The organism is Mesorhizobium sp. M7A.F.Ca.CA.001.04.2.1, assembly GCF_003998485.1.
Taxonomy (GTDB): Bacteria; Pseudomonadota; Alphaproteobacteria; order Rhizobiales; family Rhizobiaceae; genus Mesorhizobium; species Mesorhizobium ciceri.
The window spans coordinates 1-44,004 of record NZ_RZQT01000047.1 but is presented as its reverse complement, the minus strand read 5'-3'; the positions used below and the strand labels follow the sequence as shown (position 1 = coordinate 44,004).

Annotated in this window: 40 protein-coding genes; 26 read left to right on the top strand and 14 right to left on the bottom strand. The window is 63.2% G+C overall.

The genetic code is table 11. From position 1 onward, the window contains the following. The first annotated feature begins 120 nt into the window (after positions 1-120). The 4 genes from EN955_RS16865 (at position 121) to EN955_RS16850 (ending at position 5,196) form a co-directional block, all read left to right on the top strand. The gene (locus EN955_RS16865; protein ID WP_127223437.1) at positions 121-1,416 is read left to right on the top strand and encodes a Xaa-Pro peptidase family protein; all 1,296 of its coding nucleotides are present in this window, start codon (positions 121-123) and stop codon (positions 1,414-1,416) included. A 103-nt stretch (positions 1,417-1,519) separates the two neighbouring features. Further along, a complete protein-coding gene (locus EN955_RS16860; RefSeq protein ID WP_024504107.1) occupies positions 1,520-2,200 on the top strand; it encodes an isochorismatase family protein in 681 nt (226 codons plus the stop codon). Then, positions 2,197-3,144 carry an alpha/beta hydrolase gene (locus EN955_RS16855; RefSeq protein WP_024504106.1) on the top strand — a complete coding sequence of 316 codons (948 nt, stop codon included), beginning with the start codon at positions 2,197-2,199 and terminating at the stop codon, positions 3,142-3,144. Before EN955_RS16860 ends, EN955_RS16855 begins: the two co-directional genes overlap by 4 nt. Before the next feature lie 411 nt (positions 3,145-3,555). After that, on the top strand, positions 3,556-5,196 hold the full coding sequence (locus EN955_RS16850) for an ABC transporter substrate-binding protein (protein ID WP_024504105.1): 1,641 nt from the start codon (positions 3,556-3,558) through the stop codon (positions 5,194-5,196). Positions 5,197-5,707: 511 nt separating this feature from the next. Here EN955_RS16850 and EN955_RS34820 read toward each other — a convergent pair. Beyond that, positions 5,708-6,205 carry a hypothetical protein gene (locus EN955_RS34820; RefSeq protein WP_024504104.1) on the bottom strand — a complete coding sequence of 166 codons (498 nt, stop codon included), beginning with the start codon at positions 6,203-6,205 and terminating at the stop codon, positions 5,708-5,710. Positions 6,206-6,450: 245 nt separating this feature from the next. Between EN955_RS34820 and EN955_RS16840 the strand changes: the two genes are divergently transcribed. Continuing rightward, on the top strand, positions 6,451-7,119 hold the full coding sequence (locus EN955_RS16840; RefSeq protein WP_024504103.1) for a hypothetical protein: 669 nt from the start codon (positions 6,451-6,453) through the stop codon (positions 7,117-7,119). A gap of 65 nt (positions 7,120-7,184) precedes the next feature. Here the strand turns inward: EN955_RS16840 and EN955_RS16835 are convergent, their stop codons facing one another. Then, a complete protein-coding gene (locus EN955_RS16835; RefSeq protein WP_024504102.1) occupies positions 7,185-7,838 on the bottom strand; it encodes a hypothetical protein in 654 nt (217 codons plus the stop codon). Between the two features lie 124 nt (positions 7,839-7,962). On the opposite strand from EN955_RS16835, the gene EN955_RS16830 reads away from it, so the two are divergent. Next, entirely contained in the window at positions 7,963-8,151 is a 189-nt protein-coding gene (locus tag EN955_RS16830) for a hypothetical protein (RefSeq protein ID WP_024504101.1), read from the top strand. A 127-nt stretch (positions 8,152-8,278) separates the two neighbouring features. Here EN955_RS16830 and lepA read toward each other — a convergent pair whose 3' ends face one another. Next, positions 8,279-10,084 carry a translation elongation factor 4 gene (gene lepA / locus EN955_RS16825; protein ID WP_024504100.1) on the bottom strand — a complete coding sequence of 602 codons (1,806 nt, stop codon included), beginning with the start codon at positions 10,082-10,084 and terminating at the stop codon, positions 8,279-8,281. A 187-nt stretch (positions 10,085-10,271) separates the two neighbouring features. Here lepA and EN955_RS16820 point away from each other — a divergent pair, with 187 nt between their 5' ends. From EN955_RS16820 to msrA, 4 genes are all read left to right on the top strand, one after another. Further along, positions 10,272-11,444 carry a TadE/TadG family type IV pilus assembly protein gene (locus tag EN955_RS16820; RefSeq protein WP_024504099.1) on the top strand — a complete coding sequence of 391 codons (1,173 nt, stop codon included), beginning with the start codon at positions 10,272-10,274 and terminating at the stop codon, positions 11,442-11,444. 355 nt (positions 11,445-11,799) lie between these two features. After that, positions 11,800-12,498 (top strand): DUF1223 domain-containing protein, encoded by a 699-nt coding sequence (locus EN955_RS16815; RefSeq protein ID WP_024504098.1) that lies wholly within the window; start codon positions 11,800-11,802, stop codon positions 12,496-12,498. 101 nt (positions 12,499-12,599) lie between these two features. Continuing rightward, positions 12,600-12,878, top strand: coding sequence for a hypothetical protein (locus EN955_RS16810; protein WP_013528689.1), 279 nt, complete (start codon positions 12,600-12,602; stop codon positions 12,876-12,878). Positions 12,879-13,020: 142 nt separating this feature from the next. Next, positions 13,021-13,758: a peptide-methionine (S)-S-oxide reductase MsrA gene (msrA, locus tag EN955_RS16805; protein ID WP_024504097.1), complete on the top strand. Its 738-nt coding sequence runs from the start codon at positions 13,021-13,023 to the stop codon at positions 13,756-13,758. A gap of 188 nt (positions 13,759-13,946) precedes the next feature. On the opposite strand, the gene dnaQ is transcribed toward msrA, so the two are convergent. The 5 genes from dnaQ to EN955_RS16780 all read right to left on the bottom strand — a co-directional run bounded on the left by dnaQ (position 13,947) and on the right by EN955_RS16780 (position 17,949). Next, a complete protein-coding gene (gene dnaQ, locus EN955_RS16800; protein ID WP_024504096.1) occupies positions 13,947-14,648 on the bottom strand; it encodes a DNA polymerase III subunit epsilon in 702 nt (233 codons plus the stop codon). Positions 14,649-14,858: 210 nt separating this feature from the next. Continuing rightward, the gene (coaE, locus tag EN955_RS16795; protein ID WP_024504095.1) at positions 14,859-15,458 is read right to left on the bottom strand and encodes a dephospho-CoA kinase; all 600 of its coding nucleotides are present in this window, start codon (positions 15,456-15,458) and stop codon (positions 14,859-14,861) included. Continuing rightward, complete coding sequence (locus tag EN955_RS16790; RefSeq protein WP_024504094.1) at positions 15,455-16,297, bottom strand: shikimate dehydrogenase; 843 nt, start codon at positions 16,295-16,297, stop codon at positions 15,455-15,457. Before EN955_RS16790 ends, coaE begins: the two co-directional genes overlap by 4 nt. Then, positions 16,290-16,889 carry a Maf-like protein gene (locus EN955_RS16785; RefSeq protein WP_024504093.1) on the bottom strand — a complete coding sequence of 200 codons (600 nt, stop codon included), beginning with the start codon at positions 16,887-16,889 and terminating at the stop codon, positions 16,290-16,292. Before EN955_RS16785 ends, EN955_RS16790 begins: the two co-directional genes overlap by 8 nt. Positions 16,890-17,127: 238 nt before the next feature. Continuing rightward, positions 17,128-17,949 (bottom strand): pyruvate, water dikinase regulatory protein, encoded by an 822-nt coding sequence (locus tag EN955_RS16780; protein WP_013528729.1) that lies wholly within the window; start codon positions 17,947-17,949, stop codon positions 17,128-17,130. Positions 17,950-18,354: 405 nt separating this feature from the next. On the opposite strand from EN955_RS16780, the gene hemE reads away from it, so the two are divergent. The 3 genes from hemE (at position 18,355) to rho (ending at position 21,417) form a co-directional block, all read left to right on the top strand. Continuing rightward, positions 18,355-19,386, top strand: coding sequence for a uroporphyrinogen decarboxylase (gene hemE / locus EN955_RS16775; RefSeq protein ID WP_024504092.1), 1,032 nt, complete (start codon positions 18,355-18,357; stop codon positions 19,384-19,386). Beyond that, positions 19,386-19,922, top strand: coding sequence for a protoporphyrinogen oxidase HemJ (hemJ, locus tag EN955_RS16770; protein ID WP_024504091.1), 537 nt, complete (start codon positions 19,386-19,388; stop codon positions 19,920-19,922). The genes hemE and hemJ overlap by 1 nt, the downstream gene beginning before the upstream one ends. A gap of 229 nt (positions 19,923-20,151) precedes the next feature. Continuing rightward, a complete protein-coding gene (gene rho, locus EN955_RS16765; protein ID WP_013528732.1) occupies positions 20,152-21,417 on the top strand; it encodes a transcription termination factor Rho in 1,266 nt (421 codons plus the stop codon). Between the two features lie 201 nt (positions 21,418-21,618). On the opposite strand, the gene EN955_RS16755 is transcribed toward rho, so the two are convergent. Continuing rightward, positions 21,619-23,637, bottom strand: coding sequence for a thioredoxin domain-containing protein (locus EN955_RS16755; protein ID WP_024504090.1), 2,019 nt, complete (start codon positions 23,635-23,637; stop codon positions 21,619-21,621). A gap of 64 nt (positions 23,638-23,701) precedes the next feature. On the opposite strand from EN955_RS16755, the gene mnmE reads away from it, so the two are divergent. From mnmE to EN955_RS16720, 7 genes are all read left to right on the top strand, one after another. Continuing rightward, the gene (gene mnmE, locus EN955_RS16750; protein WP_024504089.1) at positions 23,702-25,033 is read left to right on the top strand and encodes a tRNA uridine-5-carboxymethylaminomethyl(34) synthesis GTPase MnmE; all 1,332 of its coding nucleotides are present in this window, start codon (positions 23,702-23,704) and stop codon (positions 25,031-25,033) included. Positions 25,034-25,333: 300 nt separating this feature from the next. Beyond that, entirely contained in the window at positions 25,334-27,214 is a 1,881-nt protein-coding gene (gene mnmG / locus EN955_RS16745) for a tRNA uridine-5-carboxymethylaminomethyl(34) synthesis enzyme MnmG (RefSeq protein ID WP_024504088.1), read from the top strand. Further along, on the top strand, positions 27,211-27,843 hold the full coding sequence (gene rsmG / locus EN955_RS16740) for a 16S rRNA (guanine(527)-N(7))-methyltransferase RsmG (protein WP_024504087.1): 633 nt from the start codon (positions 27,211-27,213) through the stop codon (positions 27,841-27,843). Before mnmG ends, rsmG begins: the two co-directional genes overlap by 4 nt. 52 nt (positions 27,844-27,895) lie before the next feature. Continuing rightward, the gene (locus tag EN955_RS16735; RefSeq protein WP_024504086.1) at positions 27,896-28,696 is read left to right on the top strand and encodes a ParA family protein; all 801 of its coding nucleotides are present in this window, start codon (positions 27,896-27,898) and stop codon (positions 28,694-28,696) included. 63 nt (positions 28,697-28,759) lie between these two features. Beyond that, positions 28,760-29,650 carry a ParB/RepB/Spo0J family partition protein gene (locus EN955_RS16730; protein WP_024504085.1) on the top strand — a complete coding sequence of 297 codons (891 nt, stop codon included), beginning with the start codon at positions 28,760-28,762 and terminating at the stop codon, positions 29,648-29,650. Positions 29,651-30,163: 513 nt separating this feature from the next. After that, positions 30,164-30,790, top strand: a complete 627-nt coding sequence (locus tag EN955_RS16725) for a DUF1326 domain-containing protein (RefSeq protein WP_024504084.1) — start codon at positions 30,164-30,166, stop codon at positions 30,788-30,790. Positions 30,791-30,823: 33 nt separating this feature from the next. Then, entirely contained in the window at positions 30,824-31,612 is a 789-nt protein-coding gene (locus tag EN955_RS16720; protein WP_024504083.1) for a DUF2182 domain-containing protein, read from the top strand. A gap of 45 nt (positions 31,613-31,657) precedes the next feature. Here the strand turns inward: EN955_RS16720 and holA are convergent, their stop codons facing one another. After that, entirely contained in the window at positions 31,658-32,701 is a 1,044-nt protein-coding gene (holA, locus tag EN955_RS16715) for a DNA polymerase III subunit delta (protein WP_024504082.1), read from the bottom strand. Between the two features lie 353 nt (positions 32,702-33,054). On the opposite strand from holA, the gene EN955_RS16710 reads away from it, so the two are divergent. From EN955_RS16710 to EN955_RS16690, 5 genes are all read left to right on the top strand, one after another. After that, a complete protein-coding gene (locus EN955_RS16710) occupies positions 33,055-34,287 on the top strand; it encodes a 3-methyl-2-oxobutanoate dehydrogenase (2-methylpropanoyl-transferring) subunit alpha (RefSeq protein ID WP_013528741.1) in 1,233 nt (410 codons plus the stop codon). A gap of 3 nt (positions 34,288-34,290) precedes the next feature. Continuing rightward, entirely contained in the window at positions 34,291-35,304 is a 1,014-nt protein-coding gene (locus EN955_RS16705; protein ID WP_013528742.1) for an alpha-ketoacid dehydrogenase subunit beta, read from the top strand. A gap of 1 nt (position 35,305) precedes the next feature. Beyond that, positions 35,306-36,622, top strand: coding sequence for a dihydrolipoamide acetyltransferase family protein (locus tag EN955_RS16700; protein ID WP_024504081.1), 1,317 nt, complete (start codon positions 35,306-35,308; stop codon positions 36,620-36,622). Positions 36,623-36,823: 201 nt separating this feature from the next. Beyond that, positions 36,824-38,221 (top strand): dihydrolipoyl dehydrogenase, encoded by a 1,398-nt coding sequence (gene lpdA, locus EN955_RS16695; RefSeq protein WP_024504080.1) that lies wholly within the window; start codon positions 36,824-36,826, stop codon positions 38,219-38,221. A gap of 152 nt (positions 38,222-38,373) precedes the next feature. Next, entirely contained in the window at positions 38,374-39,249 is an 876-nt protein-coding gene (locus tag EN955_RS16690) for a glycosyltransferase (protein ID WP_024504079.1), read from the top strand. Positions 39,250-39,289: 40 nt separating this feature from the next. Here the strand turns inward: EN955_RS16690 and EN955_RS16685 are convergent, their stop codons facing one another. After that, the gene (locus EN955_RS16685; RefSeq protein WP_024504078.1) at positions 39,290-40,393 is read right to left on the bottom strand and encodes a saccharopine dehydrogenase family protein; all 1,104 of its coding nucleotides are present in this window, start codon (positions 40,391-40,393) and stop codon (positions 39,290-39,292) included. A 115-nt stretch (positions 40,394-40,508) separates the two neighbouring features. On the opposite strand from EN955_RS16685, the gene EN955_RS16680 reads away from it, so the two are divergent. Then, positions 40,509-40,937 carry an Lrp/AsnC family transcriptional regulator gene (locus tag EN955_RS16680; RefSeq protein ID WP_013528746.1) on the top strand — a complete coding sequence of 143 codons (429 nt, stop codon included), beginning with the start codon at positions 40,509-40,511 and terminating at the stop codon, positions 40,935-40,937. Positions 40,938-40,988: 51 nt separating this feature from the next. On the opposite strand, the gene EN955_RS16675 is transcribed toward EN955_RS16680, so the two are convergent. The 3 genes from EN955_RS16675 to EN955_RS16665 all read right to left on the bottom strand — a co-directional run bounded on the left by EN955_RS16675 (position 40,989) and on the right by EN955_RS16665 (position 43,988). After that, complete coding sequence (locus tag EN955_RS16675; protein ID WP_024504077.1) at positions 40,989-42,359, bottom strand: HAMP domain-containing sensor histidine kinase; 1,371 nt, start codon at positions 42,357-42,359, stop codon at positions 40,989-40,991. Beyond that, positions 42,356-43,030 carry a winged helix-turn-helix domain-containing protein gene (locus EN955_RS16670; protein ID WP_024504076.1) on the bottom strand — a complete coding sequence of 225 codons (675 nt, stop codon included), beginning with the start codon at positions 43,028-43,030 and terminating at the stop codon, positions 42,356-42,358. The genes EN955_RS16675 and EN955_RS16670 overlap by 4 nt, the downstream gene beginning before the upstream one ends. 160 nt (positions 43,031-43,190) lie before the next feature. Beyond that, positions 43,191-43,988 carry a membrane protein gene (locus tag EN955_RS16665; RefSeq protein ID WP_024504075.1) on the bottom strand — a complete coding sequence of 266 codons (798 nt, stop codon included), beginning with the start codon at positions 43,986-43,988 and terminating at the stop codon, positions 43,191-43,193. Positions 43,989-44,004: the final 16 nt, after the last annotated feature.

Below are 44,004 nucleotides of genomic sequence, written 5' to 3'. Positions count from 1 at the left end.
GTGCACAGCCAGCTGCGCTCCAGCATCGACCGCAAGATGATGCCGCTGCGCCTGCGCACCGGCGTCCAGAACGAGCTGGTGCTGTCGGCCATGCCGAGCCGTTCCTCGACCGCGTCTTCCATGATGGCGATGGCCGACAGCACCGAGGACGTGGACTTCAAGGACCGCATGCGCCACCCCGCGGCGGCCGATCCGGCCGGCGGCATGTGGCTGTCGGACACCGAGCCGTCCTTCATCGATGCCGACGCCCTGCGCAAGGGCCGGCTGGCCAAGCTGCGCGGCTGGATGCGCGAGGCCGGCTATGGCGGCGTGGTGCTGTTCGATCCGTACAACCAGCGCTACGCCACCGGCTCGCGCAACATGTTCGGCTATTTCCTGCGCAACTCGACCCGCTATTTCTTTATCCCGACCGACGGGCCGATCGTGCTGTTCGAATATCCGCAGAGCTATCATGTCTCCATGGTGCTCGACACGATCGACGAGGCGCGGCCTTCCAAGTTGGTCTGGTCGTCGGTCTCGGGCCGCGACGACGAGACCGCAGGTCCGTTCGCCGACGAGATCGCCGAGCTTTTGAAAAAGCATGGCGGCGGCTCGATGAAGCTCGGCCTCGACCGCTGCAGCCATCTGCAGGCGCTGGCGCTGGAAAAGCGCGGCTGTGAGGTCAGGGATTGCCAGGGCGAGATTTTGGCGGTGCGCGCGGTGAAGACGCCGGAGGAAGTGAAATGCCTGCAGGTGTCGATGGCCGGCGCCGAGGCTGCCGTCTATGCGGTGCGTGAGGCGATCAAGCCTGGCGTTTCCGAAAACGACCTGTTCGCCATCATGTATGGCGAGGTCATCCGCCAAGGCGGCGAGTTCATCGAGACGCGGCTGCTGACATCAGGCCAGCGCACCAACCCCTGGTTCAACGAGGCCAGCGGCCGCAAGATCCGCCCCGGCGAACTCTTGGCGCTCGATACCGACACCATCGGCTGCTACGGCTATTATTCGGATTTCTCGCGCACCTTCCGCTGCGGGCCGGGCAAGCCGACGCCCTACCAGAAGTCGCTCTACCGCATGGCGCATGACCAGGTTCAGCACAACATTTCGATCGTCAAGCCCGGCATGGCCTTCCGCGAGATCGCCGAGCAGGCGTGGAAGATCCCCGACCGTTTCGTCGACCAGCGCTACACCTCGGTCATGCACGGCGTCGGCATGCATGGCGAAACGCCGTTCATCGCGCATGCCATGGATTACGAGACCTATGGCCGCGACGGCCATATCGTGCCAGGCATGGTGGTGAGCGTCGAAAGCTATATCGGCGAAAAGGGCGGCAGCGAGGGCGTCAAGCTGGAGGACGAGATCCTGATCACCGAGACGGGCACGGAGTTGCTGTCGCGCTTTCCTTATGAGGACGAGTTTCTGGAGACGCAGGTTTGATACGGGCAACCAATGAGCGCCTCGTTGCCTGGCGCCCCCCTCTGTCCCGCCGGCATACGGAAGGGTCTTTGACTGCCTCGCCCATGCATCACGCAGGCGCCGCATGAAAACGCCCATCTCCCTCAAGCTCGGCACCGTGGCCGCGATCTTCATCGACCTGCAGGAAGAGCACCGGCAGGACCCGCGCTACCTCGTCGAGGGCTTTCCCACGATCCTCGCCAACGTCCAGCGCCTGCAGGCGGCGGCGCGGCAGAACCATGTGCCGCTCTACCACTGGGCCTACATCGTCGATCTCGACAGCCAGGACCGCCCGTTTCATCCGCTCGGCGAGGACGGCAAGTCGGCCTTTTCCGACAAGAGCGATCCGCTGACCGAAATCTGCCATGAGGTGGCGCCGGCCAAGGGCGAGGCGCTGCTGATCAAGGCCGAGGCCAGTGCCTTTCGTTCGGGGCCGGCGGCGCGCGACATCAAGTCTTCAGGCATCGAATGGCTGGTTGTATCGGGCGTCTGGACCGAGGCCTGCATCGACGCGACGGTCAAGGATGCGGTGGCCAAAGGCTTTCGCGTGCTGCTGGTCAAGGATGCCTGCGGCAGCGGCAGCGCGGCCATGCACCAGACCGGTATCCTCAACCTCGCCAACCGGCTCTATGGCGGCGCCGTCACCGACACCGACGGCGCCTGCCGGCTGCTGGCGGGCGAGACCGTCACCGCCTGGCAGGTCGAGGGCTCGGTGCCGCTGCGTTTCAGCTTCGACAACGCGGCCGCGCTCTACGCCGATCTATGACGCGCGGCCCCTACGAAACACGGCTCGACCCGGCCCTTTGGGCCTATATCGACGCCGTCAATGCCTGGTATCCGCCCGAAATCATCGGCCTGCCGATCGACAAGCAGCGCGCCGTCTATGACCGGATGAGCCGGGCCTTCCACCAGGGCCGCCCGGCCGGCGTCAAGGCCAGCGACGGGCTGATCGCCGCCGCCGGCCGCGACATCCCGGTCCGGCGCTACCGGCTCGAGGGCAACGCCGCCCAGGCGATGGTGATCTACTACCACGGCGGCGGCTTCATCCTCGGCGGGCTCGAAAGCCATGACGACATCTGCGCCGAGCTCTGCGCCGGCACAGGTTTCGACGTGCTGTCGGTCGATTACCGGCTGGCGCCGGAGCATCTTCATCCCGCCGCCTTCGACGATGCGGTGGCCGCCTTCGAATGGGCAGCGGCGAGATCAGGCCTGCCGCTGGTGCTGTGCGGCGAAAGCGCCGGCGGCAATCTGGCCGCGGCGGTGGCGCAGGCGACGCGCCGCCACGCCAGCGCTGCCATCGGCCAGGTGCTGATCTACCCCGAGCTCGGCGGCGACGAGCGTGCCGGCTCCTACATCGAACACGCCGACGCGCCGCTGCTGTCGGTGGCCGACGTCGCCTTCTACCGCGACGTCCGCTCGGCCAGGCGCCAATCGCTGGACGATCCGACGTTTGCGCCGCTGCGCGACAAGGATTTCACCGGCCTGCCGCCGACGGTGATCGTCACCGCCCAATGCGACCCGCTGTCGTCGGATGGCGAGACCTACCGCGACCACATTGTGGCCGCCGGCGGCAAGGCGTGGTGGCACGAAGAGCCGAGGCTGGTGCACAGCTTCCTGCGCGCAAGGACGACGGTGCCGGCAGCCGCGGAAGCGTTTGCGCGGATTGTCGGCGCGGTTGGCGCGCTGGGCAGGGGCGAGTGGCCGTATTGAGCAGTTGCCGACGGTAAAGCGCCAATCTCCCCCCTTGAGGGGGAGATGCCCGGCAGGGCAGAGGGGGGCGCTGTCCCGCCGACCTACCTTTCTGATTGAAGTTCAGACTGACGTGTCTTGGTAACGAAGTGCACCGAAGGTTTGCGATCCTTGGCGCCCCCCTCTGTCCTGCCGGACATCTCCCCCTCAAGGGGGGAGATTAGCCCTGCGGAACCCCGCACAATCACTGCGGAAAAGCGAACACTCCGCAGCGTCACCCCGCTCTATCATTCCCCCTCAGGCAACGGCGCCCCGGCGGTCGCGTCCGCCCCCGCGCCTGTCGATCGGCCGGGGCGATTTTTCTGTGCATGCCATTGTCCCAAAACCGCTGGGCACTTTTGGGCGGCATGCATCAACAACAGGGGAACGACGATGAAATTCATGCTGACCGACCGCAAACTCCACCCGCAAGCCAAACCCGTGGCCGACGATTTCAAGGCCGGCGGCATCAACCGCCGCGAATATCTGGCGCTGATGGCCGGGCTCGGCGTCAGCGCCGCCGGGGCGCTGGCGCTGGGCGGACTTGGCACCATCCCTGCTCGCGCGGCGGAACCCAAGAAGGGCGGCGTCCTGCGCGTCGCCATGAACGTCAAGGGTTTCAAGGACCCGCGCACCTTCGACGGCGTCGAGATGTCGAATGTCGCCCGCCACTGCAACGAATATCTGGTGCGCTGGAACACCGACTTCTCCTTCGAGCCCTGGCTGCTCGAAAGCTGGGAGGCGAGCGACGACGCCAGGACGCTGACCCTGCATGTGCGCAAGGGCATCTCCTGGTCGAACGGCGATGCCTTCAACGCCGACGATGTCATCCACAACCTCACCCGCTGGTGCGATGCCTTGGTGCCCGGCAATTCGGTCGCCGCGCGCATGGGCGCGCTGGTCAATGCCGAAACCAAGAAGGTCGTCGATGGCGGCATCGAAAAGGTCGACGACTTCACCATCAAGCTGAACCTGCCGAAGCCCGACATCTCGCTGATCGCCGGCATGGCCGACTATCCGGCACTGATCATGCACCGCTCCTATGAGGGCGACGGCGATCCCCTGAAGGCGCTGGCCATCACCACCGGTCCCTGCGAGCTGGTCAGCTGGGATGCCGAGACGGGTGCCGAGGTGAAGCGCAAAGAAAAGCCCTGGTGGAAGGGCGAATTCCATCTCGACGGCATCAAATGGGTCGACTACGGCTCCGACCCCAACGCCATGCTCTCGGCCTTCGAATCCGGCGAGATCGACACCGACCACGAGACCGCTTCCGATGCCGTCTCGCAGACCGAGACGATGGGGCTGATGAATTCCGAGATCGCCACCGGCTCGACCATCGTCGCCCGCTTCAATGTCGCCAACGCGCCCTATGACGACGTCAAGGTGCGCCGCGCCGCCCAGCTCGCCGTCGACAATGCCGCCGTGCTGGCGCTCGGCCTCGGCGGCCGCGGCAAGCCCGCCGACAACCACCATGTCGGCCCCATGCACCCCGAATATGCCGATATCGGCCCGGCGAAGCGCGACGTCGAGCAGTCGAAGAAGCTGTTGGCCGAGGCCGGCAAATCAGACCACGAGTTCGAGCTCATCTCCGTCGACGTCGAATGGCAAAAGAGCACCGGCGACGCCATCGGCGCGCAGATGCGCGAGGCCGGCCTCAAGATCAAGCGCACCGTGCTGCCCGCCGCCACCTTCTGGAACGACTGGAGCAAATACCCCTTCTCCTGCACCGAATGGCTCGGCCGCCCGCTCGGCGTCCAGGTGCTGGCGCTGGCGTATAAATCCGGCGCCGCCTGGAACGAAAGCGCCTATGCCAATCCCGAATTCGACACGCTGCTCGACAAGGCGCTGGCCACCCCGGACGCCAAGACGCGCAAGGAGATCATGGCCGGCATCGAGAAGAACCTGCGCGATTCAGGCATCATCATCCAACCCTACTGGCGCTCGGTCTACCGGACGTACCGCAAGGGCGTGGAAGGTTGCGAACAGCACCAGGCGCTGGAGCAGCACTTTGATAAGGTGTGGATTGAGAGTTGAGAGGCGGTCCGCGCTAGCGGACGTAAAGCCAATTGCTTGGCTTTACGAGCCTCGAACGCTCTGAGCCTGCGAAGGGCCGGGCGACGGTGATGCGCCGGCATTTCTAACCTTCTCCCCTTGTGGGAGAAGGTGGATTGCCGCGCAGCGGCAAGACGGATGAGGGGTGTTCCAGCTTGGCGATACGCCAACAGTAAACGCCCTGAACCAGAGCAGAACCTTCACCGCCTCACTCCGTCACGCACCCCTCATCCGTCTCGGCGCTGCGCGCCGATCCACCTTCTCCCACAAGGGGAGAAGGTCAGAAGCGTCAGCGCCCCTTCAAGTGCAGGGCTAGCCGGTGGATCGCTGCGATCATCTGCGGGTTGAAAATGGCCGGCGCGAATGCCGGTGAGGCAGTTGCCTGAGCCCGCGCCGGCCACTGGCGAACCTGGGTCCGCCGCCCGGATTTTTTACCGCCCCGCCGATGCCCGATCAACCAGGCCGGACGCTTGGTACGCAAGCGAACAAAGCTTCACCGCTCCGCCCTCAGCAGCGTCCAGATCCAGCCGACAAAGGTCAGCACCAGGAACGGATAACCGGCGGCGGGCAGCGGTGCGGAGGTCGGCAGCAAGGGCGCACCCCAGAGGATCATGCAAGCCGAGACGACAAACAGCGCGGCGGCCACCAGCGCGGTGAGCCGCATCCACAGGGCAAATGTCCTGGGCACGCTGACCATGACCAGTGCCGCCGCCCAAAGCGAGATGCCGCCGACATAGGAGGGCACGCTGGCCTCCAGCCCCGCCGCATTGCCCGCCATTAGCAGGGTTTCGCCGGCCAGGAAGGTCAGGAACCCGGCAGCGATGCAGTCATGGCCCAGCCGCTGGTATTTCATCGTCAGCAGCGCGGTGGCGACCACCAGTGCGGCACCGTCGATCGTCCAGAGTGTTTCGCGAAGTGGGGCGCTGGCGACGAAGGTGCCGGCAAGGCCGAGAGAAGCGACGGTGTCTGATGTGGACGTGGGACGTTTCAAAGAATGGTCTGCTGCGCGGAGGTAACGCATCGGCCGGTGCGTATTTGACCGCATCGGGCAAGGCAACGACCGCTCGTAAGTGGCAGATCAGCAGTTATGTTCTCACGTGGATGTAAAGGATCAGAGGCCACGTACAATCGGAAGGAAGAAAATCTGTATTTAGATTTGCAGTCGTTGAAAATTTCAGCGACTCACTAGAGATTCTGCGCACGCGATATGGATCGCCGTTTTTAAGGGGATATCGAATGTCTTTGGAGCGTATCCACCTAAGAAAATTACTGAGATTTTTCTACCTGCCAACCAAAGCAAGAATCGCTGCTCTTCGGGACGACATCCGATCGGATCTCAGGAAGGATGCCGGCGTGGCGTCAGGGGGTGGGGATTATCATGTCCCTTTCTGGACAGACGCTAAACAGCACGCCGCAGGACAGGGAGATTTGCCTCAACTCACCCATAGCCGTGTCGCCGCGAATCCGCGCCGCCAGAGACTCTACCCTTTGCTGCAAGCAGGCTTTCTAACTTGGTGGAATGAGAAACGGCGTTGGATAAATGAGCCGTTTCAGATTTTAGACTATAGCGTGAAGAATCATTTTCGCCTGCCGACAGTCAACTGTGTCGTAAAAATCGAGAATTTGCTTTCCGTCAAAATCGGCGACGAATCTCACCGCCTAGTATATCCATACTTTAGCGAAGAGCCTGTGTTAAATGAGGAAGGATCTAGGCTAGGTATCTGGATACTCAGTCAGTCACTTCCGAATTTTTCGCCTAATGACTTCCGTGTGTTGGATGTCCTTCGAGGCACGTCTTTTGCAACAATCGATCACCCTCTGCAGGGAAATGAGGAGGCGCTGTTCATGGGCTACTATAATGCACTCCTAACTGAGTGGGAAAAACTTCGAGAGGAGTATCGCTAGAACGCGCCCCCTCTTGCTCGTCGCTTGCCCAAAAAGGAAGGCCGGAGCGTCATTGGGAACAAAGACTAATTTGATCGTGTGGCGAATAGCAGACTTGTCAATGGTTGGCCGGGCATACCCATCTCTGGCGTTTTTTGAATGTCATATTCGATGTCCGCTGCTCGTAGAGCTGCGATGAGAGTCTTCGCGTCCTCAGTCAGCATTTCTCCAGCATGCGATTGGACGGCTATTCCGGTGGGTGGTGGATTACCTAATCCCATCACACCGCCCTCCATCAGATCCCAACCAAGCTTCCTAAGCAAAGTACCAAATTGGGCATATATTTTACTGCTCTCGGAACTGCCCATATCTCTGATCAACTTGATAGATCCCGGCTTTTTGACGAGATGGGTCGAAAGAATTCTCGATTGCTCTGGGTCAAGGTTTCTTGGCTCCAGTGCGGCAAGCCGCCTCTCTAATCCAGAAATCAGGCTCCTAGCCTCGTCAGGTGTCGCGCCATTTAGCTTAGATTGATACTCGGCAATTCTCTCATCCTTTGCGATATGCCGATTTTCCAATGTAGCAATGTCACTTTTCAGATTTGAGATTGTCCTATTCAGCCACGTCCGCCCTACAGCTACGCCACCACCGCCTATGATGACGACCATAGTGACGAACACCCAAGGTGCTTCAATCACCACTGCCCAGTTATCTTTGAGAAATTGAATCGGATCATTCATGCTTAAATTCATAGCAGCGCGGCCATGGTACGTCACCGCATCCCTGCATTGGAGACATAATAAACATAGCGTGCTTCACATCGCGAATCGCGCTATGTTCATCATCTGTTCGAAGGAGGTCTATATGGCTAAGAACACAGGGGACGACTATCGTCGGGGTGCGGTAACCGGCAGAACCCAATTCCAGCACGAAAATGGCGATTGGCAAAAACGCGACGAGCGAAACGGCCAATTCATGGAGCGTAAATCCACGGAAGGCCCTTTCAAAGGTGTCGCGAAAGAGCCGGACGGTCGGGATACAAAGAATTCCTGACTCTGCACTGTTGGTGGCTAACCCCCACCGCGCAGCGTCCACGCCCCGCTGGCGGGGGGCCCGCTGCCTCCGGCAGCCCCGCTTTCGAAGATGATGACTTGGCGCGCTCAGCGCGCCAGCCGGCTTCTCAATCCCCCATCTTCAGCGCTTGGATAAACGCCTCCTGCGGGATATCCACCTTGCCGAACTGCCGCATCCGCTTCTTGCCTTCTTTCTGCTTGTCCAGCAGCTTGCGTTTGCGCGAGACGTCGCCGCCGTAGCATTTGGCGGTGACGTCCTTGCGCAGCGCGGAGATGGTTTCGCGGGCGATGACCTTGCCGCCGATGGCGGCCTGGATCGGGATCTTGAACAGGTGGTTCGGGATCAGCTCCTTCAGCTTCTCGCACATCTGCCTGCCGCGCTTTTCCGCCGCCGTGCGGTGGACCAGCATGGAAAGCGCGTCGACCGGCTCCTCATTGACCAGGATCGACATTTTTACCAGGTCGCCTTCGCGGTAGTCGGTCAGGTGATAGTCGAAGGAGGCGTAGCCCTTGGAGATCGACTTCAGCCGGTCGTAGAAATCGAAGACGACTTCGTTGAGCGGCAGATCGTAGATCAGCATGGCGCGCTTGCCGACATAGGACAGGTCGGCCTGGATGCCGCGCCGGTCCTGGCAGAGCTTCAGGATACCGCCGAGATAGTCGTCGGGGGTCAATATGGTGGCGCGGATCCACGGCTCCTCGATCGCCGAGATCTTCACCACGTCGGGCATGTCGGCCGGGTTGTGCAGTTCCTTCATTGAGCCGTCGGTCAGAGCCAGCCGATAAACGACGCTGGGTGCCGTGGCGATCAGGTCGAGGTTGAACTCGCGCTCCAGCCGCTCCTGGATGATTTCGAGATGTAAGAGGCCAAGGAAGCCGCAGCGATAGCCGAAGCCGAGCGCGGCGCTGGTCTCCATCTCAAAAGAGAAGCTGGCGTCGTTGAGGCGCAATTTGCCGACTGCGGCGCGCAGATCCTCGAAATCGGCGGCGTCGACCGGGAACAGGCCGCAGAACACCACCGGCTGCGCCGGCTTGAAGCCGGGCAGCGCCTTGGCGGTGGCGCGCTTGTCCTCGGTGATGGTGTCGCCGACGCGGGTGTCGGCCACTTCCTTGATCGAGCCGGTGAAGAAGCCGAACTCGCCGGGGCCGAGCTCGTCGACATTGATGCGCGCCGGCGTGAACACGCCGGTGCGCTCGACCAGATATTTGGCGTCGGTGCCCATCATGCGGATGGTCTGGCCCTTCTTCAGCACGCCGTCGATGACGCGCACCAGCACGATGACGCCGAGATAGGCGTCGTACCAGGAGTCGACCAGCATCGCCTTCAGGGGCGCCGTGGCGTCGCCTTCGCGCGGCGGCGGCAATTGGTGGACGATGGCCTCCAGGACATCCGGAATGCCGAGGCCGGTCTTGGCCGAGATCAGCACGGCGTTGGAGGCGTCGATGCCGATCACCTCCTCGACCTGCTCGCGGATGCGCTCGGGCTCGGCGGCCGGCAGGTCGACCTTGTTCAGCACCACGACGATCTCGTGGTTGTTGTCGATCGCCTGGTAGACATTGGCCAGCGTCTGCGCCTCGACGCCCTGGGAGGCATCGACGACCAGCAGCGAGCCCTCGCAGGCGGCCAGCGACCGCGACACTTCATAGGCGAAGTCGACATGGCCGGGCGTATCGATCAAGTTGAGGATATAGTCCTCGCCATTGTTGGCGCGGTATTTCAGCCGCACCGTCTGCGCCTTGATGGTGATGCCACGCTCGCGCTCGATGTCCATCGAGTCCAGCACCTGCTCCTTCATGTCGCGCAGCTCCAGCCCGCCGGTCAGCTGGATCAGCCTGTCGGCAAGCGTGGATTTGCCATGGTCGATATGGGCGACGATGGAGAAATTGCGGATGTGGTCGAGGGGCGTGCTCATGGCGCGCGTTTAGCAGGGGTGGCTTGCCCGAGCAAGCTGTGCGCCTTTGCCGGAGCAGGCAGCACGGGCGCCTGTCGCTTTTTTCGCGCTTTTCGCGAAAAATCTATAAATTTTAACCAAGCCCGTTAGAGCATAATTTGCGAACGGGATGTTAGCGGAGGGAAATATCTGATGTAAGGACGAAGGCATGCGGGGGCTTGCAGGCAGTTTTATCGAGTCGCGGAGCGGCTCGTTCGCACCGATACTCATTCTTGCCATGATACCGTTGATCACCGCGATCGGCTTTTCCGTCGACTACACCTCCGCTGTCCAGACCAGGTCGACCGAGCAGGCGGCACTCGACGCCGCGATCCTGTCGATCACCACGATGGATACGGCCTCGACGAAGCCGCAGCGCCAGGTGGCGATGCAGGCTTCCTACGTGGCCAATGGTGGACAGGGCACCGCGACGCTGAACAGCTTCGACGTCAGCGCCAACGGCACCGCCACCGCGCAGGCCTCGGCAAGTTTCGCCATGCCGACCGTGTTCATGCAGATCGCCAGGATTCCCACGGTAACGGTCGGCGTCGCGTCGGCGGTGAGCAAGACGCCGGCGCTGGTCGAAGCTACGTTCAATGTCGATCACGTTTCGGGCTACTGGAACAAGACCATGACTCTGTACGGCCTTCCCTACGGTTGGACCTCCACGACCACGCCGACGGCCATGATGAAGGCCAACTATAACTACAAAGCGTATAGTTATTCCTATACGAGCGGTGGTAAGACCTATACCGCTGCCGAGCCGAAAGGTTACGGGACGACAACTATTACCACGGGACCAACCGATACGCTGGTTCAGACCCAACTGTGCACGACAGTAGGATCAACAACCGATTTCACGGCCACTGCGGGAGTTTACAAAAGCACCGCGGTGGCAAAAAGCGGAAAAACGAACGGCTCCACCGTCTATTTCAAGACGACGTGCGCGACCACGAATTCCGCCGGAAACAGCAGTGGCGCAACAATCAACGTGAGCACGATGGACAAGCTCTATCTGCAGATGGATGTGCCGTCCGGGCCGGTCAACCCGCTCAGGTCGAACAATACAGACACGTCGAACCGGCTCTACCTCGGCGCCGGGTACAGCACCGCGGCACAAAAGGCCCTGAACCCTTCCAAATACCTCCCCGTCGAGGTTGCCAGCAACACGGTCGTCGACATCTTCGCCGTGGTGCCCTGCAGCGAGACCAGCGATCAGGCATGGGAAGACGGCGGCAACAATCCTCCACTGCCAGACGTTACGAACGCCGACTTCTTCTACAGCGTGATGGGCAAGTGCGACTTCAACAAGCGACCGTCCGACACACTGCTGACGCAGTAGAATTTGCCGATCCCCCCGTGCGGGGGAGATGGCCGGCAGGCCAGAGGGGGCGCTGTCCCGCCGGCTTTGCCATATCCGTCTCCCACTTTCTCTTACCGATCTGACCATCATTCTATTGTCGCTCGACGCTGCCATTGTGCCTCTGTTGGTGCTCTACGCCGCCCCCCTCTGTCCTGCCGGACATCTCCCCCACGAGGGGGGAGATCGGCTGTCGCGATCGCCGGTGCCGCTCTCCAGCGCAGCAAAGCGACGAACCTTCATCACAAACCGGTGAGCGCTGTAACGAAGGCGCCGACAGCGGCGAAGTGGGGATATCTGCGGTGCTTCCAGGCGCCGCCGCCCACGGAGCAAGCCGATGTCGCGATCCTGTACGTTCATCAAAGTGTCCAGCCTCTCGGCGATTGCGCTGGCAGCGTCGCTCGGTGCGGCGGCGGCCCAGCCGCTCAGCGTGGTCGAGCTGTTCACCAGCCAGGGCTGCTCGTCCTGCCCGCCGGCCAATGCCAATCTGATCAAGGTCAAGGACCAGCCCGGCGTGCTGGCGCTGTCGTTCAACGTCACCTATTGGGACTATCTCGGCTGGAAGGATATCTTCGGAAAACAGGAATTCACCCAGCGCCAGGTCAGCTACGAGCCGGCGCTCGGTCATGACGGGCCGTTCACGCCGCAAGTGGTGGTCAACGGCCATGCCGATGTCGTCGGTGCCGCACCCGGCGAAATCGAAAAGCTGATTGCGGCGAGCGGCCGGACAAGCGGCCCGGCATTGTCGCTCGATGACGGCAAGATCAGCATCGGCGCCGGCGCCGCACCTGGCGGCCACGCCGATGTCTGGCTGGTGCGCTATGCCAAGGGCGTCGTCGAGGTGCCTGTGGCGCGCGGCGAAAACACCGGCCGCACCTTGCCGCACGCCAATGTCGTGCATGCGCTGAAAAAACTCGGCAGCTGGACCGGCGCGGCAGCGACGTATCCGCTGCCCGCCGCTGCCGGCGGCCTGAGCACCGCCGTGCTCGTGCAGTCGCCCGGTGGCGGACCGATCCTGGCTGCCGCGACCGACTAGATCGCGCTTCGACAAGAGATTGCGCAACGCCGCATGGAGCGGCGCCGCATAGCACGGCCGCCAAGAGGGCGCGCCTTCACGACCAACCCAAGGAGATCATCATGACCATTTCCCGCCTGACGCTGCCGGCGCTCGCTCTCGCTCTGTGCTCGACGGCGCTGTTTGCCGGCGGCATTGCCCGTGCCGACGACGCGACCAATGCGATGAAGCCGGCTGCAAATGCCATGAAACCGGCCGCGGATGCGATGAAGCCGGCCGCAGACGCCATGAAACCTGCAACGGAGGCGATGAAGCCTGCCGACCCGATGGCCACCAATTCCATGAAGCCGGCGGCTGACGCCATGAAGCCGGCAACGGATGCGATGGCTCCGGCCAAGTAAAGGCGGTGCTGTTTCCGGCTTCGGTCCCGCGGGTCCGAAGCCGGATGCACGTGAAAGTGAGGCTTCGGCCGCAACTCGCCCGTCGCAAGATCGTATCTTATCCAATAGACTCCACATGATGGACGTCACAGGAGCTCAAGCCATGACCGACATTCAAAAACCAGTCATCAGACAATCGTCGAACGTCTTCCGCAGCGCGCTCGCCGTTCTTGCGCTGGCCGCCGCTGGCGCCGCCTTCTGGCTGACGCCGGCGGTTTCGGCCGAGGACGCGGTGAAGATCCCGCCGCCGGCACTCGACGAGAAGGCGGCCACCGGCACTGAAAAGGCAATCTTCGCCGGCGGTTGTTTCTGGGGCGTGCAGGGCGTGTTCCAGCACGTCAAGGGCGTGACCAGGGCCGTCTCCGGCTACACCGGCGGCGACAAGGACACCGCCGTCTACGAGACGGTCGGCTCAGGCCGTACCGGGCATGCCGAATCCGTCGAGATCACCTACGATCCGTCGAAGGTGACCTACGGCCAGCTGCTGCAGGTCTATTTCTCGGTCGCCCACAACCCGACCCAGCTGAATTTCCAGGGTCCGGACTCCGGCACGCAGTACCGCTCGACGATCTTCGCCGAAAACGATGCCCAAAAGAAGATCGCGCAAAGCTACATCGCCCAGCTCGACCAGGCCAAGGTGTTCCCGGAGCCGATCGTCACCACGCTGGAAACCGGCAAGACCTTCTATCCGGCCGAGAACTATCATCAGGACTTCCTGACGCTGAACCCGACCTATCCCTACATCGTCTACAACGACCTGCCCAAGGTGGCGAACCTGAAGGCCCTGTTCCCGGCGCTCTATAGCGAGAAGCCGGTGCTGGTGCTGGCGGCGAGCAATTGAGTTGAGTGCGAGAAGCGGGGGTGGGGTGTGCCAAGGGCGGCGACGCCCCGTCCGTTCGCCATCCTAGGGCGAAGCAAGGAGCGAAGCGACGCGGCGCAGACCCTAGGATGACGAAGGCGTGGGACTCTGCGGCCAATTTCGAGGGTTGGCTCCACCAACCTCGCTGCCAGCCGGCCTCCACCTTGCCGCTAGCCAGCCGCAACCTTCAGCCACAGCGCCTTTTCGCCAAGCGTGGCGACCATGCCGGCGTGCGCGGCGCGTTCGGCTTCGGTGACGCGCGGCAGCAGGGGTGCCGGGCGCTGGCTGATGATGATCTCGATCTGGCGGACATTCTCGCCCTGGGCCGGCGCGGTGGCGCTATCGAGGATAAGGGCCGCCTGCTTGCCGCCGATCAGTTCGATATAGACCTCGGCCAGCAATTCGGAATCGAGCAGGGCGCCGTGCTTGGTGCGCTTGGTGTTGTCGATGCCGTAGCGCCGGCAGAGCGCATCGAGCGAATTAGGACCCATCGGGTGCTTGCGGCGCGCCAGCGCCAGCGTGTCGACGACGACGCCGTTGTCGATGACAGGGTGACCCAGCCGGCCGAATTCGACGTTGAGGAAGCCGACATCGAAAGTGGCGTTGTGGGCGACCAGCTTGGCGCCGTCGGTGAAATCCAGCCACTCCTGCACGATCTCGGCGAAGGTCGGCTTGCCCGCGAGGTCCGCCGCGCTGATGCCGTGCACCGCCTGTGCCTCGGCATGGATCGCGCGGCCTTGCGGGTTGATGTAGTGGTGGAAGGTCCTGCCGGTCGGGAAACGGTTGACCAGTTCGACGCCGCCCAGCTCGATCACGCGGTCGTCGCGCGAATCGAGGCCGGTGGTTTCCGTGTCGAAGATGATCTCACGCATCGAATCAGTCGCTCCAAAGGAGCAGAATCATGAGAGCGGAACAAAATGGCAATGAGAAACTATGATGGCCAGGGCAATCGCACAGGTTTGCGCCACCCCTCATCGCCCTGCACCTTTCCTCTCCCCCGTCGATCGGGGGAGAGGTGTCGAGCGAAGCCGGCAGGCAGATAAGCGGCTCTCACATCGACAGCTGGCGGTCGAGCGGTGGGCTCAACCACCTGGCTTGCCAACCCCTATCAGCTGGCTGATGATTGCAGCGACCTCCGCCCGCGCGGCGTCCATCCCCTGGCCGGTGTCGACGATGAAATCGGCCTGACGGCGCTTTTCCGCGTCCGGCACCTGCTTGGCCAGGATCGACGCCAGCTTTTCCTCCGTCATGCCGGGCCGTGCCAGCACGCGTTCGCGCTGGGTCTCGGCCGGGGCGGTGACGACGACGACCTTGTCGACGCGGTTGCGGCCGCCGGTTTCGAACAGCAGGGGGATGTCGAGGACGGCGATCGGCGCGCCTGATCCACGATGCCTGGCCAGAAAGGCATCGGCATCGGCGCGCACCAGCGGGTGGATGATGGTCTCCAGCCGCTTCAGCGCCGCGGCATCGCCGAGCACGCGCGCGCCAAGTTTGGCACGATCGACCACGCCGGCGGATGTGGTGCCGGGAAAGGCGGCCTCGACCAGGGGTGCTGCCTTGCCGGCATAGAGGCGATGCACCGTCTCGTCGGAATCATGGACCGGCACGCCGGCGTCAGTGAACATCCTGGCTGTGGTCGACTTGCCCATGCCGATCGAGCCGGTGAGGCCGAGCACGATCATGGCTTCGGCACCAGATCGGCGACGATCAGGGCCCGAAGTTCGGCCGTCACCCGCGGCCTGATGCCGAACCAGCGCTCGAAGCCAGGCACGGCCTGATGCAGAAGCATGCCGAGACCGTCGACCGTCTTCAGATTTCGCGCGCGGGCGGCCGCGAGCAGCGGCGTCTCCAGCGGCACATAGACGATGTCGGTGACGATGGCATGGTCGGGCAGCCGGGCGGGATCCGCCGACAGGCCTTCATTGCCATGCATGCCGAGCGCGGTGGTGTTGACCAGCAGGCCGGCATCGCCGAGCAGTTCGTTGGTCGCCGCCATGCCATGCGCCGAGACACCGGCGCCGAAACGATCGCGCAATTCCTGCGCTCGGGCCAGAGTGCGGTTGACGATGCGGATGTCGGCAACGCCGCGCTCCTTCAGCGCATGGATGACGGCGCGCGACGCGCCGCCGGCGCCGAGCACCACCGCCGGACCCTTGCTTGCCCAGCCCGGTGCATGATCGTCGAGGTTGGCGGCAAAGCCGTGACCGTCAGTGTTGCCGCCCCACAGGATGCCGTCCTCGAACCACAGCGTGTTGACGGCGCCGATTTCTTGCGCCGCCTGGTCGCGGCGTTCGGCCAATGCGAAGGCCGCTTCCTTGTGCGGGATGGTGATGTTGCCGCCGCGGTAATTGTTTGCCTGCAATGTTTCCACGAACACGGCAAAGTCTTGCGGCGCGACATCGATGGCCTGGTAGCTTCCGTCGATGCCATGTTTGGCCAGCCAGTGGCCATGGATCTTCGGCGAGCGCGAATGCTTGACCGGATGGCCCGACACGAAGGCTTTTTTCGACGCCTCAGCCATCGATCGCCCCCAGGTCTCGCAGTTCGGCCAGCAGCGGCAACAGCGGCAGGCCGACAATGGTGAAATGATCGCCCTCGATTTTCTCGAACAATTGAATGCCTTCGCCTTCGATCTGATAGGCGCCGACGCTTCCCAGCGCCTTGGTGCCGACGCGGGCGAGGTGGCGGCCGATGAAGGCGGGGTCGAGCTTGCGCATGGTCATCGAAGCGATGCCGACATGGCGCCACAAAATCTTGCCGTCGCGAACCAGCACGGCGGCGCTGTTCAACTGATGGGTCTTGCCCGACAGCGCCAGCAAATGACGGCGGGCACCCTCCATGTCAGCCGGCTTGTGGAACACCCCGTCGCCGAGCGACAGCGTCTGGTCGCAGCCCAGCACCAGGGCGCCCGGCCTGCGCTCGCTGACTTCGGTCGCCTTAGCCTCGGCCAGCACCAGGGCGACGTCCTCGGGCGAGACGCCGCTATCCTGCAAAGGCGACTCGAGCGCGCGCTCGTCGACATCGGCCGGCACCGCCTCGACATCGACGCCGGCATTGACCAGCATCGCCTTGCGGAACGGACTGCCGGAAGCGAGGATGAGTTTTTCGGTCATGCTGATTCACCCATGTTGGCGCTCCGTCACGCACCCCTCATCCGACCGAGCTTCGCTCGGCCACCTTCTCCCACAAGGGGAGAAGGGAAGTCCCGCGCGTACGCCGCTGCAAATCGCCAACTGGCGGTATCTTGCGGAGACGACGGTGCCACGTTCTTCCTTCTCCCCTTGTGGGAGAAGGTGGCCTCGCGAAGCGAGGTCGGATGAGGGGTGCTGGTGCTCACTTATCTTACCTGCCCTATCTATTCTTCCCCCGCAGGGCAACGATGGCCGCCGCCGTTTCCTCGATCGAGCGGCGGCTGACGTCGATCATCGGCCAGCCATGCCGCGTGCAGATCTTGCGGGCGTAGGCGAGCTCTTCGCTGATCGCCGCGCGATCGACATAGTCTGATGCCTCATACGAGCTGCTGTTGCCGAGGATGCGGTTTTGCCGGACGTGCGAGATGCGCTCGGCGGTGGCGATCAGCCCGACGATGAGCGGCTTGCTGGCGGCAACCAGGCTTTCCGGCACCGGCACACCGAGCACGATCGGGATGTTGGCGGTCTTGATGCCGCGGTTGGCGAGGTAGATGCTGGTCGGCGTCTTCGACGTGCGAGAAATGCCGATCAGCACGACATCGGCATCGTCCATGTTGAGCGGCAGCTGGCCGTCATCATGGTCCATGGTGAAATTGAGCGCATCGATGCGGCGGAAGTATTCGGCGTCGAGAACATGCTGGGCGCCGACGCGGCGGCCGGCGGGGGTGCCGAGATAGGACTGGAACACGGTCAGCACCGGCTCCAGCACCGACACACAGGGCAGGCCCATGGCCGCGCAGCGCTCGTCGATGCCGCGCGCCAGCTTCTGGTCCACGACCGTATAGAGGATGATGCCCGGCTCTTCCTCGATGTCCTCGAACACCTTCGCCACCTGCTTTTCGGTGCGGATGAGCGGATAGATATGCTCGATGGCGCGCGCATCCTTGTACTGCGCCGAAGCCGCCCGGCCGGCGGCGAGCAGCGTTTCGCCGGTCGCGTCGGAAATCAGGTGCAGATGGAAGAAGCTCTGGGGTTTGTTCACAGGGGGTCACCTGGGGCTGTGGGCTTCTGTGGATAAAGCGGGACGAAAAGACGGGTCGGTCGGAGGCGACTGTATCAGATGGCAGTTTGTCCACAATTCGATGCGCTGTCAGCTTCGTCGGGCGACTGGGGACAAGTTTGGGGACGGCTTTTTTCGCCTACAGTCCGTCCACAGGACCTGCCTTTCACCGCTCTGCCTAACGCTTTGACTCGATTGATCGATTCCGACCTATCCCCAGAACCCTACATCAGGGAAAAAGAAGCACGCGACAATATGTTGGCTGGTGTTTTCCGGGGCAAAGCGGGACAGGTGGCAATCACCAGAACCAACAGACTCTTAGAATCAGAAGAATCTTAGATATAAGAATCTTTGATTATAGAAGAGGCCGGGAGAAGCGAGCGCTCGATGCCCCAGAACCGGATCATGCTGGATGTCCTGAAGGGCAAGGCTCATTTTCCGCCTCCGCTCTGGATGATGCGTCAGGCAGGGCGTTATCTGCCGGAGTATCGGGAGACACGCAGGCGAGCAGGCTCGTTCCTCGATCTCTGCTATGATCCAGACCTTGCCGTCGAAGTGACCTTGCAACCGATCGAGCGCTTCGGCTTCGATGCTTCGATCCTGTTTTCCGATATCCTTGTCGTTCCGCATGCGCTTGGCCGTGACGTCCGTTTCGAAGAGGGCAGAGGGCCGCTGCTGACGCCGATCACCGCGCCGCAGATTCTGGCTCTGGAAGGCAAGGTGTTTCACGTGAATCTCGAACCGGTCTACGAGACGGTTCGCCGGTTGCGGGCCAAATTGCCCGACGAGACAACCCTGATCGGCTTCTGCGGCGCGCCGTGGACGGTGGCGACCTACATGATTGCCGGCCATGGCACGCCCGACCAGGCGCCGGCGCGGCTTTTTGCCTATCGCGAGCCGGTGGCCTTTCAACGATTGCTGAAGGTGCTTGCCGAACATTCGGCCGCCTATCTCATCCGCCAGATCGAGGCGGGCGCGGATGTGGTGCAGATTTTCGATTCCTGGTCCGGCGTGCTGGACGATGAAACTTTCGATTTGTTCTGCGTTCAGCCGATGGCCGAGATCGTTGGCCGGGTGCGGGCGGTTTATCCCGATGTCCCGATCATCGGTTTTCCCAAGGGCGCCGGTTCGCGCTACCGGACCTATCGACAGAAGACCGGCGTGACGGCGCTGGGGATCGACTGGACGGTGCCCCTGATCGCGGCGAAGGAATTGCAGCGCTCGGGTGCGGTTCAGGGCAATCTCGATCCCTTGCGGCTCGTGGCTGGCGGCAAGGCGCTGTCGGATGGCGTCGAGGCGATCCTGAGAGCGCTGGGAGACGGGCCGCTGATCTTCAACCTCGGTCACGGCATCACGCCGGAGACGCCGATCGCCCATGTCGAGGCGATGGTGAAACAGGTGCGGAGCGCGACACGCTGATGGCTCAGATGAACAACACGAACAGCACCGGCCAGGCGATGATGCGCATGATATCAGGTATCGCCGTGCTGATCGTTTTCACCGCGCTTTTGTATTTCGCGGCACCCGACAGTTTTTACCCCTGGGCCAAGGCGATCCATATCCTCGCCGTCATCTCGTGGATGGCGGGCATGCTCTATCTGCCGCGGCTGCTGGTCTACCACACCGATGCCGAGAAGGGCTCGGTGCAGTCGGAAACCTTCAAGGTGATGGAGCGGCGCCTGCTGCGCGGCATCATCAACCCGGCGATGATCGTCACCTGGGTGTTCGGCCTGTGGCTCGCCTGGAAGGGTTTCGGTTTCCAGGGCGGCTGGCTGCACGCCAAGATCGGAGCGGTGCTTTTGCTGTCCGCCGTTCATGGCTATCTGGCCGGCGCGGTGCGCAAATTCGCCGAGGACCGTAATGAAAAACCGGCCAGGCACTGGCGGATGGTCAACGAGATCCCCACATTGCTGATGATCGCAATCGTCATCCTGGTGGTGGTCAAGCCGTTCTGATGCATGTCGCTCAAAAACGGCCAGGAGACTGCGACAGGCATTGATGCGTTTAGGCCTTCATAGGCCATGCAAAACGCAGCTTGCTCTTTCACCCGACCGACGATAAAAGACGGGTCTTCCTTCCCGTCATGCGCCGCCCCTCGTTGTTTTCGGCCGCGCCCGGCATTTGTCGCATCCCGCCGATATTTTCCCAAAGCCTACCCAGACTCCATCTATTCAAGGTCCGTCTATGCAAGAAATGAAACTCGCCGAGTTCAAGAACAAGAAACCGCCAGAGCTGATCGCTTATGCCGAATCGCTCGAGGTCGAAAACGCCAGCGTCATGCGCAAGCAGGAGCTGATGTTTGCGATCCTGAAGAAGCTGGCCGCCCAGGAGATCGAGATCATCGGTGATGGCGTGGTCGAGGTGCTGCAGGACGGTTTCGGCTTCCTGCGCTCCGCCAACGCCAATTACCTGCCAGGTCCCGACGACATCTATATTTCACCGTCGCAGATCCGGCGCTTTTCGCTGAAGACCGGCGATACTGTCGAAGGGCCGATCCGCAGCCCGAAAGAGGGCGAGCGCTATTTCGCGCTGCTCAAGGTCAACACTATCAATTTCGACGATCCCGAGAAGATCCGTCACAAGATCCACTTCGACAATCTGACGCCGCTCTATCCGACCAAGCGGCTGAAGATGGAGATCGAGAATGTCACCACCAAGGACATATCGGCCCGTGTGATCGACCTGGTGGCGCCGATCGGCAAGGGACAGCGCGCCTTGATCAACGCGCAGCCGCGTACCGGCAAGACGGTTCTGATGCAGAACATCGCCCACTCGATCACCGCCAACCACCCGGAATGCTATCTGATCGTGCTGCTGATCGACGAGCGGCCGGAAGAAGTGACCGACATGCAGCGCTCGGTGAAGGGAGAGGTGATCTCCTCGACCTTCGACGAGCCGGCGGTGCGCCACGTGCAGGTCGCCGAAATGGTCATCGAGAAGGCCAAGCGCCTGGTCGAACATGGCCGCGACGTCGTCATCCTGCTCGATTCGATCACCCGTCTCGGCCGCGCCTACAACACCGTCGTGCCGTCATCCGGCAAGGTGCTGACCGGTGGTGTCGACGCCAACGCGCTGCAGCGGCCGAAGCGCTTCTTCGGCGCCGCCCGCAACATCGAGGAAGGCGGTTCGCTGACCATTATCGCCACCGCGCTGATCGATACCGGCAGCCGCATGGACGAAGTCATCTTCGAAGAGTTCAAGGGCACCGGCAACTGCGAAATCCAGCTCGACCGTAAGGTGGCCGACAAGCGCATCTATCCGGCCATGGACATCCTGAAGTCCGGCACCCGCAAGGAAGACCTGCTGGTTTCCAAGCAGGACCTGCAAAAGATCTTCGTGCTGCGCCGCATCCTGGCGCCGATGGGAACCACCGACGCGATCGAGTTCCTGATCGACAAGCTGAAGCAGACCAAGACCAATGCGGATTTCTTCGATTCGATGAACACGTAAGGGGATGGGGTAGCGATCCTTCGCGCCCCCCTCTGCCCTGCCGGGCAATTCCCCCTCTAGGAGGGAGATTACGCCCTTGGTCGCTTTCGGCAATTATCAATGCCGTAAGGTGAGCGGAACAGCGAAGCTGCCGATCTCCCCACTTGAGGGGGAGATGGCCGGTAGGCCAGAGGGGGCGTCTCTCGCCGGCGGTTAGCAAAACTATCGCCGTCGCAACAATCGCTCGAGCTCTTCAGCATCCGTCACCGCCGGCAAACAAACCTGCCCCGTACACAACCATGCACCTGCCTTGTCGGTCGGCGGCAGGATTCCACCGGGCAGCAAGGGTCGATTCGCTGCCGTACCGATCGGCACGACGATGTCGACGCGACACGGGTCCGGGTTTCGATTCGCAACCGGAACGAGCTTTGGATCTGTGAACTCATCCACCAACACCAGCTTGAGCGGCTCGATCGCCAGCGCGCAGGCATTGACGATGCCGGCCTGGCCATAGGCCTGCTGCGTCGCGCGGCCGGCGGCATGCTCGGCGACGTGCCAGGCTCTCTCCTGCAGCTCGAGATTGCCGGTGACGGAGGCGAGCCTGACCAGCGCCTCGATGATCTGGCCGGTGGCGGACGGAATGGCTTCGTCGACATCGCCGCGGATGCGGATCGGCACGTCGGTGCTGTCGGAAGCAGTCAGGTAGTAACCTGTCTTCTCGGCGTCGGCATGCCAATGCTCGAGCTGCCCGACAAACTGGCCGGCCTGGTCGACATAGCTCCAATCCCCGGTGGCCTCGAACAGCGAGATCGCGGCGTTGGTCATAGCGGCATAGTCGCTGGACAAAGCCGGGAACAGTTTTCTGGCGCCGAGCATCGAATGCGGCAAACGGCCGTCGCGGCTGCCAGAGCTGATATAGGCAAAGGCCTTTGCCGCCGCATCGATCCAGTCAGGCCGCGCCAGCGCCCGGCCGGCCTCGGCAAGCGCTGCGATCATCTGGCCGTTCCAGTCGATGAGGGTCTTTGCGTCAAGGCCGGGCCTAACCCGCTCTTCCCGGACAGCAAGGAGTTTCGCCTTGAGCGCGCTGATCTCTTCGCGGTGGATCACATATTGCAATTGCTGAGACAGCGTTTGGTGGACGACCGGCTTGCCTTCCCAGCCATGCGGGTTGGAGAGCGTGAAGTGCTTGAAAAACAATGCGGAATCGTCGCCAAGGGCGGCTTCGATCTCGTCGCGGCTCCAGGTGTAGAACAGACCTTCCTCGCCGTCGCTGTCGGCATCGAGACTGGCGGCAAAGGCACCGCCGTCGACGCGCATTTCGCGCAGCAGCCAGCCGATCGTCTCTTCGATTCGCACCCGGAACAATTCATTGCCGCTTGCGGCATAGGCCCAGTTGCAGAAGCGGAGGAGCTGGGCATTGTCGTAGAGCATCTTTTCGAAATGCGGCACCAGCCATTCGGCGTCGGTGGAGTAACGGCTGAGCCCGCCGCCGATGTGGTCGTAGACGCCGCCGCGCAGCATCTGCTCGAGGCTGTTGAGGACGTCGTCGCGATGGGCGGCATTGCCGTCGCGAAGCCAGGACAGCCACAGCGTTTGCATGAACGGCGCGTTGGGAAATTTAGGCGCGCCGCGCAATCCGCCGAGATCACGGTCGATCATGCCGTCGATGCCCTTGGCCAATTCCGCCAGCGTGGCGCGGTCGAGCACGGTTCTGGCATGCGAACCGGCGAGCCGTGCCTCGACATGCGTCGTCAGGCCGTCGGCGCTCTGGTTGAGGCTCGCCCGCTTCTCCCGCCAGGCCTTGTCCACCGCCTCCATAACCTGGATGAAGCCGGGGCGGCCGTAGCGCGGCTCGCGCGGAAAATAGGTGCCGCCCCAGAACGGCTTGCCGTCCGGGGTCAGGAACATGGTCAGCGGCCAGCCGCCCTGCTCGCCCATCGAGGACAGCGCCGCCATATAGATCTGGTCGATGTCCGGGCGCTCCTCGCGGTCGACCTTGATATTGACGAACAGACGGTTCATGACGGCGGCGACGCCATCGTTTTCGAAGCTTTCATGCGCCATGACATGGCACCAATGGCAGGCGGCATAGCCGACCGAGAGCAGGATCGGCCTATCCAGCGCTTTCGCCTCTTCGAGCGAAGCCGGCGACCAGGCCCGCCAGTGGACGGGATTGCCGCTGTGCTGCTGCAGATAGGGGCTGGCTTCTTCGGCAAGCAGGTTTTGCGCGGGCAGCGTCACTGGGCAAACTCGGGTGCGATTGGCTGATAGGCGTGAAGCTAGGGCGGTTCAGTAGAGCGGGCAAATGATTTCAGGCGATTCCATCGTAGCGCTGTCGAGCGGCCGGCTGCCTGCCGGCGTCGCCGTCATCCGAATTTCCGGCCCGCAGACTCGATTCGTGGTCGAAACGATTGCTGGGACTATGGTTAAGGACCGCGCGGCGGCTCTGCGCCGATTCAGGGCGTCTGACGGGACATTGCTCGATACCGGCCTGGTTGTGTTCTTTCCCGGTCCGGCCAGTTTCACCGGCGAGGATGTCGCGGAATTCCACGTTCATGGCGGCCGTGCCGTTGTGGCAAAAATGCTGGAGACGATGACCGGTTTTGACGGCGTCAGGCACGCGGAACCGGGCGAATTCACGCGTCGCGCTTTTCTGAACGGCAAGGTAGACCTGGTCGAAACCGAGGCGCTGGCCGATCTCGTCAATGCCGAGACGGAGGCGCAGCGGCGCTTCGCGGTCCAAAATGCCGGAGGCGCCCAAAGCGAACTCTATCTCGGCTGGCGCCGCAGGCTGATCCATGCCCGCGCCATGATCGAGGCCGAGATCGATTTCGCCGACGAGGAAGACGTCCCCGGTTCCGTTTCGGATACGGTCTGGTCTGATGTCAGAACGATGATCGACGAGATCGACCGGCACATCGCCGGATTTCGCGCCGCCGAGATCATTCGCGACGGCTTTGAGGTCGTCATCCTCGGTGCGCCCAACGCCGGTAAGTCGAGTCTGTTCAACGCCCTGGCGCGGCGCGATGCCGCTATAGTAACGGATGAGCCAGGCACGACCCGCGACCTGCTTGAAGTGACACTTGATCTTCAGGGGCTGCGTGTCCGGCTTACGGATACGGCCGGGTTGCGCGATGCGCCGGGGAAGGTCGAGGCGATGGGCATCGAGAAGGCGAGGGCCAAGGCGCATGGCGCCGATCTCTTGCTGTTGCTTCACGACATGGCGAAACCAAGGGATGTCGGCGAGCTGCCGACCGAAGCGCCGATCTTACGTGTCGGCACCAAGCTTGATCTGCTGGAAAGCCGCGCGGCGAGCGACGCTACGGAGGATTACGACCGTGTCATTTCAGTGAAGAACGGGACGGGCGTGAAGGAACTGCTGGCGGAGATCGGCCAGCGGGCGGCGGAGGCGGCCGGCAGCGTCGGCGATGTCCTGCCGTCGCGCCTTCGCCACGTCGAATTGCTTGGCGAGACCAACCGCCATCTGCTCCGCGCCACCGATGGCCGTTCTGTCGGGCAGGAGTTGCGCGCCGAGGAGTTGCGGCTCGCCGCCGATCGCCTCGGCCGAATCGTCGGCGCCATCGACGTCGAGGACATGCTGGACGTGATCTTCTCGCAGTTCTGCATCGGGAAATGACTCACGTGAAACATTGGGTCGTTGCGGCGTGAGCTCCCTTTAGATCGTATGTTGCTTTGCCGCATGCCTTCGTGATTTTCGACGAACCCCGAAGGCGGGGGGGCTTCATCTGAGCCACCACCGCGCTGCGCCGCCTGCATGACTCACGTGAACGTGTCAGGCGGCCCGATGACTCACGTGAAACACTGGGCTGACTAGCGGCGCGGCTGTTTCACGTGAAACTTGTCGCGGAGTTTTCTTGACAGCGTCGCTCCGCAGGGACATGTGTCCCTCATTCTTCTGAGTGCAGGACGTTTGGAAATGACCAATCGCTATGATGTGGTTGTGGTGGGCGGCGGCCACGCGGGTTGCGAGGCGGCCAGCGCTGCCGCGCGCGCCGGTGCCAGGACCGCGCTGGTGACGCTGCGTTTCGACACGATCGGCGTGATGTCGTGCAACCCCGCGATCGGCGGGCTCGGCAAGGGCCATCTGGTGCGCGAGATCGATGCCATGGACGGCCTCATGGGCCGCGTGGCGGATGCGGCCGGCATCCAGTTCCGCCTGCTCAACCGCCGCAAAGGCCCCGCGGTGCGCGGCCCGCGTACGCAGGCCGACAGAAAGCTCTATCGCCTTGCCATGCAGGAAGCGATTCGGCAGCAGAACGATCTCGACGTGGTCGAAGGCGAGGTTCTGGACTTCGAAATCGCCGACGGGCAGATCAGGGCTGTTCTCCTGGCTGATGGGCGGCGCCTGGCTTGCGGCGCGGTCGTCCTGACGACCGGGACTTTTCTGCGCGGGCTTATTCATATCGGCGAGAAGAAGATCATCGCGGGCCGCATGAACGAGCAGGCGAGCCTCGGCCTGTCGGCAACGATGAACCGCGCCGGCTTCAAGCTTGGACGGCTGAAGACCGGGACGCCGCCGCGGCTCGATGGCCGAACCATCGACTGGGCGTCGCTGGAAAGCCAGGCCGCGGATGTGGATCCGGTGCCGTTCTCGCTGATGACCGACCGTATCACCACGCCGCAGATCGATTGCGGCATCACCCGCACAACGACCGCCACGCATGAGCTGATCCGCGCCAATCTTGGCCGCTCGGCCATGTATTCCGGCTCGATCGAAGGCGTTGGGCCGCGCTATTGCCCGTCGATCGAGGACAAGATCGTCAAGTTCGGGGACAGGGACGGGCACCAGATTTTTCTGGAGCCGGAAGGCCTGGACGACGACACCGTCTATCCCAATGGCATTTCGACATCGCTGCCCGAAGATGTGCAGCTCGACATCTTGAAAACCATTCCGGGGCTGGAGCGAGCCGTCATGCTGCAGCCCGGTTATGCCATTGAATATGATCATGTCGATCCGCGCGAGCTGCATCAGACGCTGGAGACGAAGCGCATCAGCGGCCTGTTCCTCGCCGGGCAGATCAACGGCACGACCGGCTATGAGGAAGCGGCCGGGCAAGGCTTGCTAGCCGGCCTCAATGCGGCGCGGCGGGCGGCGGGCAGCGAGCAGATCGTGCTCAGCCGCACCGAGGCCTATATCGGCGTCATGGTCGATGATTTGACCAGCCGGGGCATTGCGGAGCCCTACCGGATGTTCACGTCGCGGGCCGAGTTCCGGCTGTCGCTACGCGCCGACAATGCCGATGAGCGGTTGACGCCGCTGGCGGCCAGGCTGGGCATCGCCTCGGCGCAGCGGATGCAGCGCTACGGGGATGTCATGCAAAGTCTGGATGAGGCTCGGGAGCTGGCGAAGTTGCTCACAATGACGCCCAACGAGGCGGCGCGTCATGGGCTGGAAATCAACCGGGACGGCGTGCGCCGGTCCGGTTATGAATTGCTGTCCTATCCCGACGTCGACGTGGCCTGGTTGGGACGCATCGATTCGCGATTCGCGGCAATCGACGGCAAGACGGCGGAGCGACTCGAAACAGAGGCCAAATATTCGGTCTATCTCGATCGCCAGAAGACGGATGTCGCGCAGATCCGGCATGAAGAGAGCCGGCTGATCCCCGAGACGGTCGATTTCGCTGGCGTGCCGGGTCTGTCGAACGAGTTGAAGCAGAAGATGCAGGCGCGGCGGCCGCGCTCCATCGCCGATGCCCAGCGCATGGAAGGCATGACGCCGGCGGCGCTGGCGATCATTGTCGCGCATGTCCGTCACGCGGAGAGCGCCCAGCGCCTGCAAAAGGATGTTGCGTGAGTTCTATGACCCTAGCGAGCCTGCAGGACACGGCAGGCCCGGTTTCACGTGAAACATTCGATCGGCTGGTGGCGTTCGAGCAGATGTTCCAGAAGTGGAATCGCAGCATCAATCTGGTGGCGCAATCGACCTCGGGCGACGTCTGGCAGCGTCATATATTGGACAGCGCGCAGCTCGCGCGCATAGAGCCTGCCGCCACACGCTGGGTGGATATCGGCTCGGGCGGCGGATTTCCGGGCCTTGTCATGGCTTTCCTGCTGGCCGAGCGCGACGGCGCCAGCATCGATCTGATTGAAAGCAATCGCAAAAAAGCATCCTTCCTGCAGACCGTCGTCGGGCAGTTCAGCCTGCCGGCGCGGGTGGTGGCGCGCCGCATCGACGACAGTCATGCGCTTGTTTCGACGCCGCAGATCGTCACGGCGCGGGCGCTGGCTCCGCTTTCGACCTTGCTGGACCTGTCGGCGCCCTGGCTGATTTCAGGCGCGCGCGGCCTGTTTCACAAAGGCCGGGATTACCGCACCGAAGTGCAAGAAAGCGTTCACCGATGGTCCTTCGATCTGGTAGAACATCCCAGTGTGACCGACGCTGGCGGCGTCATCCTGGAATTGTCCAACCTGCGACCTGTCTGATCCGTCACTGACAGGCGATTTGGCGCCCAAAATGAATTTCTGGCATAAACCCATGATGAAGAATGGCCCCCGAATCATCACCGTAGCCAACCAGAAAGGCGGCGTCGGCAAGACAACCACCGCCATCAATCTGGCGACCGCGCTGGCCGCGATCGGCGAAAAGGTGCTGATCGTCGATCTCGATCCGCAGGGGAATGCCAGCACCGGCCTCGGCATCGACCGCAAGGATCGGACGGTCTCGTCCTATGACGTGCTGACCGGCGAGCTGGAGCTGGAGGCCGCGGCCATCCCGACGGCGGTGCCCGGCCTGTCGATCGTGCCGTCGACGCTCGACCTGCTCGGCATCGAAATGGAGATCGCCTCCGCGCCCGACCGCGTGCTGAAGCTGCGCAATGCGCTGCGCGCCGCGACCGAGCGCGGCGCACCTTTCGGCTATGTGCTGATCGACTGCCCGCCCTCGCTCAACCTTTTGACCTTGAATTCAATGGCTGCGGCCGATTCTGTTCTTGTGCCGCTGCAATGCGAGTTCTTCGCGCTCGAAGGTCTCAGCCAGTTGCTGGAGACGGTCGAGCAGGTGCGCCGCTCGATCAATCCGGATCTGACCATCCAGGGCATCGTGCTGACCATGTATGACGGCCGCAACAATCTCGCCAACCAGGTGGTGCAGGATGTGCGGTCGCATATGGGCGACAAGGTCTACGAGACCGTCATCCCGCGCAATGTGCGGGTGTCCGAGGCGCCGTCCTACGGCAAGCCGGCGATCCTTTACGATCTGAAATGCTCGGGCAGCCAGGCCTATCTGCAACTGGCGTCGGAAGTGATCCGCCGCGAGCGCAAGTTACGCGCCGCTTGATTAGACTCCCTGCAATCTAAAGAGCCGATTCGATACCGAAACGATCCGGAACCTGGAATAAAGATGAGCGAAGACCTTTCGAGAAAGAGACTGGGGCGTGGGCTGGCGGCGCTGATCGGCGAGATTGATCGCCCAGCTGCGCCTGAAAAATCAGGCATGAGCGCCGACGGCAAGGTGCCGATCGAGTTCCTGACCCCCAATCCGAAGAATCCGCGGCGGCATTTCGGCGACGCCGAGCTGACCGACCTTGCCCAGTCGATCCGCGAACACGGCGTCGTCCAGCCGGTGGTGGCGCGTCCTTCGCCGGCACAGGCCGGCCGTTACGAGATCATCGCCGGCGAGCGGCGCTGGCGGGCGGCGCAGCGCGCCGGGCTTTCCGAGATCCCGGTCATCATCCGCGAGGTCAACGACCGCACCGCGCTCGAGCTGGCGATCATCGAAAACGTCCAGCGCACCGACCTCAATGCGGTCGAGGAAGCACTTGGCTATCAGCAGCTGATCGACGAGCACGGCTACACCCAGGCTGATCTCGGCCAGGTGATCGGCAAGAGCCGCAGCCATGTCGCCAACACGCTCAGGCTCCTGAAGCTGCCGGACGTGATCCGCGACATGCTGGTCGACGGCGCGCTGTCGGCGGGCCATGCCCGCACGCTGGTGACGGCGGAAGATCCGGCCGGCCTTGCCAAGCGTATCGTCGAAGAGGGCCTTTCGGTACGCCAGGCCGAAGCGCTGGCCCAGATACCGGCCGGCACCAGCAGCACCAAGGAAGCCAAGCCGGCGCCAAGTCCGGAGCAAAAGGACGCCGATACGCTGGCGCTGGAAAAGCTGTTGACCGATACGATCGGCATGATTGTGTCAGTGGATCACAAGGGCAAGGGCGGCACTTTGCGGGTTTCATACCGGTCGCTGGAGCAGCTTGATGAGCTGTGCAGAAGGCTGAAGCAGGAGCGTTAGTTAGCCGGCGAAGTATATTGAGGCCGGAGATTGCGCATGTGGAAAGGGGCTGGCCGTTTGGCCGGCCTTTTCCTTTTGGGGCGCTGGTGATTGGCGAAATCGGTGACGCCGCGAATCTCCCTCCTTGAGGGGAGATGGTCGGCAGGCCAGAGGGGGTCGCCCCACATCAAGCGCCGGGCCCCTGCGGGAACGAAGAAGAGGTCAGCGCCCCACGCGCGGCGGCCCCCTCTGTCGCCTTCGGCGACATCTCCCCCTCGAGGGGGAGATCAGGCTCGCTCCCCAGCCTCGCGCTCTCAACCGCGATCCCAAGCAGCGCCTGCCGCCAGCCCTGCCGCTCGCGGCTTGACAGTGCCAGGCAACGGCGTAACCTATATTAGATATGGCTTAAATTATGTGCCCTAGCGTGCCGGTCAGTCGAGGCGGGGGCTATTTGCCGTTCCTACAACAGTCGTGAAATGGCACCGCCCCGCCAATGCGATATGCCGACGCGCCTGACGCAAGTGGGAGGTGCAAATGGCAGTCCGTTGGCAATTGTCCGGAAGTTACTTCGAAAATTGTAGCTGCGATGTCGTATGTCCTTGTCTGCTGTCCACCAACGCGCAGCTGACATCGAAGCCGACGAAAGGTGTTTGCGACGTCGGTTTGGTCTTTCATATCAATACGGGCAACTACGGCGACGTTCGATTGGATGGGCTCAGTGTCGCGATGGTCGCTCACACGCCGGGTCCTATGGCAAACGGCAATTGGACGGCCGCCGCCTATATCGACGAACGGGCCGATGACAGGCAAACAGAGGCGCTAGGTGCCATCTTCACCGGCGCTGCGGGCGGCCCTATGGCGGTGCTGGCACCCATGATTGGCACGAATCTTGGCGCCAAGAAGGTGCCGATAAGCTACCGGATAGACGGCAAGAAGCGGTCGGCGGAGATTGCGGGCGTCATGCAGATGGCGGTCGAGCCGCTGCCGACAATGCGCGAGGACGGGCAGATGTGGGCGGCCACCGGCCATCCTGTCAATCCCGATTGGCTCGCCCTGGCGATGGGGGCGGAAGGCAGTACATTCAGCGATCATGGCATGAGCTGGGACAATTCCCGCCGAAACGGACATTACGCCCCGATCAATTGGTCTGGGCAGCAGTAGCCGTTGGCAGCGTAGCACGGAACGACCTCGTCCATGGCCCCGACGTTGCAGCGATACATCATTCTCGCGCTGCTGATCGCTATCGCTGCGGCGGCGTGGACCCTGCTTGTCTGGCAGCAGATGGGCATGGACGCGGACATGCGCATGGAAATGTACGCACTCACCATGGGTATGAAGGCGCCGCTGTTTCTTGCCATCTGGATGATCATGATGATTGCCATGATGTTTCCGACGGCCGCGCCCATGATCCTGACGTTTCACCAGGTCCAGGCCGGCAAACAGAGCCGGGGCGAGACCTTTGTCTCGAGCTGGGTGTTCGTGGCCGGGTATATGCTGGTTTGGGGCGTGATGGGCTTTATCGCCTTTGCCGGTGCGGCGGGTGCGGAGATGCTTGCCGGGCATGTGGGATTGTCCGCTGCGACGGCCGCGCGTATCGGCGGCGCGCTGCTGATGATTGGGGGCGCCTATCAACTCTCCCCACTGAAAGATCTGTGTCTGGCCAAATGCCGCACGCCGATTGGCTTCATCCTGACCTCATGGCGCGATGGTTATGGGGGTGCGGTTCGCATGGGCCTGGAGCATGGACTTTTTTGCCTGGGCTGCTGCTGGCTTTTGTTTCTCGCCCTCTTTCCTCTCGGGATCATGAACGTCGCCGCAATGGCCGTGGTCACCTTGCTGATCTTTGCGGAAAAGACCCTCCCGTCAGGAGGTGGGATCGCAAAGGTGTCGGGCATCGCTCTGCTTCTTTACGGCGCGGCGGTGCTGGTCTTTCCACAGGCGCTGCCAACCTTCCAGCAGGTGGGCGCTATGACAATGAATTGACCGATGGAGGCAGCGCTCGGTGCCGAGAAGAGGAGGATCGCTCTCCTACCTCTGCGCCAACCTGCTGCTCTCCACCGCAATGCCAAGCAGCGCCTGTCTTGCCAGCGCGACGGAAAGATCCGGCCGCCGTCTGGTCTGCAGCACCGCCGTCTGCAGCCGGGTCAGTGCGCGGCCGAGCGCTTCGGTGCTCCAGCGCTCCAGCGCTTTCTCCACCAGCTTGCGTCGCGAGAAAAACACCGGCGGGCGAGCGGCGGCAACGACCGTGGCGGCGTTGCGGTTGCCGGACTCCATCTGGCCGCGCATGATCTGGATCTGCTGCAACTGCCGCATTGCCGAGGACAGCACCAGGAAGGGCTGGCCGCCGGACTGGCAATGGCGGGTGAAGGCGGTGTCGAAGTCGCCGATCTTGCCTTCGAGAAGCGCGTCGACCGCGTCGTCGAAAGACGCGCCGGAGACATCACCTGACATCGCTTTGACCTCCTCCAGGCCGATCTCGGTCTGGCCATGGGCGTAGAGCACAAGCTTCTCGATCTCACCGCGCGAGGCCAGCCGGTCGCCGCCGAGATTGCGGCGCAGCGCCTGTCTCGCTTCCATGGTCATCGACATGCCGGCCCTGCCCAGTTCGCCGTCGATGACGGTGTCGATGTCGCGGGCTTCATCGGCATAGCAAGGCAGGGCCATGGCATTGTCGGCCGCCTCGACGATGGCGCGCAGGCCGACACCTTTCTTGAGGTCGCCGGCCTCGATGAGAATGATCGCATCGCGCGCGGGCTCGGCCGTCAGCGCCTTGACGTCGTCGGCCAATGCCTTCTGGCCGCTGGCATTGCGCACCCACAGCAGGCGCCGGTCGGAAAACATCGGCACGGTGCGGGCCTCGTCGAGCAGCCGGCCCTCGTCGCGGTCAACCTCCGACCCCTCCAGCCTGACCACCGAGAAGGGATCGTCGAGCGGCAGGCCGGTCTTGCCGGCAAAGGCCTTTGCTCGCTCGGAGACAAGGCCGCGATCGGGGCCGTAAAGCAGGACAATGGAGATCCGCTGGTCCGGCTTCGCGAGCCAGCCATCGACCTCATATGCTTTCTTCTGTGCCATGGCGGGCTGGTTAGCATGATGTGGGGGCGGCATCCAGCTTGGGCGAACGGTCGACCCCCACTCCGTCGAGCTTCGCTCGACCCCTCTCCCCCGATCGACGGGGGAGAGGAAAGGCGCGAGTTCGTCGACCAATCACCTTATCTGCCGGCAAACCTCGCCCAACCTTCTCTCTAATTGCGCGCCACCGCCCAACATCGACAAGAAATTTCGCGGACATATCTTCATCTTGGGTGCGTGGGAGGCTGGATCGGCCGGCGCGGCCGGGACCGACGTCCGCAGGCTACCCGACGAATTCGCACTGGCGGCGCAGATATGCAAATATCTGTTCCGGGCAACATTGGAGGACAAAGGTCATGGCCGATGCTGGGATGTTGCGTTTCCACGTTCCGGAGCCGGAAGTGCGGCCGGGCGGAACGCCTGACTTTTCCAACGTGCCGATCCCCAAGGCCGGCTCGGTGCCGCGCCCGGAGATCGATGTCGATCCGCGCACCATCCGCGATCATGCCTTCTCGATCATCCGCGTGCTGAACCGCACGGGCGAGGCCGTCGGCCCGTGGGCCGGCCTGCTGTCCAGCGACGAGCTTCTCACCGGCCTGCGCCACATGATGACGCTACGGACCTTCGATGCGCGCATGCAGATGGCGCAGCGGCAGGGCAAGACCTCGTTCTACATGCAGCATCTGGGCGAAGAGGCTGTGGCTTGCGCCTTCCGCAAGGCACTGGCGCCGGGCGACATGAACTTTCCGACCTATCGCCAGGCAGGGCTGCTGATTGCCGATGGCTACCCGATGGTCACGATGATGAACCAGATCTATTCCAACGAAGCCGACCCGCTGAAGGGCCGGCAATTGCCGGTCATGTATTCGTCGAAGGAGCACGGCTTCTTCTCGATCTCCGGCAATCTGGCGACGCAGTACATCCAGGCGGTCGGCTGGGCGATGGCCTCGGCGATATCGAACGATTCGCGCATCGCAGCCGCGTGGATCGGCGACGGCTCGACGGCCGAGTCCGATTTCCACTCGGCGCTGGTGTTCGCCTCCACCTACAAGGCGCCGGTCGTGCTCAATGTCGTCAACAACCAGTGGGCAATCTCGACCTTTCAAGGCATCGCGCGCGGCGGTTCGGGCACGTTCGCGGCCAGGGGCCTCGGCTTCGGCATCCCGTCACTGCGCGTCGACGGCAACGACTACCTCGCCGTCCACGCCGTGGCCAAATGGGCGGCGGAGCGGGCGCGCAGCAATCTCGGGCCGACGCTGGTCGAATATGTCACCTACCGTGCCGGCGCACATTCGAGCTCGGACGACCCGTCCGCCTACCGGCCGAAGACCGAATCCGACGCCTGGCCGCTCGGCGACCCGATCGTGCGGCTGAAGAACCATCTCATCGCGCTCGGCGTCTGGTCGGACGAGCGGCACGCGCAGGCCGAGGCGGAAATCCTCGACACGGTTATCGCGGCGCAGAAGGAAGCCGAAGGCCACGGCACGCTGCATGCCGGCGGCAAGCCGTCGACGCGCGACATGTTCGAGGGGCTCTATGCCGAGATGCCGCCGCATCTCAGACGCCAGCGCCAGCAGGCGGGAGTCTGAGCCATGCCGAGGCGGACCATGATCGAAGCCATTCGCGATGCCATGGACGTGTCGATGGGGCGCGACGAAAAAGTCGTCGTGTTCGGCGAGGACGTCGGCTTCTTCGGTGGCGTCTTCCGCTGCACGCAGGGCTTGCAGGCCAAATATGGCAAGAGCCGCTGCTTCGATGCGCCGATCAACGAATCCGGCATTGTCGGCTCGGCCATCGGCATGGCCGCCTATGGCTTGAAGCCGTGCGTGGAAATTCAGTTTGCCGACTACATGTACCCGGCCTACGACCAGCTGACCCAGGAAGCGGCACGGCTGCGCTACCGCTCCAACGGCGATTTCACCTGCCCGATCGTGGTGCGCATGCCGACCGGCGGCGGCATTTTTGGCGGCCAGACGCACAGCCAGAGCCCTGAGGCGCTGTTCACCCATGTGTCGGGGCTGAAGACGGTGGTGCCGTCCAACCCGCACGACGCCAAGGGGCTTTTGATCGCGGCGATCGAGGATCCGGATCCGGTGATTTTCCTCGAGCCGAAGCGGCTCTACAACGGTCCGTTCGATGGTCATCACGACCGGCCGGTGACGCCCTGGTCGAAGCATGAGCTGGGCGAGGTGGCCGACGGCCACTACACGGTGCCGCTCGGCAAGGCGGCGATCCGCAGGGCAGGCTCGGCCCTCACCGTGCTCGCCTACGGCACCATGGTCTATGTCGCGCAGGCGGCTGTCGAAGAAACCGGCATCGATGCCGAGATCATCGACCTCAGGACCCTGCTGCCGCTCGATCTCGATACGATCGTCGCCTCGGTGAAAAAGACCGGGCGCTGCGTCATCGTGCATGAGGCGACGCTGACCTCGGGCTTCGGCGCCGAGCTGTCGGCGCTGGTGCAGGAAAACTGTTTCTATCACCTCGAAGCGCCGGTTGCTCGCGTTGCCGGCTGGGACACGCCCTATCCGCATGCGCAGGAGTGGGATTATTTTCCCGGTCCCGCCCGCGTTGGCCGTGCCTTGCTTGAAACCATGGGAGCCTGAGATGGGCGAACACATCATCAAGCTGCCCGACGTCGGCGAAGGCGTCGCCGAGGCCGAGCTGGTCGAATGGCACGTCAAGGTCGGCGATATCGTCCGCGAGGACACTGTGCTCGCCGCAGTCATGACCGACAAGGCGACGGTTGAAATCCCGTCGCCGGTCGATGGCGAGATCCTGTGGCTGGGCGCCGAGATCGGCGACACGGTGGCCATCGGTTCGCCCATCGTGCGGCTGAAGGTGGCGGGCGAGGGCAACGCCAAGCCGCAAGGCGCCGAAGTGGAAGCGGTGTCCGCTGAGCCTCCGGCAAAACTTCCGACGCCGAAGCCCGAGGCTGCTGCGCCGGTCGTGAAGACATCGCCAAGAAGCGACGAGCCCAAGGCGAAACCGGCAGCCTCACAGAAAAGCACGGCGCAGCCTTCCGTCTCCGGCGCGCCGCGGCCTGAAGGCGAAAGACCGCTGGCGTCGCCGGCCGTTCGTCTGCGGGCAAAAGAAGCCGGCATCGATCTCAGGCAGGTTGCCGGATCCGGTCCGGCCGGTCGCATCGGCCATGAGGACATCGAAGCGTTCCTGGCGCGCGGGCCGCGGGTCGCAAAGGCATCCGGCCTCGCCCGCAACGATGCTGTGCAGGATATCAAGGTGGTCGGCTTGCGGCGCAAGATCGCCGAGAAGATGTCGCTGTCCAAATCGCGCATTCCGCACATCACCTATGTCGAGGAGATCGACGTCACCGCACTGGAGGAATTGCGCGCGGCGCTCAACAAGGAGAAGCGTCCTGGCGTGGAGCGGCCGAAACTGACGCTGCTGCCGTTCCTGATGCGGGCGATGGTCAAGGCGATCGCGGACCAGCCCAATCTCAACTCCCTGTTCGACGACGAGGCCGGCATCGTCCATCAGCATGGCGGCATCCATATCGGCATCGCCGCACAGACGCCGTCGGGGCTGGTGGTTCCGGTGGTCAAGCACGCCGAGGCGCGCGACATCTGGGATTGCGGCGCCGAGGTCATCAGGCTGGCCGAGGCGGCCAAGTCCGGCACAGCAACACGCGACGAGCTGTCCGGCTCGACCATCACCATCACCTCGCTCGGCGCCATGGGCGGCGTGGCGACGACGCCGGTCATCAACCATCCGGAAGTGGCGATCGTCGGCGTCAACAAGATGATGGTGCGGCCGGTGTGGGACGGCACCCAGTTCATGCCGCGCAAGATGATGAACCTGTCGTCGAGCTTCGACCATCGGGTGATCGATGGGTGGGATGCGGCGGTGTTCATCCAGCGGATCAAGACGCTGCTGGAAACGCCGGCGCTGATTTTCGTGGATTGAGGGGATGAGAACGGTCGCAAGGGCCCCCTCACCCGGATTGCCAAAACCGAATTGCGAAGGGCAATTCGGGGCAATCCGACCTCTCCCCGAGGGGAGAGGAGGTCGCCGGCGTCTGTGCTCGCCTCTTCTCCCCACCGGGGAGAAGGTGGCCGCGAAGCGGCCGGATGAGGGGGTCTTCGCCACCAGAAAGAGCGTGCCATCATGAAAGAAATCTCCTGCAAGCTGCTCGTCATCGGCGCCGGGCCCGGCGGCTATGTCTGCGCTATTCGGGCCGGACAGCTCGGCGTCGATACGGTGATCGTCGAGGCCGGCAAGCCGGGCGGCACCTGCCTCAATGTCGGCTGCATCCCGTCCAAGGCGCTGATCCATGCGGCGGAGGAGTTCGAGAAGGTGTCGCACATGGCGGGCGGCAAGAGCCCGCTCGGCATTTCGGTCACCGCGCCGACGCTCGATCTTGCCCGGACCGTCGCCTGGAAGGACGGCATCGTCAGCCGGCTCAACAGTGGCGTCGCCGGCCTGCTCAAGAAGGCAGGCGTGAAAACCGTGCATGGCTGGGCGAGCTTTCGCGACGGCAAGACGGTCGCGGTCGAGACCGAGACGGGTAGCCAAGTGATCCGTGCTGAAACCATCGTGATCGCCACCGGCTCGGCGCCGGTCGAGTTGCCGTTCTTGCCGTTTGGCGGGTCGGTGATTTCGTCAACCGAGGCACTGGCGCTCAGCGAAGTGCCGAAAAAGCTCGCGGTCGTCGGTGGCGGCTATATTGGGCTGGAACTCGGCATGGCATTTGCCAAGATGGGCGCTGAGGTGACCGTGATCGAGGCCTTGCCGCGCGTGCTGGCGCAGTATGATGCGGAGCTGACCCGGCCGGTGGTCAAGCGGCTCACCGCGCTCGGCGTCGAGGTGATGCTGGGCGCCAAGGCCAAGGGGCTTTCAACCAAGGGTGACGCGTTGCTGGTCGAGACCTCGGACGGCAAAAGCGCCAAGGTCGCCGCCGAAAAAATCCTGGTCACGGTCGGGCGCAAGCCGGTGACCGAGGGCTGGGGGCTCGAGCAGATCGACCTCGACATGGCCGGCAAATTCATCCGCATCGACGACCAGTGCCGCACCTCGATGCGCGGCATCTTCGCCGTTGGCGACGTCACCGGCGAGCCGATGCTGGCGCACCGGGCGATGGCGCAGGGCGAGATGGTTGCCGAGATCGTTGCCGGCCACAAGCGCAGCTGGGACAAGCGTTCGATACCCGCCGTTTGCTTCACCGATCCCGAACTGGTGACCGCTGGTCTTTCGCCGGAAGAAGCCAAGGCGCTCGGCGGCGAGATCAAGATCGGCATGTTCCCGTTCGCGGCCAACGGCCGGGCGATGACGAAGCTGGGCGAGGACGGCTTTGTCCGCGTCTTGGCCCGCGCCGACAACCATCTGGTGCTCGGCATCCAGGCGGTCGGGCAGGGTGTGTCGGAACTGGCGGCGGCGTTCGGGCTGGCGCTGGAGATGGGCGCGCGGCTGGAGGACATCGCCGGCACCATCCACGCGCATCCGACGCAGGGCGAGGGATTCCAGGAAGCAGCGCTGAAGGCGCTGGGACACGCGCTGCATATTTGAGGAAAGGGGCGAACCTGTTCGAGCCAGCTCTCTTCCTTCCCTCGCCAGCCGCTCATCTAGGCGCGACCAAAGCGATTGGCGGGAAAGTGCCGCGTACCATGTTTTCCGAGAACCGGATTCCACCCTTCGGGATCATGCTCTAGTCTCCTCCCATGAGCACCGACCTGAAGAAATACGTGGCGATTCGCTACAACACCGCCACCGGCTTCATGCCGAGCCAATGGAATGGACACGGCAGAGCCAATCTCGACCCGGTGTGGCTGGTCGAGCGGCTGGCGCTGTTCGACACCTATTGCGCGCCGTCGCTCGAGGGCCAGTCGCAGAAGGACTTTACGGTCCTGATTGCGTTCGATTCCGAAACACATGAGAACTACATCCGGATCGTCTGCGGCTGCGCGGCCGGGATTGATGTCAGGCCGGTTCTCATCAAGGCCGGCGAGAACTACAATGTCGCCTTCAATGCGTTTGTCCAAAGCGACACGGATGCCGAATTTGTTTTGCTGACTCGGCTCGACAGCGATGACGCGCTGGCGCCGACCTTCATGGAGCGTGTCGATTTCTACGCGCGCCGGGAAATCGCCAAGGGCGAGGTGAACCAGCAACCGCTCTATATCGCCTTTCCGCACGGCCAGAATTTCGATGCGGCAACCAACCACTACACGCAGCACGAATATCCAACGTCGGCCTTCGGCACTCTGGTCGAGAAGCGATCACCGTCCATGAACGGGGTCTATTGCGACGAGCACACGAAGATGGCGACGCGTTTCAACACTGTCGGGGCGGCCTCGAAGGAGGCTCAATGGTGCATCGTCATTCATGACAACAATGCAGCCAATGTCTTGCGCGGCAAGCCGGTCGCCGAGCCGGCTTTCACCGTGGGCCGGCCCGGTGCCGAGACAAATGCGCGCGCGCCGGCTCGAAAAGAGACTACGCAAAAGCAGATGCCGCAGACTTCGGCCAAGGCCTCGCGCAACGCCGGCAATTTTGTCCGGTTTCTGCTTGGGCGGCCGATGGTCTTGCGGAAATAGCTCGATGCTAATCTCCCCCTCAAGCGGGAGATTATGCGCTTCACCCCGCCAGCCGGCTCACCATTTCGTGCTGGGCATAGGCGCGGCCAAAACGGTTGGCTAGAAATGCGTCCAGCGCGATGTCTTCCTGCTTGATGAAGCCGGTCGCCGGCAGGCTGCCGTCGGCCAGCATGTCGAGCACGGCGCAGATGCCGGACGCCGTGGTGATCTGGATGGCGCTGCGCACCACCTGGCCGATACGCTGGGAATAGACCTTGTTGGCGTAGGTCTCCTGCAGCAGGCGGCCGTTCTTGCGGCCGGAGACGGTGACGAAGACGATGACGACGTCCTGCAATGTCGCCGGCAGGGCGCTTTCAAAAATGTCCTTCAGCACGTCGCGGCGATGGCGCAGGCCGAGGTCGTTGAGCAGCGCCTTCATGATCGCGGCGTGGCCGGGGTAGCGGATGGTGCGGTAGTTGAGCGTGCGCACCTTGCCCTTCAGCGTCTCGGCCAGCGTGCCGAGCCCGCCGGAGGTGTTGAATGCCTCGTAAGTGACGCCGTCGAGCGAGAACTCCTCGCGCTCCTCCAGTGGCGGTACCTCGACCAGCTCGCCCTCGACGATCGCCTCGCAGGGCTCGCAATATTCGTTGATGACGCCGTCGGTGCTCCAGGTCAGATTGTAGTTCAGCGCATTGGAGGGATATTGCGGCAAAGCTCCGACGCGCATGCGCACGCTCTCCAGCGAATCGAAACGGCTGGCGAGATCGTTGGCGACGATCGAGATGAAGCCCGGCGCCAGGCCGCATTGCGGAATGAAGGCGCTTCTGCCCGAACGCGCCAATTCCTTGACGCGGCGGGTCGAGACGACGTCCTCGGTCAGGTCGAGATAGTGCACGCCGGCACTGGCCGCCGCCTCGGCGATGCGGGTGGTCAGATGGAAGGGAGCGGCGCTGAGCACCGCGAATTTGCCGGCGAGTGCGGCTTCAAGCGTGCCGGACGCTTCGATGTCGAGCTCCAGCGTCGCAACCGTGGCCGGGACTTCGGCCGCTGCGAGCTGTGCTGCCGAGCGGTCGACGAGCGTGACCTGATAATCTCCCGTGGCGGCGAGCATCTCGGCAATGGTCGAGCCGATCTTGCCGGCGCCGACAACGACAATTTTCTTCATGACAAATCCCTCACTGGTTGTGAGCACAGATTCGCAGCTTGCCCGTCGAAAGGAAGCGTGGTTCTGTACGAAACGAACCCATTGATTGGTCAGTCCGCCGAGAAGAATCGTCGAAATGCTCAGCGATGCCGAACAGACCCTGCTTTCGCTGCTGCGCGAGAATGCGCGCGCCTCGACCGCCGAGCTGGCGCGGCGGCTTGGCGTCTCGCGGACAACCGTGCAGAGCCGGATCGAACGGCTGGAGCAGCGCGGCATCATATCAGGCTACGGCGTGCGGCTGGCGCCGGATTATGAGCAGGGGCTGGTGCGGGCGCATGTGCTGCTCACCGTGACGCCCAAGCTTGCCGACAAGGTGGTGCGCGGCCTGCGCGGTTTGGCGACGGTCCGGACGCTGCATTCGGTCAGCGGCAATTTCGACATGATCGTCATCGTCGACGCGCCATCGATCCGCGACCTCGACATGCTGCTCGACCAGATCGGCGCCATGGACGGAGTCGAGCGGACGCTGTCATCGATCATCCTGTCGACGCGGATAGATAGGTGAGGGGACCTCTCAACCCAAGCTGGGCTTGAACAGCACCAGCCGTTTCGCCGGCTAATCCGTAGCCAGCGGAAAACGCACCACCACCGCAAGTCCCGGTCGGCAATCCTCGAGCGTGATCGATGCGCCGTGCAGATCGGCGATGGCCCGGACAAGGCTGAGCCCGAGGCCGCTGCCTGATGTCGAGCGGCTGTGGTCCAGCCGGTAGAGCCGCTGGAACACTTTCTCGCGCTCTGCCGCCGGAATGCCGGGACCGTTGTCGGCGACGCCCGCAACGACGCGTTCGTCCTGGCGCGCCACCGACAGCTTTATCGTCGTGCCCGATGGACAATGGCGCAACGCGTTCTCGACCAGATTGGCGAACATCTGCGTCAGCAGCTCGCGATCGCCATGGATCCGGTCCGTCGTTTCCTGTGGTTGCGCCAACGACAGCGACTTTCCGTCGTCCTCGGCAACATCGGCATAGATCTCGGCGATGGTTTGCAGCACCTCGCCCAGATCGACATCGGTGAACCGCGCCCGGCGGGCGCCGGCCTCGATCTGCGCGATGCGCAGCAGGGCATCGAAGGTCTCGTTGATCTGCAGGCTCTCGGCATGCGCCTCCGCCAGTTCAGCGGCGATTTTCCGGCCCGACAGGTTCTTTTCCGACGCGGTGTCGAGGATCATCTGCAACCGGTTGAGCGGCGTCTTCAGATCGTGGGCGATGTTGGCGCTGACCTGTTTCATGCCTTCGACCAGCGCCGACAGGCGGTCGAGCGCGGCATTGACCTGGCTGGAGACGATGTCGATGTCGTCACCCTTGCCGGTCAGCGGAATGCGGGTGTCCAGCCGTCCATGCGAGACATCCACCATGGTGGCGGCGATGCCGTCGAGACGGCGCTGGACGCGCGAGGCGAGCAGGGCGCCGCCGGCGACCGCCAGCCCGGTGATGATCAGGGTTCCCCAGCCAAAGCTCATCAGCACGATCCTCTCCAGCTCCTCCGTCTCGGAAAGGCTGAAGGCGACGGTCAGCGTGTTGCCGCCGACCGGGCCGGAATAGGCGCGGTACTCGGCGCCGGGCGGCACGCCGGGCATTTCGGTGTCGAACATCGAGAAGCCGTCGGGAAGCCCTGCCGCGGTGAAGTTGCCGGCCAGGCGATTGCCCGTTGCGTCGGTCAACGAAAACAGCTGCTCCTTCTTGAGGCTGCGCAGGGAGTGGCTGCCGACGGTCTCAACCAGCTCCTTGAGATCGTTCTCGGCATAGGTCGCGGCGACGACCGCGTAGGTTTCCTTGATGGTGTCGTCGAGCCGCTCGGCAAGATCGGCGCTCATCATCTGGTAGACGATGGCGCCAGACAGGACGAAGGCCAGCACGAACAGGAAGGCGAAGGTCAGGGCAAGCCGGAATGGTGTGCTGCGAAGCAGGCGGGACCAGGTTCCGGTCATGGCGCGTGCAGGCTGTAGCCGGTGTTGCGGACGGTGTGGATGAGCTGGGTTTCGAAGGGCTTGTCGACCTTGGCCCGCAGCCGGCTGATATGGGTCTCGACGACGCTGGTCCTGGGATCGAAATGAAAATCCCAGACACGCTCCAGAAGCATGGTGCGGGTGATGACGCGGCCTTCGCCGCGCATCAGCACTTCCAGCAGGCTGAACTCCCGCGGCTGCAGGTCGATCGGCTGGCCCCGCCTCGTGACGCGGCGCATGATCAGGTCCATTTCGAGGTCGACGACCCGCAGGACGGTTTTCTGCTCCTGCGCCGCCGGCCGCCGGCCAAGCGCATTGATGCGGGCGAGGAGTTCGGAAAAGGCGAAGGGCTTGACCAGATAGTCGTCGCCGCCGGCCTCGAGCCCCTCGACGCGGTCGTCGATGCCGCCGACGGAGGTGAGGAAGATCGCCGGCGTCCGCACGCCGGCGGCGCGCACCGCCTTGACCATCGACAGGCCGTCGAGACCGGGGATCATCCGATCGGCGACGATCACGTCGTATTTGCCCCGGGTCGCCGCGAACAGCCCGTCATGGCCGTTGCGCAGGAGATCGCAGACATGGCCGGCCTCGGTCAGTCCCCTGACGATATAGTCGGCCGTCCTGTGGTCGTCCTCGACGAGAAGCAGTCGCATGAAAGGTCCGGTCCGTTGCCGAGATGGAGAGGCTATCACCGGCACGGGCTTGTTCCTAGGATGTCACGAAGGCGCAGGGATGGTGGCGCTAGAACGTTCACGATTGGCCGAAGCGGTGGGGTTTTCGGCAATTGTCAATGCTAGCGCATCCGCTCTGCACCTAGTCCAGGTCCAGCAACAGTTCATCGGCTTCGTCGGTTGTCCCCTTCAGGGTCATGTGCAGGACGAGCGCAATGATACAGCCGAGGAAGAGCAGGCTGGTGAAGATGGTGCCGAAGCCCAGGCCGCCATGCCTGGCCGATCGCGACAGCAGGTCACCGAAGGAGGCGCCGAGCGGCCGCGTCAGGATATAGGCGAGCCAGAAGGCCAGGATGCCGTCGAGATTGAGCAGCCAGTAGGCCAGCACGATGAGCGCGATGGCGCCGCCGAACAGCAGGCCTGTGGTGAGGTAGCCCATGTCGAAGCTTTCGGCGACGAGATCGCCGGCGGCGGTGCCGAGCGCGAAGGTCAAGAGGATCGCCAGCCAGTAGAAGATTTCGCGCCTGGTGGTGAAGATGGTGTGGATCGACAGCGTCCGTTCGCTGGCGTACCAGACCGCGAATGTCGCGGCGAGCGCAACCGAGAAGGCGATGGTCGTGGTCTGCAGGCGCACGCCGAAAGTGTCGACGAGATTGTCCGTCACCAGGGTGCCGACGATGCTGATCAGCACCACCGCCAGCCAGTAGGCCCACGGCACGTAACGCTTCTGCGCAAACTGCAGGACGAGGGCAGCGATCAGGATGCCGGTCATGATCAGCGAGGTGACGGTCAGCCCAAGCCCGATCGTGTCGGCAAGATAATCCGCCGCGGTCTCGCCGGTGGTGACCGCCATCAACTTGATCACCCAGAAATCGAGAGTGACGTCGGGAACCCTGTTGTGGCTCGGTGGGGCGGGTTGTTGCCTGTTGGGCGCGAGCATGGCTGAAGTCCTGAGG

Excerpts from the sequence above, each read along its gene's own strand:
- EN955_RS16865 (WP_127223437.1), top strand. The coding sequence starts at position 121 with ATGATGGCGATGGCCGACAGCACCGAGGACGTGGACTTCAAGGACCGC.
- EN955_RS16860 (WP_024504107.1), top strand. The coding sequence starts at position 1,520 with ATGAAAACGCCCATCTCCCTCAAGCTCGGCACCGTGGCCGCGATCTTC.
- EN955_RS16855 (WP_024504106.1), top strand. The coding sequence starts at position 2,197 with ATGACGCGCGGCCCCTACGAAACACGGCTCGACCCGGCCCTTTGGGCC.
- EN955_RS16850 (WP_024504105.1), top strand. The coding sequence starts at position 3,556 with ATGAAATTCATGCTGACCGACCGCAAACTCCACCCGCAAGCCAAACCC.
- EN955_RS16840 (WP_024504103.1), top strand. The coding sequence starts at position 6,451 with ATGTCTTTGGAGCGTATCCACCTAAGAAAATTACTGAGATTTTTCTAC.
- EN955_RS16835 (WP_024504102.1), bottom strand. The coding sequence starts at position 7,838 with ATGAATGATCCGATTCAATTTCTCAAAGATAACTGGGCAGTGGTGATT.
- EN955_RS16830 (WP_024504101.1), top strand. The coding sequence starts at position 7,963 with ATGGCTAAGAACACAGGGGACGACTATCGTCGGGGTGCGGTAACCGGC.
- lepA (WP_024504100.1), bottom strand. The coding sequence starts at position 10,084 with ATGAGCACGCCCCTCGACCACATCCGCAATTTCTCCATCGTCGCCCAT.
- EN955_RS16820 (WP_024504099.1), top strand. The coding sequence starts at position 10,272 with ATGCGGGGGCTTGCAGGCAGTTTTATCGAGTCGCGGAGCGGCTCGTTC.
- EN955_RS16815 (WP_024504098.1), top strand. The coding sequence starts at position 11,800 with ATGTCGCGATCCTGTACGTTCATCAAAGTGTCCAGCCTCTCGGCGATT.
- EN955_RS16810 (WP_013528689.1), top strand. The coding sequence starts at position 12,600 with ATGACCATTTCCCGCCTGACGCTGCCGGCGCTCGCTCTCGCTCTGTGC.
- msrA (WP_024504097.1), top strand. The coding sequence starts at position 13,021 with ATGACCGACATTCAAAAACCAGTCATCAGACAATCGTCGAACGTCTTC.
- dnaQ (WP_024504096.1), bottom strand. The coding sequence starts at position 14,648 with ATGCGTGAGATCATCTTCGACACGGAAACCACCGGCCTCGATTCGCGC.
- coaE (WP_024504095.1), bottom strand. The coding sequence starts at position 15,458 with ATGATCGTGCTCGGCCTCACCGGCTCGATCGGCATGGGCAAGTCGACC.
- EN955_RS16790 (WP_024504094.1), bottom strand. The coding sequence starts at position 16,297 with ATGGCTGAGGCGTCGAAAAAAGCCTTCGTGTCGGGCCATCCGGTCAAG.
- EN955_RS16785 (WP_024504093.1), bottom strand. The coding sequence starts at position 16,889 with ATGACCGAAAAACTCATCCTCGCTTCCGGCAGTCCGTTCCGCAAGGCG.
- hemE (WP_024504092.1), top strand. The coding sequence starts at position 18,355 with ATGCCCCAGAACCGGATCATGCTGGATGTCCTGAAGGGCAAGGCTCAT.
- hemJ (WP_024504091.1), top strand. The coding sequence starts at position 19,386 with ATGGCTCAGATGAACAACACGAACAGCACCGGCCAGGCGATGATGCGC.
- rho (WP_013528732.1), top strand. The coding sequence starts at position 20,152 with ATGCAAGAAATGAAACTCGCCGAGTTCAAGAACAAGAAACCGCCAGAG.
- mnmE (WP_024504089.1), top strand. The coding sequence starts at position 23,702 with ATGATTTCAGGCGATTCCATCGTAGCGCTGTCGAGCGGCCGGCTGCCT.
- mnmG (WP_024504088.1), top strand. The coding sequence starts at position 25,334 with ATGACCAATCGCTATGATGTGGTTGTGGTGGGCGGCGGCCACGCGGGT.
- EN955_RS16735 (WP_024504086.1), top strand. The coding sequence starts at position 27,896 with ATGATGAAGAATGGCCCCCGAATCATCACCGTAGCCAACCAGAAAGGC.
- EN955_RS16730 (WP_024504085.1), top strand. The coding sequence starts at position 28,760 with ATGAGCGAAGACCTTTCGAGAAAGAGACTGGGGCGTGGGCTGGCGGCG.
- EN955_RS16725 (WP_024504084.1), top strand. The coding sequence starts at position 30,164 with ATGGCAGTCCGTTGGCAATTGTCCGGAAGTTACTTCGAAAATTGTAGC.
- EN955_RS16720 (WP_024504083.1), top strand. The coding sequence starts at position 30,824 with ATGGCCCCGACGTTGCAGCGATACATCATTCTCGCGCTGCTGATCGCT.
- holA (WP_024504082.1), bottom strand. The coding sequence starts at position 32,701 with ATGGCACAGAAGAAAGCATATGAGGTCGATGGCTGGCTCGCGAAGCCG.
- EN955_RS16710 (WP_013528741.1), top strand. The coding sequence starts at position 33,055 with ATGGCCGATGCTGGGATGTTGCGTTTCCACGTTCCGGAGCCGGAAGTG.
- EN955_RS16705 (WP_013528742.1), top strand. The coding sequence starts at position 34,291 with ATGCCGAGGCGGACCATGATCGAAGCCATTCGCGATGCCATGGACGTG.
- EN955_RS16700 (WP_024504081.1), top strand. The coding sequence starts at position 35,306 with ATGGGCGAACACATCATCAAGCTGCCCGACGTCGGCGAAGGCGTCGCC.
- lpdA (WP_024504080.1), top strand. The coding sequence starts at position 36,824 with ATGAAAGAAATCTCCTGCAAGCTGCTCGTCATCGGCGCCGGGCCCGGC.
- EN955_RS16690 (WP_024504079.1), top strand. The coding sequence starts at position 38,374 with ATGAGCACCGACCTGAAGAAATACGTGGCGATTCGCTACAACACCGCC.
- EN955_RS16685 (WP_024504078.1), bottom strand. The coding sequence starts at position 40,393 with ATGAAGAAAATTGTCGTTGTCGGCGCCGGCAAGATCGGCTCGACCATT.
- EN955_RS16680 (WP_013528746.1), top strand. The coding sequence starts at position 40,509 with ATGCTCAGCGATGCCGAACAGACCCTGCTTTCGCTGCTGCGCGAGAAT.
- EN955_RS16675 (WP_024504077.1), bottom strand. The coding sequence starts at position 42,359 with ATGACCGGAACCTGGTCCCGCCTGCTTCGCAGCACACCATTCCGGCTT.
- EN955_RS16670 (WP_024504076.1), bottom strand. The coding sequence starts at position 43,030 with ATGCGACTGCTTCTCGTCGAGGACGACCACAGGACGGCCGACTATATC.
- EN955_RS16665 (WP_024504075.1), bottom strand. The coding sequence starts at position 43,988 with ATGCTCGCGCCCAACAGGCAACAACCCGCCCCACCGAGCCACAACAGG.